Genomic DNA, 57,671 nt, shown 5'->3' with positions numbered 1-57,671 from the left:
AACACCGCCAATATTGCCGTCATAGCGATTGCTTGATGTGCCATCAGGCCTTTAATCCATGCAAGCATATTCACAGACGATCTCTTCATGTTGACACCTCCACATATAATTATGCATCCACCATTCGTATGTCTCGGTTAATGCTGCGCACGGTAGGACAATTTGGTAACGACACTGCCGCATTCTCAGGCGATATTTTCTGGCAATTAAAATAGCCAACGCGTGGAATGAAGTGCTAGACCTGTGCGCTCAAGTTATACTACGGCTTCCATGTCTTGAGAAAACCTGCACATCACCACACGCTAATATGCAACGCACAATTCACCCCTTGGTACTTATAATACTATATTTGCAAATGTCAATCTCTCCCTCCTTGCGGACCGCGCTCATATGCCCAGGGCTGCCCTCACTCACCTGCCGCCCCCCCCCCTACGCCAAAATGGGGGAACTTCGCGGTGCCGAGGCGGGAATTGGACTGTGACCACCCCTGCCGCCACCAGTACCGTCCATAATGCAGCGACAAAAAAACAGCGCGAATCCATACGGTGAGCATAAGCGCTGATGAACTTCTTGCACAAAACGAATTACGATACCCACTTCGATCAACCCTCGCAAGCGGGGGCGATGAAACTGCAAATAATCTGCAACTGCACCCATTCATTACACCATGGATTTTTTGAGCCCCCCCAGATTATCTACCGTCGACACTAAACCGACATGCACGCCCAGAATTGGCAGGATATAAACCAGATATTTTCATCCATTTTTCTCCATCAGTCATCTGCACCTTGGCGATGGACTCTCTTATATTCACAACCATACCACATTGGGACTGATCGCCAATTTTTATATGTTCACGGAATCTCACTGTTTCAGCAGACAGATTCTCATCTAAATTCGATGCTTCGTTTTTTGGCGTATTGGCTATTTGGTATTGCTGATCCGGTATTTTACTGGAATGCTTTACCTCTCTCGATAATTGTTTTGGTGGTATGAGAGAAATTTTTTGGATATCCTGCTGAGATGCGATTCCTTCGTAAGAGCTTGCCTGTCCTCTACCACCAGATAGTGCACACCCGGAGAGCATTTGTACAACAACAAATGCTATAGTTACTTTAGCTATTTTTACCATTTTATTTTCCTTAGCCTGTGGTGATTATATGGTTACCTATAATACTTTTAACAACCTGTCATCATGACCAACAAATTCAGCGTAGTGAAAAGCGCCTGGTTCAAAAGAGTGGGCGCGTGCATCAGCAGCACCGAAAGCGAGCCCCCACGCCAGTGCTACAGGTCATCCATCTTGGTCATACTTGTAACACATCTCTTACTTTACCTTATTGCTTCAGCATCAAGCTTTATACCAAGACCAGTAAAAATTTCCAGAATATCGTTTCAAGACAACATCCTTACCTTGGTTGAGAATAATAGCTTCCATCTGCTTTGCCCCGCAAAGGACAAATACAGTTCCGGGCCGGCATGAAACATCCTCTACCTGGGCTTGACAAGCCATACCAACGACACTTTCCAGCAGTCTGCTGTAACTACAACAGTCTGGCCCCCGCTTTGCGTCTCGCTGGAACAGCGTGATGGACGCCCAGCACTGCGACGCCCACCTATCGACACGCAATCTAGTCACATTGCGTATGTATAAGTGAGATCTTGTTATATTTCAAGTGAACTGCTCAGCTAGAGTCCTGCGCTCAATTTTTGAGGCTGTGCAACATAGGGTAACCTGGTGGATCCCAGGAAAAGGCATTGCCAAGGCTATTGGCATCCGCTGCGAATGCCGCCAGACAGATTGCAGCAAGTATCGCCACCAAAGACCAAGCCAGCCCGATCGAAAGATGCCGTTACACTGGCCAACGGGGCCAGGTCCGCCGAAGCCGTGGGCAGTGAAAGGAAAATGTCGTTTGTTAGAGAAGAGCCCCGGCCAAAGAGGTGGCTTCGGCGTATCGCTTGGCAACCCCAAAGACGAATGACCAATGCGCTTCCCGGCGGGCCATAGCCGGACGCAGCACCAGAACTGTATAATCTTGCATGCCGCTCCCCAAACTCGGGAGGCCAACCGCTTGCCCGGCGCTATAATCTGAGGCAGTATTCTGAAAGAACCGTATAACGGCTTCGCATGTGGCATAAGGGCTCCGTCAAGATGGACTCATTTTTGGCCAGCTTCACTATGCACATTTTTAGGGGCGTTAGCTTTTTACCAAATACTTGGCGCCGACCAGCTAGGATACGTCGACCTCATGACGTTAGCATGAAAGCTACCATTGAACAAAGGACCATAATTATGCCGTTAGCATCGTTGAAATATTCCACATGTATTCGTATTTCCATCATGGTCGGCGTCGTCTTATTTTCTTCCGCCTGTGTCAAGAAAGAGACGCATACTGCGGTACGGGCTACGTCCTCAAGCTTCAGATGCATAGGTGCAACTTCTTTTTGCGGACACAAGGCCGTGAAAGTATACCCCGTAACCTGATAACAATAGGAAAACAATCCACGCCCACAGGCCATCATCGAGCGCTCACGATTAAGATGAGGATAGCATTTCTTAATCCACGAGAAGTTGTAAGTAGCGTATTGACGAAAAACATACAGGCAGACAAATGGCAAATATTTCAATAGGTTTAATCGTTCGGTTTTTTTTGATGTTTATTGCTGTGGCACTTATCGGTGCGTGCGCAAAAAAAGCGCCGCCCGCATCCACGCCACCAAGCAGCACGACAACAGCGGCCGCCGCACAGAACACTAGCACTCCCAACAAAATGACTGCGAGTAACCTTTGGAACCTGATGGGGAAACGTCTGGCGTTTATTCAGGAAGGTCACCATGGGCCAATAATATACGATTTCACCGATACAAATTGTCCATATTGCCACCTGATATATGTTACTGAAGCACCTCTTATTCGTGAAGGTAAATTAACGGTTCGTTATGTTCCCGTTGCCATAATAAAACCCAGCAGCATGCCGGAGGCTGCTGCTATATTGCAGGCAAACAATCCCATAGCAGCATTACAACATGCCGAGCAGGAAATTGGTAACAGCATGACCACCGGCAAACCTGCCAACCTACCACAGGCGACAGATTCAATCGGAGCCGCGCCTCAGAAAACGATCACGGCAATTAAAAAAATAGAAGTAAACAATAAATTCTTACAAGAGGTAAATATCAATGAACTGCCAGACATCATCTATCTACCCCAAAAAGGGAAGCTGGGTCTGATAACTGGGTTTGTAAGCCAAAAACAACTTTTGGCCCTACTACCGAAATTGCAATAATTGCAACAACTTAGCGTTATATTTTTAGATATCAGACGCAGAACCATATAATTAAACTATACATTCACAGATAAACAACATAGGTATCGGGCGTAGATCGTTCCATAATATACTGGCTGCTTACTATGCTATCTATCTCAGGAATAAGTTTGTTATTATTTAAATTGCACCACTCGATAGACCTCTCACAAATATTAATCTTTACACCGGATGATTTTGCAGTCCTCATAGATTCATATATCGAGTACATCAATTTTACATCCAGACCATTTTCCGCCGCCTGCAATGTTGCAATAATCCCAGATTCTCCAGTCAGTATTATTTCAACATGATAATCATCAGAGGCAGCTCTGGCGCCATCAAAGATATCCGTAATGGCGACCAGATCTTCCATGTTTAACGTAGTAACAAGTATGATCAGCTGCTTCATTTAAGACCCTTTAATACCAAGAATTATATTCTGTTAATTCGTGTGGCATTTAAAAAGCGCATGCCACACCTCCACAACAGAAATACTTCCGCCCTCCGCCTTCGCCTGGCACGAAGTTCAGAGCACCGATGGTATATTAGTTTAATTACAGCTTGCCATAGGAATGCAACCCGGAAAGGAAGAGGTTGACGCCAAGAAAGCAGAAGGTGACCACCCATAGACTCATGAATGACCACCACGCCATCTGCTTGCCACGCCATCCCTTGCTGGTGCGCGCATGAAGATATCCCGCATAATTCAGCCAAACGATCAGCGCCCAGGTCTCCTTGGGATCCCATGACCAAAACCCGCCCCAGGCCTTGGCAGCCCAGACAGCACCAAGGATGGTGGCAATCGTGAACAATAAAAAGCCAAGGGCAATCGCCTTGGACATCATGTTGTCCATAATCTCCCCACTGGGCAGCGCTCGTGCAAGAATTCCGCCACCGCCGCTTCTCCGCGAGCGGTCAGCGAGAATGTAGGCGAGGCCCACCAGACTGGCGATGGTAAAGTTCGCATAAGACACAAACATCATGGGCACATGCAGCTTCATCCAGAAGCTCTGCAATGCTGGAATGATAGGGGCTATGCGATTCATATGCTGGACAAACGTGAGCCAGGCCAGAAACACTGCAGACACCGCCACCAACGGCATAACAAAAGCGCCTAGTGCTTTGGACTTGAAGCGGGATTCATAGTAGAGGTAAAGAGGAGGTCGCCGCACAAAATACAATCATCACCTCCCAAAGATTGGTCACCGGAACATGCCCCCAATCAGGATGCCCGAGGTAGGTTTCGCGCCACCGCACACCAAGGGCAATGAAGCCCATGAGCACTCCGACCCAGGTCAGCCCGTTGCCAGACGCCCCACTTTTTCCGAGAGGGTAAAAAGGTATATCAGGTAGGCCGCAGTCGCCGCCAAAAGAAAGCCGATCATCCACATGGCACCAGCGTAACCCTGGAGCACGTAGCGCAAGATGATGTCGTTGGCGGGCGTTTGCCCGATGCTATATAGCCAGACACCCAGCAATGCGGCACTCAGCACGGTCAGGAAGGCCGCTTGAAAGGCGCGCCAATGGACGCCAACGGCAACGAGCGTGACATACCAGGTGGCCAGGACCACATATTGCCAGAACCAAAACTGACTGTTAAAAACATCCACCAACACACCGACGGTAACCGTGAGTCCGGCGAACCACAACAAGTCGAGCCTGCTAAGGCGGTTAATCCAGCGTCCTTCTGCTTCAATCTTTGTGAGCGCAACCAAGTCATCTGCTCGTGAACTAGCCATCATTATTCTCCTTCTGATCATCCTGATTCTTCAGGACACTTCTGAGACGGGTCACCAATCCATCAAACTCTTTGGTGAACTCATACGGGTTTCGGCTGCTGGTGCCGCCGATGATCACTTCTGTGCCCTCTGTCAATGCGCGCAATACCACCGAAAGGCGGCGCTGCGGCAGATAGAAGAGTATAAATATACCAAGAACCAGCACGGCGCAGCCCCAGTAGATCACGATGGTGGCCGGCCATTTCGTTACCTCCAGCCCAGCCGCCCAGCGGTGATCAAATCCGGTCAGGGTGACAATAAAGGGCACCGGGTACGCCTTCAGTTGCAATATGGCGCTGATGGCCGATTGAAAATAGGCCTCGGCATCTGGCGTCATGGCAGGGGCGTTCCTGGCGATCACTTGTCTGAAGGTGTTCAGAACGTAACTCTTGTTGTTTTCACCACTATTTACAGTCGCCTGTTTTTGCAAGGCCGATAAATATTTCATGAATAGCCCAATGCTTCCATTGGGCCCGGTTGGAATGAAGAGGTATTGGTAGGGGGTGCCAAATGCTGTTCTGACACCCTGTACAAAATAAGATTGTCCGCTTTTCGAGATGGGCTGCATGTAGGTTTTGAATTCGGCGCCGGATCCGGACCCGCTTTGCGCGATGGACGTAAAACTCGGGCCCAGGTTGATGTGTTGCTGGTCCCCTGCCGGCACGGATTCGATGGCTGCGGCAGGCACCACATTATCCAATGAGAAGTTTTTGAGCTTTAGTGTGTATGTGGTGCCAGAAAGATCCACGGCTTGCCCGACGCGGCCTTCTTGATGGATGGCACCCGCACTGGGATTATTAAGCATGTAGCGTTTCATTTTCAGAAGCGAGCCGCCATCGACAAAACTGGCTTGAAATATCTGGACACCCTCATAGCTGAGGGGATGATTAACCCGGACATTCGCCTCTTTCAGCACTTTCCCTTGCTTATTGTAAAGGACAATATTGGAAATGAAGTCCTTGGGCATGCCGGTGGAGTAGTAGGAGACGTGGAATCGCCGCAACATAATTCGAAAGGGGAGTGGCTGGACGAGATAACCGTTCCCCACCAGTTCGTAGGCTACCTGCGTTGACTGCCCTTCGGGAACGGTAACCGTACCGCGGTATGCTGGATTGCCAACCGGCAGCCATGCAGCCTTGGAAACTTTAGATAATGGAATGTGAAAGTTGTTTTCCGGTTGCGTGGAACCTACCAGCATGGCCAGTTTCACGGGGATATCCGCGTTATAAAGGGCTGCCGCACAAAACACGATAATCGCCGCATGCGTCAATATATAGCCAATGCGGCTATAACGGCCCTTGCGGCCAATAATGACCATACTGCCGTCGCCACGGTCGTGCAGTCTCGGTCGATAGCCGCGCCCACGCAGAACGGCTGTCACCATATGCGTTGCAGAATCCATAGGCAGCGACGAAATGATTTCCGTTTTATTGGCCATACCCAGCGGGTCATATGCCGATGTCATGGTCATATCCGGCTCGCGCATTTCCCTGACCATGCGCGGTGTGTTACGGATCAGGCAAGTGCTGGTGGACAAGACGAGAAAGCCCACAATAGCCAGATACCAATTCGTCCGGTAAACGTTGTATAAGCCGAGATCGCGAAAAACATCAAACCAGAACGGGCCAAACTTTAACGCATAGTCCTCGTAGGGTTGTTGCTGGTTGAGAACGGTCCCGATAATGGAGGCAATGGCCAATAACACCAGCAGACTAACCGCCAACCGCATTGAACCAAGAAAATTTACTACTAAGCGGGCTCTCGAATAATTTACGACGCCAACGGAGCTTTGCTTAGTCAAATCAGTTCCCTCTGATAAAATCGTTTAAATAGCGAGCCACCCAATACACATGCAAATCGCTTAAAAATGAAGCAATGCTGCCGCTGTTTATTTAAAACCCATGGCGTGCTATCACGCAGACGCAGTGGATCATCCATCATGGATAACTGGAGAAGCATATTTACGAGATTCAGACCACGCATTATCGCCAAACCCTTGAACACTGACTTTAATAACTAGCTTAATACCATATGCGCCTATGGCAATCAAGTCCTCCATCAATACAGGATGATCATTGATCCGAGCGGGAAGAGGGTTTGGTTAGCTGTAGATGGTGGCTCGGTGCTAGCAGGATGCAACATTTCACGCCTGGTGTTTTGCAATATCAGAGCAGCTTAATTTAACGTTATGCTTATCACTCCCTCGACACCCACATCGTGCTCGTAACCGAAGGAGAGGCGGCGCCGATCAAACGCTCATAATCAAGCCATGTACGTTCACATGGAGCGATTAACTAACCTTCTGAGGGGGAGGCAAAAAGCCGTTACAGAACGGTCTTGCGAATATTATTATCTCTTTTTATTATCGTGCAAGCCTTACTATCTTTGTTTAAGTATATGCTAATATGCAGTTTTGTAAATAAGGGCAAGGAGTCTAGATAGCGACATAATACCGATAATATGCAAATCAATAGTTGCTTCGGCATAAATCACACCGATCTGTTGCGATGGCGGCGCGAGGACGCGGAAGATCTACTTGCGGCGTTTCTTTTTGGATCAGCGCCCGCGATGAGGAAACCCAGATGTCACCATTAGCGCTCATTCCCGCCCTTCAAAAACCATCCTGGCCGGCGAATAAACTGATTTATTTTAGCAAAAAAAATGCGTGCAGCCACGCTAAAACGGGGGACACGAGTCACTCTGGAAAGGAAGTGGCCGAAGATAACCATCCCCAAAGCAGGCACAGCAAAAAACGCAATCACCCCCCATTCCAACAGCGCTGGAAAGATTTGGTTGTTAGTCTGCGCAATTTCTTCCACCGGTGATGGGGGCTGCCATACTTTGTTTTCACTGATAGGGCCGGCATCATTCATCCGGGCAGGCGATGAACCGTGCATACCAGTGAGCGCTGCTGCACGCATCGCATGAACAATAGCGACATTCTCCAAATCGATGTACGTGGTGGTTATCGGCCAGCCCCGCCAGACCTTGACTTCCATGCCACCACCCTCTTTCCAGCGTGCCACGACCGGCCCGTGCTTGATGTCACCGATGATACTGCTGGGCTGTCCATACTTGTACCCAACCATGGTGATAATATTCTGGACCTGCCCGGTGTCGTTAAAGCTGGGGAATTTATACTCGGCGAAAGCAAAGCGGTTATGCTTGTCATACTCCACCAAAAACTTACTTGCGCCTTGCAATTGAGGCATCTGCCCGTTTATCCGGTAGGTATCGAACCATTGCTGGGGGCCGTTCGGAGTGGGGGGAAGGCCCGCTTTCTGTAAAGCTGGCGCCAAGCTGGCGCGTGTTGCATTCTGCAAGGGGACACCAAAGAGGGTGAGCGGTAAAGCCAGCGCACTCCCAGCCCATGCCCATAGCGATACGGTCACAATGAAACGACTCCTGATCAACTGCTTACCCTCCTCTACTCATTGGCATGCCCGCAACGCTTCCCACAAACCGCGCCACCTTATCCACGTCTGCATTAGCGTCCTGCACTGCTTCGCCTTGCGCGTGTACACCATATGAACGATCTTTGAACGGGTTTGGATTCCTGCACAGTATCGTAAGCTGTCATGGGCGACAGCTTAACGCTGTAAGGCATCTTTTTATAGCACGGGCTCATTTTCCACACAAACTGGAGGTCGTCAACCACTCCGCCCTGGGCGGGGATTGCATCCAGGCTCCACCGCAGTTCCGCATCTCTCAAAAAGCGTGTGGCTTTCGCGGAAAGCTGGAAATCCCCTTTACGTTGGAAACTTTCCTACTATACTAAATTCGGTTGGTGGGTTGGTCCCACATTTACCAGCCAGCGAATAGGGACGATGTTATATACCAAATCTAAGGCAACAAGGGGGTATTATGAAATCCACGTCACGCCATCTCGTTATCGCTTTACTCATCGGTACCGTCGGACTGGGAAGCAGCACCGCCGCATGGGCCTATGAGGGTCAGCAGTACGCCAAGCAGGCACGCATCAGCCCGGACAAAGCAGAGACCATCGCCATGAACGCCAGTAGGCCTTGCGGATTTCGCCTGAGCAAGGGATTTTTTCACCCTCTGCAGGCGCTCACCATCGCCAAGCAGACTTGCCCCCCGAACACCGCCAAGGTCACTGGTATGAAGTTGGAAAAAGCTTCCGGCGGTAGCGGTCTGCGCTATGTTGTAGACGTTAGTCGCGAAGATCTGATGTACACTGTTTTTATCGATGCTAAAACAGAGAAACTCCTGGAGATAAAGATCCTGCCGGGCGTATCCAAGCCCTGAAGGGTCAGCAGAGGAAGTCGCTCAATCCACCTCGCGGGCCTGCATAGCGTCGGCACGAACCTGACGGTGACGATCGGCCGACGCGTCTGCCTGCTCTGCGGCGCCCATCACGCACGCAGAGGCGCGCGGGTCAATGCTGCTGTTGCAAACTCCATGCTTCCCAGTCGCCCCAAAAGGGCGGATGGGCTTTGTCTGTAAGGCCCGAGGCCGCGCAACAAGTTGCTTCCGGCTGCTGGGTCACCGCAGAATATTGCATCCATACCCAACGTCTTGACATGCAGGGGAGTGATCTCATATCGGGTTGCTTACATCGTCGGTTACTTTACCTTTTTGAGGCGTGCAGTTTCGTGTTGCGCTAGCGTAGCAGCTCCGTGCTGCTTCCAGAGCGCAGTAGTAGTGGTTTTAGCTGGATCATTCAGGATGTTAGCCAGCTCCATAAGGCCACCCAAGAGTGTATCTTCATCGATTTTCAGGATTCCCGCCATCTCTACCAGGCTACCAAGCATGAATCGTTTGTGGTTGCGGTTCTTGCATTCGACAAATTTCTTTTTCCGATCCTGTTTTTTGCGGATACTGATGAGCGTCTCTTTGGCTCTTCTGGCAGATTCTAGAGCCGCGAGATGTCGTATTTTCGCGTTTTCTGCCTGGGATGTCATATGAGTCCTCCTTGTGCTTTCTAAAAAGTTAACTTTTTACTCCCGTTGATGACATAAATTTGGCGTTTTCAAAGATTCACCAATCCGTCAGACCCTGCCACTGCAGGATCCGCTATGTCAAATCGTAATATCTTGCTTACCGTTGGGCAATGGAAATATCTTCGTCGCCACATAACGAAGTGCTTGCAGAGCCAGGGAGCGGCTAATCAGTTCAGATAAATAGGTGCCACAATCCAGAAGGCATCGCCATGGTCGCGCTGAACTGGCAAGCAGTTCAGCCTGCCGAGAAGTCCGCCAAAGCCGGGAAATCTCGCAGTACTGTAGACTTCCTGTGCAGCTCCCTTGACCCTGGGTGGGACAGCCTGACCGAAGGATGACAACGGCCAGAACAACAAGCGCCTCCTTGAGTTTGCGTTTGGCTTCGTCGACGCCTGAACTATGCCTGCAACACCTCAGAAGCGTTCTCGTATCGCACACTAGAGACTTGCCCTTCCTTGCCCCCATCCCGCGCTCCTTGCCTTCCTGCCTTGTTATGGCGCACGCCTCCTGATGTAAGGTGCCCAGATAACCTGGCAAAGGAGCCACGCGAACGGGTTGTCTTGCATTTCACAGCGGTGGAGCGCTATGCTGCGCGACATAATGCGCTTCATCACCGTCAGTTAGAATTATCGGTTTTTAACCCGGCCCATCAGGACATTTTTGGTGTCATTTATGCATAATAGGACATCTTTATGAAGTTTGTTGCCCTGTTACCCAGGGTGCCTTGTTGAACACGTATCCTGCTAAACAGCCAATGTCGCCGCACGCCTTTAATATGCGGCGTGTTCTCCTGTTGCGCGGGCTGGCCATCATCGGCCAATGCATAACCATAGTCATAATTGCAATCATTCTTAAATGGCATATGCCCATATGGCATATGGCTACAGTTATCCTCATAGAATTTGCAATAATAATTGCAAGCATTATACGACTTACTTTGCAATGGCCCATAACCAATAAAGAATTCTTTGCACAGCTATTGGCAGATGTTGCCATCTTAGTGGCACTTCTATATTTCTCAGGTGGCCCCACGAACCCATTTGTCGCCTTATTACTGTTGCCCTTAGTTATTGCAGTAACCACCCTTCCAGAGATATATTGTTGGTCCATGGCCGCGATCACAGTAACTTGTTATTCAGGATTGATGGCTTTTTATATACCGTTACCATTACATGCTCTTGCGACCTATGAAATGAAACTGCATATATGGGGGATGTGGTTTGAGTTTGTCATGATTGCTGGCATTATCAGTTATTTCGTCAAAAGGATGGGCGACAGCCAGCACGAACGGGACCAAGCGATTGCGCGTGCTCGTGAAGAAAAAATAACGATGGATCGCGTTGTTGACTTAGGTGCGCTGGCCGCTGGCGTTGCCCATGAGTTAGGAACACCGCTTGCCACTATGACGGTGATAACTAAGGACCTGCAGCAAGACTATAAAGAAACTCATGATCTATCTGAAGGCTTGGGCATATTGTATGATCAGCTACAGCGGTGTAAACATATCCTAAGCACCATGTCAGCATCTGCTGGTCAATTGCAAGCATCCAGTGGCTGCCAGGTACATATTGAAGAATACCTGAATGAGGTTGTTACCAAATGGGGGGCTGCCCGCCCTGGTGTCAATGTTACACTACACTCCGATGGGTCTGGATCTGCTGCTAAAATCGTTGCGGAGCATACATTAACTCAAGCGCTGACCAATATTTTCAATAATGCTGCCGATGAATCACCAGATTGTGTCGAGATAGATATACACTGTAACGATCACAATATTGTTATTGACGTTTGCGACCTTGGACATGGAGTAACCCCAGATGTAGTCAAGGATGCCGGGCAACCCGTTTTCTCTAAAAAGGAGGGTGGCCTTGGGTTGGGACTCTTCCTCGCCACCACTATTATAACTCGTTTGGGAGGAAGTGTATCATTGTTCAATCGGCAGGGTGGCGGTTCCTGCACTCGCGTCATACTTCCATTAACCTCATTGCTCATAAGTATGAACAACTAATGTCCGACGGAAACGCAGAAAACCGCGCAGATATAGATACCACTTCGATCTCTAACATTATGGTGGTAGACGACGACGAAACATTTTGTCGGGTATTATCAACCGCCTTTTCCAGGCGTGGTTTTAAGGTATGCACGGTGCATGATACCGCAGACACAATTGCTGTTGCAGAAAAATACCTGCCGGACGCTGTAGTTCTGGACCTTCGAATGCCCGGGATTTCTGGATTAGAGTTGATAACGCCGCTAAGGAATATTATCCCGGACATCAGGATCCTTGTTCTAACCGGCTATGCCAGCATCGCAACGGCGATTGAGGCCATAAAACTCGGGGCGGTCTATTATCTGACGAAGCCCGCAGATGCAGATGAGATTATAGCCAGACTAAACGAACATAATGGCAATCCTGCCGCACCGGTTGAAAACGATTTCTTGTCGGCACGCAGGTTAGAATGGGAACATATCAGCAAAGTACTGATGACGTGCAATGGTAATATATCGGCCGCAGCCCGCAGCTTGGGGATACATCGGCGATCTTTACAACGCAAGCTGAATAAACGCCCCGTACGGCACTGAGTGCGCGGGACATTGCCCGCCCCTCTTTCATCAAGGGCAAAGGCGTAAACGCTGGACATCATAATGTTCTACGGGATATTTTATCCGTCTGATCAACAGGTAACGCTATATATGCTTTTTCTCTTATCCAAATACTGGCAATCCATTTTTCTCCATCGATAACTGGCAATCCCGCGTGCAACGACTCTCTCAACTGGAGATTCTGCGCATCGGTATTCCTAAATAAAATACCAGTTCCTGCGTTGGGTACTATATTGGCCATAATATGTGGAAATTGAGTCCACCCACCCTGTTCTACATCATTCAGGTATAGCAGAACCGTTAACGCCCGATTCCCGCCATTCTCCAATTGGGGGGACCCCTCTAAAAAAGAATCATAATGTATATCATACTTCCCGCCACGGGTATAATGTAGAACTTGTAGCGGCTCTTGATTTTCCTCTGCAACTCCAATAAATAATGAAATACGGCGCCGCACCGCTTTAATTATTGGATACTTATCAACCGATGGGGATGCCACTGTACTGCGCCGCCCTGATGTTTCAGACGAAACATCAGAAACGCCATAGATCACTTCTGAAGGTTTCGCATGGGTTCCACCAGCGGCAATCAACTCTGTGCATTCTTCGGGATTTAAAAGTCCGCTGAAGTGCACCAATCCAATAGTATCATTCACGGAAAGTATCTTTACTGCCATACCATTCCCCTGCTTAAAAATATGTAATAATTTTTACCGAGCCACCAACCTAAACCCATTCACCATCTCACAACTAACTTTATATTTACATTTTTGCAACACCAACAACAACGCGGGATAACAAGCAATGCAGTCCGCACTGGCTTGAATCAATTCGCGAATGCTGGCGACCACCGCGCAGCATTGCCGCTAGTTGCATGCAACCCACAAGAGAAGCAACACACACAACCAGCGATCATTGCCAGCACACATGTGTCAGCAATGCCCTTCATATCCCCATTTAGACATGGATGCTATTTTCATTGCATCTGAGCCATCTGCATGTGGATCATCGCGTCATACTTGCCATCTGTATTTATAACGCCTTTAGGGACGCTAACCTTATAGTACTCATTACCTATTGTGCTTCTTATTTTGTCATATCCTGACTTTATGCTGGGCCACTCTTTGGCCAGCCCCAACCGTGTTGGGGACCAGGTAAATAATATGTACCCATCTATTATCGCCCCAGCCGCCTTAGCAATAGATAAAGACTTCTTTGCGTCCTCTGGGTCTATTGGAATCTTACATCGCGACAGATTTTTTTTGGCATACAGCGCATATAGCCAGCTAGCTTCATTAAATGATGCTCCAGGCTTCTTGTTTTGATAAAAACTCACATCACTGGCAACATGACCAGAGGCAATGATCGCATCATGATAAACTGCCAGAGTCGGAGGCAAAATACAGTCATAAAACGATTCCATCTGGGTGGCGGCCGCACCCTGCGCCATTCCTGGCGCGGCCAGCGCCAACGCAACCATTACCAATCGAAACATCTTCGTCATAACAACTCCTGTTCTTATATGACTGCCAAATCATATCAAGAGAAATACACAATTATGAAACCTGCCATGCGCCCATATAGCAATACCATGACAGCATTCTTTATTACCGCCGCCAGTTACATCACAGCACTGGTAGGCACCTTGAAGGACTCGAAATCAGACCGAGTGCATACATTAAAGATCTCCTAACAATGCACGGCCACCATCACCTTATCAGGCCAAAATATAAGCGCGAAATTTCGCGCCGAGGCTTTGCTCAATAGCATGTGCCTGCTCATCTTATAATTTTTGAGAATAATCTGGCTTCAGTAACAACGCCACCCGTTTACCATTCCAGCTTTGCAGGGCGAGGAGTAATCCGACGACGGCGAGGATATAAAAGACGCCTTTCTCGCCCGCCATTCCCAAACCCCAGCCACCGACCACGCCACCTACGAAGATCCCCAGAAACTGCATCAGCGAGTAGACCCCACTGGCCGCCCCTCGCTGTTCCGGTTTGGTGCTGCGGCTCATCATGGAGGGCAAAATGGCGGAGGCAATGTTGTAGCCCACAAAGAAGATGACCGCACCAATAGCCACCGGCCAGAACCGCCCGGCCAGTAATCCCATGATCAGGGCGCCGGCCGCAATGGCGAGACCACTGAAGACCAGCATCTGTCCGTGCTGTTTGTGCCTTTCGGCATAAATGACCGGGTAGAGCATGCCCGCCACCGAGAGCAGCATCACCGGTAGATAGACTTCCCAGACGGCTGCATCGGGAATGTGCATGGCATTGACCAGTTCCGGGGAGAGCACCACAAAACTGGCTCCGAGTACCATCTGCAGAATGAAAATGCCGATACTGGCGGTGAGTACCGGTGGATGTTTGAACATCCTGAGCGCATCCCGCCAGCTGCCCATGCGCTGCTGATGGTTGTGCGGGATGGGGGGGATGACTTTCCACAGGGGAAAGAGCGCGAGGACACCGAGTGCGGCGGCGACCAGAAAAACCCCCGTCAGACCCCATACACCATAAAATACCGGGCCTAAGGCCATGCCCAGCACATAAGCTATGGCGATACTACCACCGATGGCGGCCATGGCTTTAGTGCGATGCTGCTCGCCGGTCAGATCACCGGCGGTGGCCAGCAAGACCGAGGATACGGCGCCGGCACCTTGCAGTAGACGGGCGAGGATGATCCCCCAGATATTGTGGGTAACCGCCCCCAAGAGGGAGCCCAGCACAAAAATCAGGATCCCGAAGACCAGCACGCGTTTGCGCCCGAAACGGTCGGAGGCAACCCCGAAGGGAAACTGGAGGGCGGCCTGGGCCAGTCCGTAGATGCCGATGGCCAGGCCCAGCAGGAGGGGTGTGCTGTAGCGGAGTTGGTCATTATCCAGTGCCAGTACGGGCATCAGCATAAAAAGACCGAGCATGCGCGCCACATAGATGAAACTCAGACCGCTTACGGCCCGCTTCTCGAGCGGGCTCATGGGCGGGCCTTTTGGGGCGCGGGATTTGCCGCGATGGGGGGTCTCAGAAGAAGCCATAACCCATCACCAGTTTACCCAAAATCAGGGCCGTAAAGAGCAGGAAGAGGTAGGAGATGGAGTAGGCGAACATCCGCCGGGCGTAGCGGTCCATCTCTTGGCCTTCCGGCAGGGCTTTGAGGTGCAGGGCCATCCACACAAACCAGGCTCCGGAGAGCGCGGCGATAGCGCCATACACCCAGTCACCGGTCAGAAAGGCGGGAACCAGACTGACGATCCAGGTGAGGATGGCGTAGTTCAGAATTTCCTTGCGGGTGCGATCCACGCCGTGGGTCACCGGGAGCATGGGGATGCAGGCTTTGGCGTAGTCTTGCCGACAGCAAATGGCCAGTGGCCAGAAGTGCGCGGGGGTCCAGACGAAGACCAGCAGGACGAGGACCAGGGGCAGTGCGGCGAGACTGCCGGTGATGGCGCTCCAGCCGATCAGCGGCGGCAAGGCACCGGCGAGACCGCCCCAGACGATGTTCCAGGGGGTGCTGGGCTTGAGGTAGAGGGTATAGACGACGCCGTAGCCGACGGTACCCACCAGCGTCAGCACCAGGGTCAGCGGGTTGGTGCCCCAGGCGAGGATGGCGATGGCGGCACCCATCAGGATGGCGGCATACAGGATGGCGCCAGGGCGGCTGATGCGCCCTTCGGCCAGCGGCCGGTGCAGGGTGCGGCGCATGTGCTGGTCGAGGGCGGGTTCGACTATCTGGTTGAGGACGCCTCCTGCCCCGCCGGCCAGCGCGATGCCGACCAGACCAGCGACCGCTGATTCCCAGTGGATAAGGGCGTTGGGGGCGAGAATCTCGCCCACTGCGGCGGTGAAGACCAGGAGAGAAACCACCCGGGCTTTGGCCAGGACCCAGAGATCGCTGAGGAGAGACGGCCGCAACCGCTGCCCGGAAAGATCGTCGAGGCTGTTGGTGTTTAATCCTTCTTTTAACATGATGCTAACGACCTCATTTAGCGCCATTGCAGGACAATGGCGAGACACATGAGCAGGACCATGGACTGGTGAAAGGCCACCATGACGCCAGGGTCCTTGGGCTTGAGATTGACGGCATGGAAGAGCAAAAACCCGACTGCAACCTGGACCACCGCGAGATAAAAGGCGATGGGATAGGCGGGCATCATCCAGCCGAGCGTGGCGACCAGCAACAGGGCGGCACTGATGTGGGCGGCAATCGTCCACTGCGCGGCCTTCTGCGGTTTGACGAAGGGGCCAATGGCGGTGCCGAAACCGCGCTGGCCGGTGGTCATGCCACCCAATAAGACGGCGAGCAGTAAAGCGTGTAAGGCGCCAGTGGCACCGAGGTAGGCCCAGAAGTTGAGGCCCGGATAGACGAGGCCGGTCAGGTAGATGAGGAATACGCCGTAAGCCAGTAAACCGTGGGTACCGTGCACAATGGCCGGAGCTCGGCCGGCGAGGACGTATAAGGTGCCCATGCCAAACAGGGCGGTCACCACAATCAGGGACAGGCCGCTGATGGTGCTGACGTTGGGGGACAGAATCACCAGGGCCAAAGCGACCAGACCCACCAAGGTAGCTACCATCCGGTGCGCGGCTTCGGGGTCACCACGCACCATCAACACCACGATGTTGCGCGTGTAGGGCCAGCGGGTGCCGAGGGACAGGCCGTAGCCGAAGCCTTCAACAATGCTGCCCAAGAGAATCAGCACAATGGCAAAACCCACCTCACTGGCCGCAAGGCCGTTGACCACATCCCTCAGCAGACCCTGATGGCCGGCAATGCCCTGCCACAAACCGGCCGCAACCGCCGCCAGCAACATCCCGGTGATTAACCAGCCAATTAACCGCACTGCTGGCGTCATCTCCCCTTCTATCGCGTGGGGAAGCGCGTTTAGGCCTGGATACGCACCCTCCTCCGTTACCCCATGATCAATATTGCTCCCCATAATTTACCCCACCTCAAGTGAAAGAATCACCGGCTCCAAATTCTTCGGACGATCTGCACACAGCACTTAACTAAAATTAATTTAAAGTACACCGAGACTAAAAGTTCTTTCCGGCTTGCCGATCGTAGTATAAACAATCACCAAAACTTCTTGATATCATTAAAAAACACGGCATCAGACGCTTATTTTATAATAAATACATCATGGCCAGAGCATGAATAAGCATCCAGCCCCAGCCACAATAATCTACACTACCTAACTACATTGTTACTTTGGCAACAAATGTTAATGACTTACTTAACAATAATTTTACCAAACATGCCCGTCGCCGCATGACCAGGGATCTGACACACGTAGTAATAAGTACCGGCTGTCGGATGCCAGGTGAAGTTCGTATATCCGAACTTCCCATCCTTGGGAACTGGACTAAATCCAGTGCCAGCGACAATGGGGTCAATGACCGGCATAACTGCATAAGGCGGTGCCTTCTGAGTAATGTCAAAACTATGACCAAACCCCTTGTTGGTGTTGATGAAGGTCACGTCCACCGCGGCCCCTGCGGGAATATCCAGGGTGGGATTCTTTTTGTCATGGACTTCAAAGCTCGGAAATGGAAAACCTGGAAGCACGGCTGCAGCGACCACGTGCACCGTCTTGCCGCTGTAGGTGACCGTGTCGCCACTGACTTTCCCGCTATCTTTCTGCAACATGGCCTTTACCTGGGGAAGCGTAGCTTCTTTCCAGGAGCTATCCAAAGTGCCAGCCATCGCGGTGCCCATACCCACAGTGGCCGCCAAAACAGCTGCGGCACCAACAGATACATACCAGTTCTTTTGCATTCTTGTCTGCGTATTCATAACTTATGATCTCTCCTTATGATTACATTAATCGAACCGAACAGCATGGCAGCGCAAAACGTTAATCTGCCCACCATGTTATACGCTACCGTACTAGCTTCATCGCCCAACCAAGGCAACACATTAAATTAAAACATCACTCTAAGAGTAACATAATAGCCACCCAGAGCGATAATAGCCCACAATAATGCGATGATCAATACAATGTTTCCATTCCATGACTCATCATCGCGATCATTGTTGGCAGTCAAATAGCCTTCTTTGCCCATAATTTATCTCCTGCGCAACATGCGTAACAACAGCGCCACAAAGAAACATAAATGGCCCCAGAGACAACAGATACCCAGGTGCCGCCGATTGTTGATGAGGTGAATATTGTGTCGTGATCACGGGACACAATAGCAGCCTTTTTCCGGCACAACAACGGCGGCACCTGAGCGATCCACTTGCGACAATTTAAAGCATCATATATCGCCAGACGAACTCTTTTCCGTCTTCTTTAAAACACGGAGCCGATCTTCATTGGCCACTTCTTTTAAGATCCACCAGAAGTATGTGCTTAAAAACACCACCGGAAATACGATGTATCCCGTCAACCAAAAAAACGTTGGAACATCGGCCCCGGCGGGTATAACAAACGACAAATGTGACATATCCATTATCTTACCCTCAGTCTAATTTGATAATCTATAACCAAGTTACGCGATATAGAAGACGACAAAAAAGGCTACCCAGAGGATTACCACCCCCCTCCAATAGGTTAGAACATTATACGATACCCAACGCTCTTTTTTGGCACGATCAGGCGTGCGGGATATTTTCATAATGCTTGCCAGTAGTGCCAGGATGCCCGCCACAAAGTGAACCAGGAACCACAGGCTGGTAATGTCGTAAATCCCGCCGTAGCCACTACCGATGCTTAACGTGGTCCAGTTGTAGACTATGCCGCCGATCATCACCAACGAAATTACCAGCAGGGTGGCCAAATTGCCAACAATACCACCATCATCGCCCCGATCCAACTTTTTGCGCGCAACCACCACCGGCACCAGGCTCGCGAGCATCAGGACAGTGAGACCAACACCCGCCCCCATGCTCAGCGTGCTGGGCACCGCGGTGCCCCCCCAAAGGAAGCGAGCGAGGTCCCACATCGCAAAAATGATTCCAGCAAAAAGCATCAAGAAAAAGAAAGCTCCCCTCTTCGCGCGCTCCGAAGCTGGATCCATCAAGCTAGCATAACTATTATCGGCCATAATTTATTTCCTCCTCATTTACTTGCTGGGCGTGGACACCCAAACAAAGGGTTCTTTCGCTCCCGGCGCATAGTTGTCATTTGGACCAACAACTTCCGGCTCAATTGCCGCAGGGTATGGCACATACGGCGTAGGCGACTTCATTTGCCATTCCAAGCCTTTACTACCCCACGGGTTTGCATCGGCCTTTGGCCCATAGCGCCAACTATAAGCCAGGTTGGCCAACGGAATGAGAAAACCGGCGCCCAGAAGGAAGGCCGAAATAGATATAAACATGTTGATTTGATGCAGGTAAGGCAGATATATGGCAATGCGTCTATTCATCCCATCGATACCTGCTATGAACATGGGGAAGAACGTGCAGTTGAAAAACACGAAGAACCACCAGGCGTGAAATTTCCCCCAAAACTCATTGATCTTCCGACCAGTAACTTTGGGAAACCACCAATACAATGCACCAATCCACGTAAAGATAACGGCTCCAAGTATGGTATAATGGAAATGTGCAATTACCCAGTAGGTGTTATGCAACTGAAGGTCCGCTGGAACATCGGCATTAAATATGCCGGTCAGGCCACCAATCAAGAAGTTCATCATGGCCATAAGCACCAACAGTACAGCAGCATTAATTCTTAAGCGGCCACCCCATAGCGTCCCAATGGCTGACAAATAAATAAACCCCGTAGGAATAGATACGGTTTCTGTTATTGTCATGAATATGGGCATGCGCGCATCACTCACCGCAGTGAAATAGTGATGAACGCCCAGCATTGCACCCAGCATGGAAACGCCAACAAGTCCGGCAATGGCCCAACCCCGGGCAAATAACGGACGCTTGGCCGCGGCAGGAAGAATCTCCAACCATATGGCAAAAGCAGGCAGCGCAAAAACATAAACTTCCGGATGGAACAAAAACCAGAACTGATCCATGTAGGCTAAAGGGTGCCCGGTCGGCCCGGTGTAAAAATGACTGCCGGCTATCATATCGGACAAGTCCATCAGTGCGCCCGTATAGGTGGCTGGCGACTCAACGATAAGAATCGTGGCGGCGGCAAACAAGCCCCACACAAAAATCGGAACGCGGCCCAGGGTCATCCCTTTGGCGCGCATGTACACCATGGTTCCGGCGATATTGATGGCGCCAAGTAGCGATGCCATAAGGAGTGTCGCCGCGCCCAGCACATAGAACACAATACCGCTACCACTATTTTGTGCCAATGGTGGATAGCCCCACCACCCGGTCTGGAATCCACCGATCGTGGGACTCATGAATACGGCAAACGCTGCTGGGGGTAAAAGCCACCAGCTCAGTCCAAGAAGCTTCGGAAATACCACATTTCTCGTACCCAGCATCAAAGGAATAAGGTAGTAACCAACACCGCCGACGATGGCCGATGCCGCAACCGCCAACAACATCATCAGACCATGAATACCAAAGGTTTCATTATACTGGATCTCGGACAACCACCAACCCGTGGAATCCGGTGTCAGCAATTGAACACGAATAGCCATGGCGGCCATGCCGGCAAAAAAGAACGCCACTATATTGAAAACAACATAACGTACGGCTGTAGATTTCGAATCCGGGCCGAATCGAAAATAACGTTCTACGCCGGTGAATGATGGGGCTTCTTTCCCACCAAATGCCCGCCGTATCCATCCTTCCCATAATCCGCTACCCATTAACCAGCAAATTAGACCGACTACATAACCCACTGTCGCAGGTAACGGATCGACGATTACGCTGCCCAACAATACCGCCGTAATCCATGCCGCGGCAAAATATCCGGTTAGACCCCAAAGCGCCGCGCGAAACAGTGGAAACAGCATGCTGATCGCGAACGGATCTTTGTTACCCTCCATATCGTCCAGCGGTTGTGCTTGCATTTCATTAGATGCCATTATTTACTCCTCATTCCAATTCAACATATTAGATGGCAAGTCTTCAGCGGGTTTAGAAGCTGTTGTTCGCTACCCAGGTTTTGAAGTTTGCAGCTGTTACCACCTTAACCGGAGCCCGCATCAACGGATGTCCATTGCCACAAATCAAGGAACACTGTACACGCATCATCGGATTCGTAGCGGTTGTTCCCAACACGGTAGGGGTAATAAACAGATGCCGCACTTCATTGGGAATTACATCTTTTTTCTCACCCCAAGCGGGCACCCAGAAATCGTGCATGACGTCTTTGGTCCGCAGGACGAAATCTATGGTGCGGCCCTCGGGAACTACCAGTTCTGAAACGTCCGTTACACCCTGCTTGGGGTAAGAAAACGTCCACTTCCATTGTTGAGCGGTAACGTCGATGACCAATGGGTTTTTCGCATCCAGTTGTATGCCCCAGATTTGCTCTAAACCCACCATGCCTGGATAAATCGTGTTGGCCAGGTTAATGGCTATAGCCAAAGCCAACCATGTCACCACGAAAGGGGCCCAAGTCCGTTTCTGATAGGTCGGCGCCTCGGTATCGGACATGGACGATGCGCGGAAGCGCACCGCACTGTAGACGATGGCACCGCCTACCAGCACATAGATTGCCACTGCCTGCCACATAAGGTAGGTAGTAGCATCCGCCGTGATGTGGGCTTGGATACTACCCAATATCGGCCAGTTATCTACACCCCAGGCTATTAGACTCTCGCCAATCGCCATGCCAATAATCCATACCACCACAAGACCACGGAAAGCTTTCCATAAGTTTTCTTTTGCTGCGTTCATATGCCCTCCCTATATTAGCTTCCCTGAGCAGGTAGAATATCGATATTGCCATGCATCCCATTCATGAAGTGCTGACCTGTTTGCAGGAAACAACCCCATTCCCACCTGCCGGGCTTGTTCGGCACCACAAAGCTGAAAGTGTACTTTTGACCACCGTTGAGACTAACGGAAAACGCTGGTACCGGCCCCGTCTGCCCTCCGCTGGTTATGGGTACACCATCAAAGAAATTTTCTTTCCAACCAACGGCCAAGGCCTGTGATTTTGGAAAACCATTATTCCGGGAAACCAGTATTCTACCTACCGAAAACTGATGCGCAATCGGAGGTGCTGACTGCGATCTATTATCAATCGTCAAGGACACTTTTTCCCCGACATGCCATGTCATATAATCTGGTTTGTAATAATAGTTGAACTCATCAATTTTGTAGTGATGCACCCCATTAATGACTTGCCCAAATGGACTAGGCAGCGCCACTGTTTTTTCCCACTCCAGGGCGCCTATAATTACTGCCGCGCATATTACGGTGGAGATAAGCACCGTAGCCGCACCTTTTCTTGCTGCCATACCTCTATACCTCCTTTAAGAAGCACACACTACTTCGACTATGTACACACGTGGCAGACCAAGGTTTTTGTAAATTTCAGACTGCCACGCAAAAAGCTCATTGAGCCCTTACAACGATGAAAGATAAGCCGCTACATCCTTCATCTGCGCTACAGTTATGTTTTTTGCAATCTGGTTCATCAGACTATTTACCCGTGTACCATTATGGAAGTAGGTCAACTGTTGAACCATATAGCCGTACCGTTGACCAGCCAGGCGAGGGAAGGCCCCTGCGCCCTGGCCATCGGAACCGTGGCATTCCATACAAGCCGGAATTTGTTCATTAGTAATGCCCTGGTTAAATATAACCTTCCCTTCCTTTATACCGGCGTGCTTGACCCCACTGCTTTGCATCGGTGGTTTCTGGGAAGCAAAGTAACTGGCCAATTCCTTTATCTTGGCGGCATCCAGAGATTGCGCCACCGGCCACATGTAAATTTGACCATTCTGATCGGCACGGGTCCGGTCCTTAAACTGCTTGAGCTGTAATTCCAGATATCCCTTATGCTGACCAGCCAGCTTAGGCACAATGGGATAGATCGTGTTATTTCCAGTCATGCCATGGCAAACCATACAATCGCTGGAAATACGGTATGGGACTGGCCCTCCTGTTCCACCAGCAGCGCTCGCCTGTCCGGCTACCGCCAGGAGTGCGCCCGATATAAGCAGCGCTGCTGATTTATTCACCGTTCTTTTTTGTTTAGTCATACCATTGTGCTCTTTGTTTGAGAACCTGGGGTTGTTCACATGTGTCGTCATGTCTTCGTCTCCTAGTACGCTATCCAGGCCAATAGTTCAAGGGTGTTATAACTGGATGCTCCGTATCCCGATACGGATGACGACGGCGCACCGACACCCCTGAATTTGTTGTATACGACGTACCGCAGGGAGAAGCGGGTATTCCACCACGGTAGATAGGAGGCTTCTATCCATTCATTGCTGGTATCTGGAGAACCACTACGCGAGTAGAAATTGGCACCATAAAGACCGGGATTAGCGGACCCCCACACGTTCCGGTATCCTCCCTGGATACCGTAGTGATCATGATACCAGTAGGTCGCATTGAGGTTGAGGTAATTCAAGTTACCAGACGAATTTTTCGGGGAGATAGTGCTTCCCGCTCCAAATTGCTGCTGCTCGTTTACCCACGACGCACGAACCGTCAGGTTATTGTTGTCGTTGATGTTGAGCCACTGAAGCTGGGTATCCAAGTCATAATCATCGAATGTATCAATGGGGCCACCCGCTTTATTGTATAGATTGTTATCCACGCTGTTATCATACACGCTGGACCACATACCATAGGTGCCGACTTCCCAGTTCCAGTTGCCCCAATCATGCTGGTAGGCGAGACGGACATAGGGTGCCGCACCGGACAGCCTGCCAGTAGGCCCGTTTCCGAAGACACTCGCAAATCCGCCGACAGGGTTAGTTTGGGTTCCTTGAGCGTTTGTATAGACATCAGCATCCGCGTACAGCCAGTTTGCCTTATTTGGCCCAAAAATATCTGCAGCATAAGTGCCCACGCCAGCCAACGGGTATCCCGCACCTGCTGAGTTTTCGATGAATGGCAGGGGCACCGCACCCGAGGACGAATAGTCTGACATAAAAAACGGTGCCTGCCAGTCCGGGGTGGTATTCCACAGATCCATAGCCGTAGGTGTGTTGTTTACGTCCACACCCGTGACCAAAAGATTATTCGTGCCGAACTTCCACGGATGGGTCCAAACAATGCTGGAATCATCAAAACTGAACCCACCGCCACCGGTGCTACTACCCCCACCAGAGTATGTTAAGTGTAGAAAGGAGCCGATATGTGGGGTGACCTCACCGGCATAGAACAAGCTCACCTGCTGTGGAAACTGAATATTATTATTTGGAGAAGCATTCGTATTGCCACCGCCAAGTGCTGCCTGCCCACCCGCGACATTGGTCGCTGAGGCTTGCAGAAAGATAGAAAATTGTGACACACGGGAGATGAGCACACCGACGCTGTTCCCGAATTTTGCTTGAAGCTTCTGTTGCCTTTGAAGATTTGTGGTGGTGAAGCCGAGCAATTTAAACATTCTGCCCATTGGCGTTAATTGCGGGTAGGAGGTGTGACAGGCCGCGCATGACCATCCGGTCTGTCGCGCAAACGAAGGCAGTGCCCAGGCACTTGAGGACAACGCCATACCCCCCACTGCTGCTAATGCTACTATTAATTTTTTCTTCTTAAAACCCATGGACCTTGAAATCATATAACCCCTCCATAGCGGTATGCGCCTTCAGACATATTAGATAAACAACATACGTTCATACACCAGGTCTTTCGTGCCAGGCTGGTAACACGAACTGCTTCACAACCCTCACACTATTAAATAAAAAACCGCAGCGGACGCGGAGTCATGGCGTAAAGCTCATGGAACCTTCTCCGTCGGCCACTGTCTCATTTCTAATGGGCAGGGTGTGGTACCATCAACACCCTCATGCACTATTTAGTACAAACCGTAACACTTTGCAACATCTTTTTCTGTTCACCATACATTACACGCTCGACCCGTCCCGGTGGTTCACCCTCAACGAGCCGCTGTTTACATCCGTAAAATTAGATTTAATATCAATGTGATACGTGCTACCCTTGCAGTCACTGATGAAAAAAAGCGTAGGAATAACAACAATCTATATAAGAAAAATATTATGTTGTAAATCACTTAATGTATACCTGCCGTTCACTTAATAATGGTTCCAGCCTCCGTGTTTCAAATAAGAAAGGTAGTATCACGACTCCCGCCAAAAGCCTTTCAGCTTGCTAACCTGGTAGATTCCATGGTTCTAATATTCCGGGGCCGCGAAAAATCCACTTTCAAAATCCGTGAGGCATTCTGAATCTCGTGGATATTCCCGATTGTATATAATGAATCGAGGGAGTTTTGTGACACACAATATTCAGAGTTATACGCTCGGGTATCGGGCCACGACCGTCAAGATGGCCCTCGTATAAAGGCGGACGCTGCGGGATGTGGATGGCAGATGCGCATTGTCAGGACAGCGCATCAGAGCATGGCTGGGGGGGAAGCGGACATGCATCCCATTATTTCTTTCGGCCCGGATTCAGCCAGCCAATTCCGGCTTTAGCACTGCTCCCAGGGTAATCCATCGAAACGCCAACCATTCAGACTGCTTCGGCAATGCTGATCACTCAGATCCCCTTCAAAACCATGCGCGACATTGTAAACGGCACTGAAACCATTTGCCTGTAAAAACAGGCCGGCCTCCAGTGAGCGGTGGCCGCTGCGGCAAATCAATAAGGTAGGGCGATCAAGTGATGTGGCTCGCCGTACGCGCGCCAGAAAGTCCGGGTTGATTTCCCAGTCCGGTTCATCTCGCCAAGGAATAGATAACGCTTCCTTTGGGTGCCCAACGAAAAGAAACTCCATTTCGCTCCTGACATCAACAAGCACGGCCTGTGAGTGTTCTTGCAGGAAGTTGAAGGCATCCTGTGCTGCGAGGTGTATTACCGACTTTGTCATATGGACCACCTAAGCAAGCCTGATTAGAAGGCTCTCTGAGCCGAATGCGCTTACATCACCCAACCTGCAAAACTCCAACAGCCAGCATGATCCATGCAGAAATGAGCGACAACCCGCCAATCGGTGTGACGGCTCCGAGCCAACCCTTGCCGGTAATTGCCAGGAGATACAGACTACCCGAAAACAACACTGTTCCTGCCAGCATAAAACCGCCTGACCACTGCATGAGGCTGGATTCCGGCAGTTGCAGTGCCAGCAATCCTACCAGCATCAGCCCCAGGGCGTGGTACAGGTGGTAGTGACTACCGGTGTGGTAAACGCTCATCATTTTTGGCGACAAGCGATCCTTCAACGCGTGCGCTCCGATGGCCCCAAATGCTACGGCAGTCCCCGCATTCGCTGCGCCAAGTGCAAGGAACAACTTATCCATCTGCGACATCAGGCATTTCTCCGCTAGAACATGGCTTCGACTTGCTACCAGTGCTAAAAACCGCCCTAATTACCACTCGGCTGTTGCAGAATAGAAAGATTTCGAGAATTTATAAGGGCTGGTGTGGCAGTGCTGAAAGGAGACATATGTTGACCTATAAGCTGCACTGAATACCATCCATTCCCCTGGTAGGATAGCACCTTGAATTTAAGCATAGCCATTGATAACGCAGCCGTATAGGTCTTTCCCACCGCGAGTACCCGCCCCGCATCCTTCTCGGCGCATCCAGACAAAGTCATAGTCGCCATCATCAATACCACCAGCATCAAATATCGCCTGCGCATGTTTCCACCTCCAGCGGCGTAATGTTCTAGGATTATGGGTATCAGGCCCAAAATGGCCCTTCGTCGTGCTTCTATAGTGCACCCTTTGAGCCTTCCAACTGTCCGTGCCCCCTAAGGCCTGTCAATAGCGCAAGAGACTACGCTTAGTAAAAGCACATTATCATCTCAAAGATAACTGTTCGGCAACAGATGCACGTTGACACTCTTGTCAAGACCATAATTCATTAAGTTGGCTGTGATATAACCCAATAAACGACTTCCATGCAACAACCAGTACGCGTGTGCCCCAAGCTACCGAGGACAAACAGGCACCGGACGGGCATCAGCGCGCATAAGGCACAAAAAAGGACCCAAGCAAAATGCTTGAGCCCTTGTTTCTTTTGGCTCCCCGGGACAGGCTCGAACTGCCGACCTAGTGATTAACAGTCACCCGCTCTACCGACTGAGCTACCGGGGAAAAGTGCGCGTATCCTAGCCTTCCGTGCTGCGCGCGTCAAGGACCATGCGCCTGCTTTTTTCTGCTCCTCAGAGCACGGCCCCTTGCCAAAACGTAGTATTTGGGCTATCTACTTTTTAGAGAAAAAAGAACGAGGGAGACGCCGGTGCGAAGGCAAAGCATTATGTTACCTATCGGCCCAATCCAGCGTGGGGGTGGACTTCTCCTGTTGTTGACTCTGGTCCTCAGCGGCTGCGCCACCATGACGCCGCGCTCGGCATACCCACCGGCAAGCAGCTCTCCCCATAACGCATCGTCCGCCGATGCTAGCCGCGCCGAAGCCGCCACGCTGGATGCCGTGCTCGTTAACGCTATCGCGCAAATTGGCAAGCCTTATCAATGGGGCGGAGAAAGCCCCCAGACAGGATTCGACTGTAGCGGATTCATTCAATATGTGTTGGCCCGCGCTGGAGTAAGCATTCCCCGAACCTCTTTTGCCCAGGCCGCCGCCCTACCCTCGGTGCGCCTCAACCACATTCGTCCAGGTGACCTGGTGTTTTTCAATACCATGGGCCAGCCCTTTTCCCATGTGGGCATCTACATCGGCGGCAAGCAGTTTGTCAGCGCCTTGAACCGGCAGCAAGGTGTAGCTGTGCAAAGCCTGCAGATTTCTTACTGGGCGGAACGTCTGGATGGCGTGCGGCGTCCTCTGCCCGCTGAGTTGTTAGCGATGCGGGGCAACTAACCAAATCTTTTTGAAACCACTACGTTGGTGAAACGCATCATGCATAAAAACTGGGCCGTATTTCCGAAAACCATATATGCCATTGTCGCAACCGCGGCTTTATCGGCATGCGCAACCAATATCGGCTTGATGAATCAAGCGCCGGCACCGGCGATCGTAACATCCGCGCCGCCTTTGCCCACGCTACCCCTCCCGGAGCAACCCAGCACCGCGAAGGTGCCAGGGAACAGCAACACCTGCATCAGCAATGTGGCGTTCCCCAATTTTCCCCTGCGATATCAGGAGCGGATGCAGGAAATCGCCTGCCACCTGCAAGCACAGGATGGTCTACCCGCCAGTTATGTGATTCCCACCCTGCAAAGCGCCAGTTTCAATGCCCGCGCCGTGGCACTAATGACGCCCCCGCCAGCGTCCGCAATCCCTGCAACACCCTATCCCTGGTGGCGCTATCGCGATCGATTCTTGCGTCAGAGCCGCCTGAATCAGGGCGTACAGTTCTGGCAGGAACATGCCGCACTACTGCACGCCGTCAGTCGGAAATATGGCGTTCCCGGACCGATTTTGATGGGCATTCTCAATATTGAAACGGGCTTCGGTTCTTTTCAGGGCGGATTCTCCGTGCTCAACAGCAACTTGAGCCTGGCATTGGCGTTACCTGGTCGGCGGCGGTTTTTTCTGCATCAGACAGCGGAGACCCTGAAGCTGGCACAGCGTTTGGGCGTTCCCCCAGGAACACTCCAGGGTTCACAGGCCGGCGCTATGGGCATGTCCCAGTTCCTGGCCAGCAGTTACCTGCGCTACGGCGTCACCTGGAATGACCCGCCCGGCGGCCCCATGCCCAACCTGTGGCAATCGCCTGCCGATGTCTTGGCTTCCACTGCCAACTTCTTCCGCGGCCACGGTTGGCAGCCGGGACAGCCGGTGCTGGGCCGGGTATCCGGCGATCAGGGCGCTGACGTGGCGCCATTTCTACAAGGCAAGCACCCGCTTGCGCAACTGCGCGCTGCCGGCATTCAGCCGGAGACCGCTTCGAGGCTCCCAGGATCAACGCCAGTGGGCCTGCTGCGCTTGCAGACAGAACGTGGCCCGACACTGTTCATCGCCTACCCGAATTTCTACGCCATCATGGGCTACAACTCGAGCACTTATTACTCGGCAACAGTCTGGGCCTACGCCGAAGCGATCAAGCGGGTTATCAACGGCTGATCCGGGACCATATCACGGGCACCACGATATTTGTCGGAGGCCGCCGCCCTTGTGCTAATATGGCGCCTTTGCCTTTCCAGAAAGGATGGAGTCCGGTGTGGCGTTAGAAAAATCGGGAATGCAATCTGTCGATCTGATCATACGTGCGCGCTGGATCGTGCCGATTCGGCCACAAACGGTGCTCCACGATCACGCCCTGGCGGTGCATGACGGACACATCATCGCTATTGGCCCTGCCGAAGACATCCGCGCGCGCTACGTAGCGTCGACCACTACACGGCTCGACCACCATGTCCTGATGCCCGGACTGGTCAATGCCCATACCCATGCGGCCATGACCCTGATGCGCGGACTTGCGGATGACCTGCCGCTGATGACCTGGCTGAATGAACATATATGGCCCGTAGAAGGCCGCTTTGTCAGCCCGGAATTTGTCGCCATGGGCACGGAACTGGCCATCGCGGAAATGCTGCGCGGCGGCACCACTACGTTCAACGATATGTACTTCTTCCCCGAGGCGGCGGCAGAAGTCGCCCACCGCATGGGCATGCGGGCCACCGTCGGGCACGTCGTCATTGATTTCCCCACCGCCTATGCGGCTAATGCCGATGCCTGCCTGCAGGCGGCGGCGGACTTGTTGCCGCGCCTGCGCAAAATACCTCTCATTCGCCAGAGTATTGCCCCCCATGCGCCTTACACTGTGGGTGATGCAGGTTTGCGCGGGGCGCGCGACCTGGCCAAAGCAGAAGCCCTGCCGGTGCACATGCATGTCCACGAAACCGCTTACGAGGTGCAGGAGGCCACTGACCGGGATGGCATGCGCCCACTGGCGCGCCTGGCCAGACTGGGATTACTGGACCAGCACTTTCTCGCCGTACACATGACCCAGTTGAATGACGAGGATCTGGCGATTTGCCGGGGCAGTGGCCTGTATGTAGCCCACTGCCCCGAATCCAATCTGAAGCTGGCCTCGGGGATGACACCAGTGGCCACGCTACGCAAACAAGGCACCCCGCTGGCGATCGGTACGGATGGCGCGGCCAGTAACAATGACCTCGACATGCTGGGTGAATTGCGCACTGCCGCCTTACTGGCAAAAGGCGTGAGTGGGGATCCCACCGCCTTCCCCGCCTGGGAGGCCCTGGAGGCTGCAACACAGGGGGGTGCGGAGGCCATCGGCTGGGGCGCAGAAACGGGCAGCCTGGAACCCGGCAAGGCCGCCGACTGTATCGCCATTGATCTGGATCATCCGGCCACTTTCCCGGTCTATGATCCGGTCTCGCAGGTGGCCTACTGTGCGGGGCGCGATCAGGTCAGCCATGTCTGGGTGCAGGGGAAGCTGCGCATTGCCGAAGGACGAGCCGTGGATTGGGACACGCAAGATTTATTTGCACGTGCCCGGGGCTGGGTACAACGCATTCGTGAAAAGGATAACGACGCATGAATATGGATCAGGCTGAAGTCCACAAGTTCGACGCCCTCGCCGATCAGTGGTGGGATACCTATGGACCCTTTCGTACCCTGCATGAAATCAACCCATTGCGTCTCGATTTCATCGCCAACGGCTGTGCTGGACTGAATGGCAAGAGAGTGCTGGATGTGGGTACCGGGGGCGGCATCCTCGCAGAGGCCATGGCGCGTCAGGGGGCGGAAGTTACCGGTATTGATCTCGCCGGAGATGGCCTAAATGCGGCGCGAAAGCATGCCGATGGCAGCCATCTCCGCATCGACTACCGGCAGATCGCCGTCGAGGATCTGGCTGTGGAAAAAGCGGAGTATTATGACGTGGTGACTTGCATGGAAATGCTGGAGCACGTCCCTGACCCCGCCGCCGTAGTGAATGCCTGTGTCAGCCTGCTGCGTCCCGGTGGCGATGTATTCTTCGCCACCCTCAACCGCAATCCAAAAAGCTATCTGCTGGCTGTTGTGGGTGCGGAATATGTCCTGGGCCTGCTACCGCGCGGCACCCACGATTATCAAAAGTTCATTCGTCCCAGTGAATTACTGGCCATGACCAAGCAAAGTCATCTGCACACCATGGCGCTCAAGGGGATGTATTTCGATCCCATCCGCCATCGCGGACGTCTAACCGATGATGTCAGCGTCAACTATCTGAGCCATGCCCGAAAAGCTGTCCTTGATGCCTGAGTTGGCAGCCGTACTCTTCGATCTCGATGGCACACTGGTGGATACGGCTCCCGATCTCGGCGCCGCAGCCAACCGCATGCGGACCGATCGCGGTCTATCGGCATTACCGCTGGAGATACTCCGCCCGGTCGCCTCCCAAGGGGCCCAAGGTCTCCTTCGGGTAGCCTTTCATTTGCAGCCGGAGGACCCGGATTTTGCGCCCATGCGGGCGGAGTTTCTGGAGATTTATGCCGCCCATATCTGCGAACAGAGCACCCTTTTCCCGGGTATGGCGGAAACCCTGACGAGCCTGTCGGCGCACGGGGTGGTATGGGGTATTGTGACCAATAAACCGGGATTCCTGACCCTGCCTTTGCTGAGCGCCCTCAAGCTGCCGGTGCCCCCCGGCGCCGTCGTCAGCGGCGACAGCACAGCACGCGCCAAACCCGATCCGCTGCCGATCACCCATGCGCTCGCCGAGATGGGGGTCTGCGCGGCCCGGAGCCTCATGATCGGCGACGATCCGCGCGATATGGCCGCGGGCAGGGCGGCGGGAACCCGCTGCTGGGCCGCCGCCTGGGGCTACCTAGAGACCGGTAACGACCCGCGGTACTGGGATGCCGACCAGATCATCCAGCGCAGCGAACAGCTAGAGTTCGCCCTTCTCCATTTCAACACCGCCCAGTAAAATAGGGTGCCCCTGACTGCGGGTGATCTGCAAAAGCGCCGCCAGCAGTATCAGGATACCGCCGAACAATTCCAGGAGCGTCGGCGCTTCCCCAGCCAGCCACCAGGCCGATAGCGCGCCCACAATGACCTCAAAAGGCATGATCACCGCCGAAACACTCACCGGCATCCGCGCCACGCCAAATTGCACCGCCACCGTCGCCCCGGCAATCCACAGCCAGGAAAAGGCCAGCAGATAACCGTATTCCGGCAATGGTAGCGCCGGTGAATACTGAAAAAATGCAAACGGCAAGGCAATCAGTACACAACCCCACCACACTGCAGTGGCGCGGTGCACATCACCGAGCGCCGTGTCAGCGCGCAGAATGACATTGCTCAGGGCGAAGGCGAGACCGGAAGAAATAGACAGCAGATCATTCGTATCCAGATCCGCGAGGGAAAACCCCTGACCATTACTGACAACCAGAGCCGACCCACTTACCGCCAGCAAGGCCGCAAGGCCACCGCGCCAGCCTATCGCCTCCTTCAAAAAAATCCGCGCGGCGAAAATGGCCCAAACCGGTGAGAGATAGAAGAGCAGAAGGATACGGATGACCTCCCCATGCACCAGCGCCAGCATGAAGGCCACATTGGTCCAGCCACCGAGTAGGAGCAGACCGACCAGAGTGCGCCCGTGCTGCCGCAGTTCATGGCGGCGACGCCAGGACCATAGACCGGCAGGTATCGCCAGCAATAGATAGACGGCCAAAATCAGCCACGCACCGCGCAGACCTGCCGCATCGAAATAGCGGAGCGGCCACCAGAGCACCCCCCAGAGGCTGGAACCAACCAGCAGGGCAATGATAGGCAAACGCTGTTCGCGCCTGGCAATTGCTGAGGTATTCGGAGTAATGGCTCATTTCCTGACAGGTCATTTACTATGGTCGAATCAATCCCCGCCGACGGGGGACAGGCTGAAGCATGCCTCAGAGAGCTTACTTTGGAAAGGAGCGAATAGCCTCTTGACGGAAATTCATAGGCTGACTTTGTCTGGCCCACAACTCCGCATAATGACCTTTTGCCTGTAACAGTTCCTGATGATTTCCTATTTCAGCAATATGACCGTTGGCCATCACAATGATACGGTCGAAGTGCGCGATAGTAGATATCCGGTGGGCGATCGCAATGACCGTCCGGCCGGCCATCAACTCATCTAATTCGTGTTGAATCTCCTGCTCTGTCACAGAATCCAACGCTGATGTTGCTTCATCCAAAATCAGAATTGGTGCATTTTTGAGGAATACCCGGGCAATAGCAATTCGTTGTCGCTGCCCGCCAGACAGTTTGATACCCCGCTCCCCGACCTGAGCATCCAGTCCGACACGACCAAAGGAGTCTACCAGATTCAACACAAATTCATCCGCCCGCGCCTTGCGAAGCGCCTCTTCGACTTCCACACGTGTAGCACTCTGACGCCCATAGCGCACATTATCGAGAATAGAACGATGCAACAGCGACGTATCCTGCGAAACCACGCCTACAAACTGACGAAAACTTTCCTGCTGCAGACCCCGAACATCCTGTCCGTCTATCAGGATACGCCCCTTGTTTACATCAAAAAACCGCAGCAACAAACTGACCATCGTAGATTTACCGGAACCGGAAGGACCCACAATCGCGACTCGTTCTCCGGGGTGAATAGTGATAGATACTTCATCGATATGCTTGATTTCATCTACCGTTCCATCAGACTGATGATAGCTGAATGACACGTCATCAAAGACGATGCTTCCTTCTTTATAGGCAAAAGGCTTGGCCAAAGGGGCATCGCCCATGATCCTGGGGCGATCTACCGAGCGCATACCATCCTGAACAGTACCAATATTTTCAAAAATTGCAGACAAATTATTGGCGACCCAGCCCGACATATTGGCAATCTGCCAAACCAGCGGTACGGCGGTCACCAGAATCCCCACCGAAATAGACCCTTCATGCCATAACCATATTCCCACCCCGGTGGTAGCACTCAATAATAGTGCATTTAGTACCGTCAAGGAAGTCATCCAGGTGGTGACCATCCGCAACGAAGCGTGAAATGCCGAGGTATGGCTCTCCAGTGCATCTCTGACAAACTGATCTTCATCTTCAGATTTGGCAAACAGCTTTACGGTATGAATATTGGTGTAGCTATCCACAATAGCGCCAGTAAGCCCGGAGCGCGCTTTAGAGAGCAAATTAGACCGCTGGGTAAGCCGGGGAATGAAAAACCACATCAATAAACCATACAGGATAAACCAGCCAAATACCGGGGCCGAAAGCTCCCAGCTTTGTCTCGCCAAAATAATGATCGAACTCACCCCGTAGGTGAGCAGATACCAGACCGCAGTCAGTGTCGCCACTGTACTTTCGCGCAAAGATGGACCCGTTTGCATGACACGATTGGCGATACGTCCGGCAAAGTCACTCTGGAAAAACCCCCACCCCTGACGGATCAGGCCACGATGATTCTGCCAGCGGATCAGATTGGTAAAATTTGCAGCGATCGTCTGGTTAGTCACGACATCATGAAAAAAGTGAATCGCCGGCCTTACCACAATAATAATAATGGCCATGATAAATATTGCGCGCAAGTCACCGGAGGGTAAATTATCTGACTTGGCATGCGCCACATAGCCCGTTATACTACCAATAAAAATAGGTATGGAAAGATCCACAATGGCCGTAACAGACCCGGCCAGGAACAAGAGGATCATTGCCCCTTTTACTTGAGATATGTAGTGCCAATAAAATTCCAAAACTGAAGACCGCCGCGTATTATCCGCAATCTCATGCGCCTCATGATCCCGGAAAATTTCGATCATTCTCTCAAACGTTTTATACATCAAATTCACCTATATTAAATGCATTACTCGGCGCGAAACGTGCGGCCAGCATTGTTTCCAAGGCATATCCATAACGCAATAAACTTGACTCACCTCCCGGGCCAGAGAAAAAAGTCGCCCGACCGGCAAGCCCTTGACCTGCTTGGTTTTCCCCGGCCCTGGCTTCAGGATTAACCTCAATGACACTATGAATACCAGCCATCCAATCCCCCACGATCATACGCAGCGATTCTTGCCAGACATCCATCAACGAGGTCAGCGGAGGTACAAATGCGGCGACACATCCAGTCCTGCAGCGTGGTCATATCCACTTCGGACAAGCCAGGAGAATTCATTAAAACCTCAAAACTATCAAAATGAAAGACTGATCAGAATAAATCACATCGCATGGTGATATGCGCGATGCCCGCTTCCTCAAAAGGCTCCCCCACGGCACGATAGCCCAGCTTTTGATAAAAAACTTCCGCGCTGCACTGTGCATGACACCAGACTTCTGATAAGCCCTGGTTACGCGCAGTCCGATGCACCATATCCATGACCCGCGTACCGACTCCACTGTGCCGGTGAGAAGCCAGAACGGCCAATCTGCCCACCTTCCCTCTTAAGCCGGGGTCAAGGCGCGCTGTCGCCACAAACGAGGACCCTTCTTGCGCCAAAAAATGTATGCAGAACGAATCACGATCATCCATCTCCATGTCTTCAGGCACGCCTTGTTCACGGACAAACACGGCTACCCGCAAGCTTGCAATGGCTACGCGCTGTTTGTTGAAGTCTGTCACGAACATTTCCATAACGGTCCCCATGTCAACCATATTGATTTAACACATTCACTGGGGACGTTGCGCTTCGCAACCTACCGAATACAACGCGGTGATCAGCTGATCATGGGTAACATTCCGGGCATATTTCACCATATATTCAGGATAAGGCAGAAAAATTACTGGTACCTGCTCATAAGCATAATTCTCATACGCATAGAGCGCCTTGATACCATTTTCTTGCGCACTATCACTAATTAATTGATCCATTTTTGGATTGCTATAATCGCCATAATTAGAACCGCCACTCGCATTGAATAAGCCATCCCCACTTGGGTAATAATCCGGGTTATAAGACCAAACAATCATTGATGCCTCCCACTTACCATGGGGGTGCAATTTTGCGAGCTCAAGATTAAAAGGTAAAATGCGGATCCGCATATCCACCCCAATACCCCGCCAATCGGCTTCCAACAACTCACTGACAGCCACCAGCGTTTGGCTCACATCCGGTACTAACATGGTAAGCATCAACTTCTGGCCATGACGGACCCGCACTCCATCCGGACCCGGCAGCCATCCTGCTGCAGCCAGCAACTGCTTTGCCTTAGTCGGGTTATAGACAGAAGCGGGATTCGCAACCAAGGCCTTCATCTCCGGCGAAAGATAGGTATCCGGATTGGTCGGAACCGGATTAAAGCTCGGGACACCCAGTCCATGAAAAGCCGTCTTGATGATTTGTGTTTGATTAACGGCCAGCGCTAATGCCTGGCGTACTTTCACATCGCGCAAAAATGCAACCTTCGGATTAGTGAAGTTTAGTGTAACATAATTAAACCCATAGCCACCATTACTCACGCAGGTGTTGAGATTTTTGACCATCCACCGTGCAGCATACAGATAGTGGGGAATCATCCCGGCCTGAATGACACCGGACTTAAGTGCCCAAAACGCACCCGAGTCAGAAGTATACATTTTGAAACGCAATTGCTGGAGGTGAGGCTGCGCCCCGGAATACTGAGGATTTCTCACAAAATCGATACTCCGGCCCGGCATAAATCGTGCAAGCTTATATGGTCCGTCCACAACGGAAACCATCCCCGCTTTATCCTGAAGTTTGAAGAGCGTATCGATGGAATACTTTTTCCAGCGCCAGGCAGGAACCGGGATCAGTTGAGATAAGCCATTTAATTCAAACCAGATGGGATTCACCGGGCGTTTAAGCGTAATCTGCAAGGTCCGCTCATTCAGCGCTACCGCCTTATCAATAATGTCCGGCATACCGCCCATTCCATCGTTGGCATAACGCGCGCCAAATCCCTGGATCATGCGCAGGCAAGCCAGCGTATCCTCGGCGGTGACCGGCTTCCCGTCGGACCACAACCAGGGTTTGAGCCGAATCGTGAACTGTCGACGATCCGGAGAAACCGTTATTTTCTGGGCAATGGACTGCTTCCAGTCAATTTTCAGATCGGTGCCAATCCAGATGAGGGGCCGAAACATCAGCGTGATAATCTGGGTGTTTGCGCTGGAATCATTATTCACCACGGGCAGCAGCGAATTGACATTCATGGGCGGAGCAAGTCCTACTGAAGTCACTGTCGTCAGAGCAGTAACCGGGGCAGCGCAGGCACTATCCACGACAAGCAAACCAGCACAGATGGTGTTAAGGAATAACAGAACATTGCGATAAAAGTTTTTCAGACCAAAGTCCTCAAAGCGTTATTTTTAATGTGGTCATTGCTCCGGGTAGCAAAGTACCTCCCCAGGAACGACTGCCATAGCTATGGGTTTCCGGAATCCGATGCAAGGTGGCACCCAAAGCCTCCAAATCACTGCCCAGAAGTTGGTACAAACTGGAGTCAACACGTACCGGCACCAACGGACCCGTCAGTTCACCCTGGTCCACCCAATAACAATCGTATCGGGTCATGGCCGTCAGGCGGCAACTCGCCGGGTCAGAAATATTAGTGTACCAGAGGCGGCCAATATAGAGGCCTGTACCAATCTGCCTGAGCACATCGGCATCCAGTAGGTCTCCGGCATGCAGGTGAAGCGCCATGGGCGCACCATCACTATTAATGGCGACATCAAACTCCCGTGCGGCACGCGGGCTGGCCAGAGACTGCTGCGCAGTACCGGCTGAGATCAGTGGGACCTCAGCGGGCAGCAAATAGCCCTGATCCGTAAATTGGGGGACACCCAAGGCCTGCCGACTCTCGTGGAGCGTCACCATACCGGCGAGTTGTTTTTCTCCGCTGTACAATTGCTTCAGCGGGCTACTACCACTTTGAATAGCCTCTATCGAAAAACCACTCCAACTCATGGTCCCCAGCAACTCCGCCAGGGCTTCGGCAGAAAGCCAGGCCCGGTAAGTATCGGGCTTGAGGGTCACTGCGGGTCGTTGCAGGGCGTTCAGATCGCGCGCCATGCCATCCATCAACGCGGAGATGTCCTGAATATCTGGCTGACTGCGCACCCGCTTGACTGCGTTGTATTCTGGATCAAAAAAGCTCACATCCACACTGCTGCCGCCGCCACGATGGATCAGACAATGCCCCAGACTACTGCATACTGCGAGGGTCTGTGGACCCGCCAAAACCAGTCCCACCAGGTCATGGTGGCCAGCAGAACCACAAAGAACCGTGACCAGTTCCTCAAAGTTTGTTGCCGGACAGAGTGCTCCCGTCTCCGTTTGTTGGGGGTCCTGACTCAAATTCAACCAGGGATCCGCCGGCACATGGGATAAGTCATCACGCAAAGCAGTGACCAACTGTTTCAGGTCAGAGCCGTAAGGTAGCTCGCCTTCCAGGGTCATGCTGACCATCGCTTCGCCATTACTCAGGGACAAGGTCATCACACTTTGATGAATGGCACCACTTTGGTTCACCCGCGCCTGCGTCAGGCGCGCATACTGGGTTTTTTCGACGTAAATCCTTGCAAAAAGTTGTTCTTTGGCCCGCACCAAAGTCGCCAATATGCCGGGTAGCTCATGAATATACTGATCTGTTGTGCTCATCATGCATTACCACCAAAGGTTTCAATACCACGGAAAAGACAGGGCGGTGAGGCGTGCCCAACCGTAATTGCCTGATTCGGCTCTCCCTTACCACAATAAGGCGTTCCCGAAATGCGATAACTCGCACGATCGCCAACCGCAATGAGTGATTTCCAGAAATCAAGGGTACGTCCGCGATAATTGGGATTTTTTACCCAGCCCTTGAGCTGCCCGTTTTCGATGCGGCGGCCCCATTCGCAACCGAACTGAAATTTATCGCGACGCTGATCAATCGACCAGGAGCGGTTTTCGCTCATCCACACACCGTCTTCCACCTGCGCGATCATTTCATCCATCGCGCAGCTGCCTGGCTCCAGATTAATGTTCGCCATACGATCAATGGGCTGACGCAACGGATCACACACCCGCGCACAAGCCACCGGTTCCATGCCAGCCCGCGCCGCAGAACGGGCACCACCCAGAGGTCTCTGCAAGATGCCTTTGTGAATCAGGTGGGTGCGTTGCGCCGGAGTACCCTCGTCATCATATGCATAACCCGCCAGTTCACCCGCTTCGGTGGGATCAAACACCACATTGAGCAGAGCACTGCCGTACTGCAGATGTCCGAAATCTTCCTGGCGCAAAAAGCTCCAACCCGCATAGTTTCTTTCATCCCCAAGAATTCGGTCCAACTCCAGAGGGTGGCCGATACTCTCATGAATCTGCAGGGTCATTTGCTCAGGAGAGAGCAAAACATCCATGACCCCCGTCGGGCAGTCTGGTGCCTGCAGCAGATCAAGCGCCTCGGTGGCCAACCGTTCCGCCGTAACGACGGTAAAAGCAGATGCCACGAAGGATTCGGCGGTCGCCGCACCTTGCGCATAAGGGCTGTAACTGCGCGACTGTGCTTCGTGCCCGTCACTGGCGGTTGCCTGCATATAGGGTATGCAGAGAAAAATCTCCTGGTGCTGCTCCGCCCCGGCGCTATGTAAAAAATACCGCTGGCGATCGACTGTTCCCAGACCAGCCATACGATCTTTGATGCGATTTTCTGTGTTCAGTGCCGCATCCAGGGTCGTCAGCCAGTCAAAGCGCTCTGCCAGAGACATTCCCGGGCCACCCGGCGAACGCCAGTGCCCCTTCTGATGGGGTTTCGGCCAGCTCTCCATTTCGGTCAGTCGAAACGAAGCCAGTTGTTCGGCCCGCTGAATGGCCTGCGTCACGGCTTTGCGCAAGCCCTTTGTAGATAGATCCGTCGTCGACGCATAACTCACATTGCCACCCGAGCCGACGGTGATCAGCGCCGCCCGCAGATATTGTCGCGCCGGTGCGGCCGCTACGCCCCGCTGCACCACGGTGCTCAATCGCTCACTTTCTTCCACCAGCACCGACCAGTAGGGCAGAGATTCCAGAAGATTAGCCGCCCGACGGGCCGTAGCACGCAAGTCATCACCCGAAACAACACGCAAAAAAGACATTATAATTCTCCAGGAAAATTCACGAGAGTGCCCTGGCCTGTTGTGGAAACTCCATATTTTCAACCGGTGCCAAGGGAAAATGGCAAGCCACATGATGTTCTGCGCTGAGGTTCTGGAGCAGGGGGCGTTCGCTGCTGCAGCGGGTTTCAGCCTTCGGGCAGCGGGTATGAAAGGCGCAGCCGGCCGGGGGGTTGACGGGTGACGGTGGCTCCCCTACGGATGGGGGTAAATGTGCGCCCTCCCCCTGGCGAACCATGAGTGGCAGGGCATCCATGAGGGACGCCGTATAGGGGTGGGCCGGGCTGCTGATCAGGGTGCGGGTTGGCGCAATTTCCACCACCCGCCCCAGGTACAACACGATAACCCGTTGCGCAAGGTAAGAGACTGCACCCAGATCATGACTGATGAACACGTAGCTCAGACCCATCTCGTTTTGCAGGTCGCGCAACAGGTTCAGAATACGCGCCTGCATGGACACGTCGAGGCCGGACGTCGGTTCATCCAGGACCAGGAGTTGCGGTTCAGTGGTCAGGGCACGGGCAATGGCCATGCGCTGCCGCTGACCGCCAGAATACTGTCCGGGATAACGATTCATGGCCCGCCGGTCGAGGCCCATGCGTTCAAGCAGGGCTTCCGCTTTCTGGCGGCGTTCACCAGCCCTGCCGATATGTTGCAAGAGCAGGGGCTCCATGATGATTTGTCCGACCGTCATGCGGGCGTTCATGGAGTCGAAGGGATCCTGAAAGACCATCTGCATTTGCTGGCGGTAAGGGCGGATCTGTTTCTCAGTGAGGGCGGTGAGATTGGTTCCATTGAGATGGACTTCCCCGGCACTGGGCCGGACCAGATGCAGGATAGCCCGCCCGAGGGTGCTTTTACCCGAACCAGACTCGCCGATCAAACCGATAGTTTGCCCCTGCTCCAGGCCGAAGCTGATATCGCTGAGGGCATGTACGGTACCCTGACTTTGCCGCAATAAGCCACCCTCGCCGAGATTGAAGCGCACATCCAGTTGTTTGACCTCTAACCAAGCGCTCATGACACGGCTCCGACCGGATGAATGCAGTAGAAGTAATGGGCGCCACCCTGCTGCGCCGGATAGGCGGTCAGACACTCGGGGGTCATGGCCGGGCAACGGGGGGCAAAGCGGCAGCCTACCGGAAACTCCTGGGGCCGGGGCGGTAATCCGTCAATATCGCTCAAACGTTCTTCCATATTCACCAAACGCGGGATGGCATGGAGCAGAGCCTGGCTGTAGGGGTGGCGAGGGGAACAGAAAAAGTCCTCTGCCGGCCCCTGCTCCACCGTCTTGCCCGCGTAGAGCACCATAACCTTCTGGGCATACTCGGCGACCAGGGAGAGGTCATGGGTGATGAAAATCACGGCCATGCCGTGTTCCTTCTGCAGGCGCTGAATGAGCCGCAGAATCTTGGCCTGATTGATCACGTCGAGGGCCGTAGTGGGCTCATCGGCAATGAGCAGGCGCGGGCTGCAGGCCAGAGCCATGGCGATCATCACCCGCTGACGCATGCCGCCGGAGAACTGGTGGGGGTAGTCGTCAAGACGCCTTTCCGCATCGGGGACGCCGACTTCCTGCAGGAGCTGCCGGGCATGACTGCGGGCGGCCGGCGCCGTCGCCCCGCAGTAGAGTCGGTACGGCTCGGCAATTTGCTGGGCGACAGTGAGGCTAGGGTTCAGGGAGGACAGGGGATTCTGGAAGATCATCCCGACCTCCCGGCCTCGGGTGGCGCGCAGGGCAGTCTTGGAAAGCCGGGTGATCTCTGTATCTCCCAGTTGCACCGAGCCACTACTACGCCCTCCCCAGGGAAGCCATCCCATGAGGGCGGCGGCGGTCATGGATTTACCGGAACCCGACTCGCCAACCAGGCCCAGCGTTTCTCCGGCCGCCACCTCAAAATTCAGGGATTCGATCACGTTAAAGGCTTTGCGGCCGCGCCCGAAGGTCACGGTCAGATCGTTGACTCGTAAACCCGTCACCTGTTCGCTACCACTACGCTGAGGGCTCTGGGGATCATTGAGGCTTTGGACCCGGTCACTGCGCATATCGGTCTCCCGCAGGGGTATATGGGAACGGTGGAGGGCTTTCGCAGTCATCTTAGCGACCCTCCAGCCGGGCGAGCAGACCCTGACCCAGCACGTTCATGGCGACAATGGCGAGAAAAATGGCCACCCCCGGGAAAACGATCAGCCACCAAGGTCCGATAATGACGATCTGCAGGCCATCATTGAGCAGTCCGCCCCAGGAAGCATGAGGGGGTTGAATCCCGAGCCCCAGAAAGGACAAACCCGATAAAGCCAGAATCAGATCGGCGACCATGAAGGTGGTGTTGACGATCAAAATGGGCAGCATGGAGCGCATCAGGTGGGCCCGCGCAATATAAAACGTACTGGCCCCGAACTGCCGGGCGGCGAGAATGTAATCCCGTTCCTTATAGGCCAGGGCTTCATTGCGGACGATACGAGCGAGGCCCGGCCAGGACAGGAAACCTAGCACCAGTACCAGACTCAGGGTGTCAAGGGGGATGATGGCCGCAAAGAAAATCATCAGGACGATTCCGGGCAAAGCCAGCAGGGCATCGAGCAGGCGCATCAGGACCTTGTCCAGCCAGCGTGGGCTGAGTGCCGCCGTCATGCCATAGAGAATCCCGAGGAAGATGGCGATGAAAGATCCCAGCAAGCCGACTTCCAGAGTGGCCCGGCCCCCTTCCATCATCCGTGCCAGCATATTGCGCCCGAGGTTATCGGTCCCGAAAGGAAACTGCCAGGAGGGTGCCAGCAGAATGTGGTTGGCGTGAATAGCCAGAGGGTCGGCGGGATAGAGGAGTGGCCCAACCCAGGAGAAGAGCATGAGCAGGACAAAAATGCTGAGCCCTGTCCAGGTCATGGGGTGGCTGTACTGCCCCACCCAGTGACGCAGGGAGTCGGACCACAGCCGGGTGAACATCCCGGGAATGGGGCGGGCCACCAGGCTGTTGTTCACGGTCATGTCGGTCGGATGACTACTCATAGCGCACCCGTACATCGAGAATACTGTTGGTGAGGTCGGCAGCAAGGTTGCCGAGAATCGTCAGCACCCCGATCAGCAGCACAATAGCGGTCAGGGTCGGATAATCCTGTTCCAGGGCGGAGCGCCAGAGCAGCCAGCCGAGACCGGGATAGTTAAAGACGCTCTCGGTGAGGATGCCACCGACGAAAATGCCGGGGATCATCATGCCGATGACCGTGACCAGGGGGCGGATGGCATTACGCAAGACATGATTGATGGCAATCCGCAAGGGCGGAATACCCCGGGCCCGGGCGGTACGCACATAGTCGAGGCGGTACTCGCTGCGCGCCTGGTGGCCAAAGTAGCGCGACAGGCCAGCCGTCAGGGGCAAGGCCAAGGTAACGCCGGGCAGGATCATATGCTGGATATAGCTCCCGATATGGGGTCCTCCGCTCTGCCAATGCTCGTCGCCGCCAATACCGCCCGGCGGAAACCAGTTGAGATCAATCGCAAAGAAGAGAATAAGCAGGGTGCCGATAAAAAATACCGGCAGGGAGTAGACGATAATTTGCAGTCCACCGATCACCAGACCTGGGGTGCGTTCTGCCCAGTAGCCTTGAAACATGCCGATGATGACGGAGAAGACGATGGCGATAGCCGTCGCCAGTGCATACAGCAGGATGGAGTTCTCCAGATAGGAACCCATCAGCGACACCACCGGGGCATGTTGGGTGAAGGAATAGCCAAGATTGCCTTCAAACAGATGCGCCCACCAGATGCCATACTGTTGCCAGAGCGGGTGATCAAGACCCATCTGCTGGTTCAGCGCCGCCACCGCCTGCGGTGTCGCATGCATGCCCAGAATACTGTACGCCGGGCCGCCGGGCGTCGCGTGAATCAAAAAAAACACGATGGTCACCAGCAAAAATAACGAGAGGGCGGAGGTGCTCAGACGATTTAAAATCATACGTTTCATCATCACCCTACCCCCGGCTGATCCAGATAAACTGCGGATTAAAGCTCCCCAGAGGGCTAAACGCACGAGTTAATCCGTGGAGTTGCAAGGCGGCCTCCACAAAAATCTTCATATTGGGCAACACGATGACCGGCTGTTGTTCGGTAAAATAGTTCTGGAACTTGTATAACGCCTGCAAGCCTGACTGAATCCGAATCTTATCGGACAACGCATCCATTTTTTTGCTGCAATAATGATAGTTGTTCTGAGTGCCGCCGCACTTGAATATAGAGCCTCCCGTCGGGTAGGCGCTCTGGCTCCAAGCCAAATACACGGCCTGCCAGTGTCTATTGCTCGGGTCCGACATTTGCGCAATTATTTCATTGAACGGTTTTTCACGCATACGCACTTCTATCCCCACTTTTGCCAGCATATCCGCCAGCAAGGTGGGACCCCGTATCATTCCGGGCGGCAGATACAGCGTGAAGGTCAGGCTGTGCCCATCTTTCATGCGGATCCCATCAGACCCCCGGTGCCAGCCCGCCCGGTCGAGCAATTCATCCGCCAGGGCGGGGTCGTAGGCGCCCTGGGAAAGGAGCCTCTTGGCTTCTGGCGACAAAAATGCCGGGGGCACGCCCGGAACAAGACCAAAGGCGCGGACGCCATATCCATATCCCAAGATCCTGATGAACAGGTCCTGGTTGATGGCGTGCATCATCGCCTGGCGCACCAGAGGATCACGCACAAAAGCAATGTGCGGATTGTCAAAATCAAACCCGAGATAATTGAAGCCCCACGCCGGTCCGGTGGTCAATAAGCGATCTCCCCTCAATTGATGGCGCGCGGGGTAGAGCGGCGCGGGCAGGTTTCCCAACTGGATGGCACCGCTCTTCAGGGCGAAGAAAACGCTGGCGGGAGAATGGATGAATCGAAAAATCACTCGGTGAATATAAGGCTTATCCGGACCCGAGAATCGCCGGTTGGGGACCATGCTCACATAACGCCCGGGATGGAATGACTCCAGGCGGAAAGGTCCGTCCACGACCCGAAAAAAGTTCAGACTCGTCATCCGATCATACATCTGGTTGACCGAATATTTGTTCCAGACCTGAGCCGGATAGGGAACCAGCTGGTTTAATCCGCTCAACTCGAACCAAACCGGATTGACGGGCCGCCGAGTCACTACGCGAATCTCGTAAGGATTCACCACCGTCAAAGCCGCCACTTCCCCAGGAATACCACCACTGGCATAACCCGGATATTTGGGGCCGAGCTTCAGAATCATGTGATAGGTATAGGCCACATCCGCAGCCGTGACCGGGACGCCATCGGACCATTTCCATCCCTTGGACAAATGAATGGTGAAAGTGCGGTGTCTCGGTCCGACGACGACCGCGCGGGCGACACTCAGCCCGTAGTCAATCTTGAACTGGCGGTTGATCCAGAGCAGTGGCTGATACATCAGGCCGTCGGCCTCCGTGTCGAAGGCCGACGAAGTCAACAAGGGGTTGAACCCGTTCATCGCCGCCGGGGGGCAAAGGCCGACGCCGGGGATGGTGGTCAGCGTACCGCCGTACCGCGGGGTGGCCGCAAAACCGGAGCAGGAGAACAGTATTCCAGAAAAAATAACCCATAGATAACGCGCAGCTTTACAACATAAATCATGGATTAATCGCATCAGGATAACTTTAGTACAACGGGCCTGACGAATAAATCCCATAAATTCTCACAAGTTCCCAGGCAGTCGGAATGCTATTTCAATTTATCGCTGTAGGCATCGAAAATAATCAGCCTTTATGTGCTTATACTATAAAGCTACCTATTATGATACCCAACCTCAAGTCATATTATAGCAGGATTCGTACCAAACATACCGGGAATAGCATACAGGCTTTCGTCTCCCAACGGTCATGATGCGGATATCACTTTGTTTCTTTTATAATTTCAAAGATCTGTCCATCCCGAAACGAGACTAGTGTTGCCGCATCTCGACCTCTTTCGCAGAACTAAAGCACAGCAGGAACGCTCCATTCTGGTGCAATGCTTGCACGGAATGCACCATCATGAGGTGCTGAATCGCAGCCATCGTATGCTTTGCGTCAAAAATTGGCACAAGACCATTAAAGTTTTTACTTATTTAATTAGCATGTTATTACGCATATCTTGCCTTTCACCGACAGGAATTGCACAAACTACATCACCCCTGTAGATATGGCACAACATTTGCTTTGTAGATTGCCGTCGAGACTCTCTCCAATTAGCCTTGCGGCAGGAGTCGAGCCCTGAGTTTTTTATTTCTATGAAGTCATCTCATGGAGAAATAAATAATGTCCAATCATAGAATTAAAGCGCACGCAAACATCGCTACAGCGACAATTCTGGCCCTATACCCCTTCCTCACCACCAACGCGTTCGCTGGAACTGACTCTAGCACGGTCAGCAAATCTTCCGATGCTTCTCCTGCCAACAAGGTGGTCAAGCTGAAGGAAATCAAGAAAAAATATCAGAAGTTATTGGTGGGTGAACGCAATATCGCCTCGGCAATGTCAGTGATCACTCCGGAACAGATTAAACATGCCAGTTCCTCGGAAAACATTTACAGCCTCCTCAAGAGAACCCCCTCCGTCAATGAATATCAGCAGAACATCGGACCGGGGACCCCGGTGCTGACCGTGCGCGGCGTGCGTATGTCGCAACTCGCCCAGACGCTAGATGGAATTCCGATGACCAGTTTACTCTCCGGCGGTGAGGGTGCGTATCTAAACAACAATATAGGCAGCGTGGTCGCGACCGGGCAAATCCAGGGAATCCATGTTTATCCCGGCGTGGCCCCGCCGGACCGTGGCGGGTTCGCCACGGTGGGCGGCACGGTAAACTATATCACCAAACAACCCACGAACAAGTTTTACACCGATCTTTTTAGCAAGATCGGGGCCTTTTCCACCGACGTCTACGGTGCCCAGATCAACTCTGGAATCATCCCCCATACGGATGGGCTCAAAGTGCTGATGCGACTGAGTCAGACGCAAACCGCCGGTTACATCCAGAACACGCCGGCGCGCTATACCGACTTTCTGTTCAGCGCCGTCAAGCCGTACGATTATGGCCTCTCCAAAGTGACCGCCACGGTTATTTATAACCGTGGTAATGGCTATCTCATAAGCGCCCCCTTACCAACGGCCCAACTCAACAAATATGGTATTTTTTATAATGTGCCGCTATCCGAAGCGAGCACACAAGAAGTCAATAATTATGTCACCGCCATTCTCGGCGACAGCACCTATATCAACCGCCATCTAGTGATAGGCGGAAAATTATACTACAGGGGCCGATCGAGCACTTTCTCCGCCTATACGAACCCGGCGTACATCAATGCCAGCTACCCTTATCAAGTCAACTTCAATGCTCCATACTTTGCCTACGGGCCGCTAGGAGGGCCAAACAATCCTAACAATTATTTTAGCTATAATCCTGAGCAGGTTTTCGGAAGTTATACCGCCGGGGAGGCCGCACAGCTTAGCGATCAATCTTCAGAGACCATCGGCTTCGCCCCGAAGGTCAGCATATTTCTACCTTACAATGATATAACCATAGGCGGCCTTATTGCCTCGGAAAACAACAAGGCCAACCAGTATATATATGGCACCCTAAACATGCCAAAGATAAATGGATACAACTCATATACGGGCACCCAAGGTTTTGGAGGTGAAGGTCATCGTGAAGTTTATTCGGGTTACATTCAGGACAAAATAAATATCCTGGACAACAGATTACACATCGAACCCGGCGTCACGATCACTGGGGTTTCCTCAAATCAATTCCAGCCGGTCAATATTTATGCCTCGCCAAACAACTCCTACAACCTAGGAAACTACGATAAAGAGATACTGCCTTATCTTGGCCTCTCTTATGACGTGACACACAAAGTCATAGCCTATGCAAGCTACGGCAAAGGTGCGCGTTTCGCACCGATCGCCGATTACATCCTTGGGCCGTCCGGAAGTTCGACCGTTGCGCCGGGACCGGAAACGGTGAACGCCTACGAAACAGGTGTTCGCTATGTTGGGAAACACCTGTACCTGAATTTCGATGGCTACCTGCAAAACATGCACGGAATGTTCTCGTTCTACACGAATTACCTCACCGGTTTTTCCCAGTATGCGAATGTCGGGGAAGAGCAGATGAAGGGCCTGGAGTTTTCTGGAAAATATCTGATCACGCCGGATTGGTCCGTATTTGGGTCCGCCTCATATACCAAAGCGACCTACATGAATAGTTTTTCGGCCAATGATACCCCTTTTGAAGGCCAATACGGTTATGTTTTCGCCGGGAATCCTCTGCCGGCCGTGCCCAATTGGCTGGCCAATCTCGGGGTAAACTACCATAGAGGGGGGTTTCATGGGGAAATCTACGGTTCCTACACCGGTTCTCAGCCCACCACTTACGACCTGCCCCCCACCGAGACCAACCCCCTTCTGGCCGACGCCACGGTGCCCAACGCATCGAATTATCTGGCCGGCTACTTTCTGGTCAACCTGAGCGCCAGCTATAAAATCCCCATCCACAAAAACCATTTACAATCACTTACCGTGAGCCTGAACGTGGACAATCTTCTGGATCGCCACTATTACGTCCACTACTACCAAAGTTACAAGGAGTATGGCTTCAATGCGGTGGGGCAACCCTACGATCAGGCATATCCCGGAGAACCTCGTTTCATAGAGGTCGGCCTTTCCGGTCGCTTCTCCTGATGCGCCTTGTTTTATAACCGGCCAATGAGATATTGCGATCTCCGGTTCCTGCTACCCGGCCTTGGCTGAGGCATCACGAGGCGCATCGCTTGGATATCGCGATCATCGGTGCCAATGGCAGCACCGGCAAACATATGGCCAGCCGCATTCTCCTGGAGAAGATCTTGCTCCCCACGGATCGCTTACAACTTGTGGGCCGCTCCACGGGGGCCAGCGCATCTGCCTTGTATGGCTTTCGGCAAGACCTGAAAGACGCTTTTGCAGAACACTGCCCCATTATCGATATCGCCTTGCGTCCCGAAGAGATCGTGGCCGATATCATTCTGATGACGGCAGGGTCGACTATTCATCCTCATGCCAACAAAGACGAACCACCCCCCAGCCGCGATGAATTGGCGTCATACAATCGCGCGATGGCCATACCCTATGCCGAAGCCATAGCGAAATATGGATATGGCCACGAGATTGTTATTGTCGTCACCAATCCGGTAGAACTGATTGTCCAGGTATTCGCCGATCACTATGACCGTAGGCGCGTTATCGGTATGGGCGCTTATCAGGATAGTCTGCGGTTTCGCCGGGAAGTAGCCCGTTCCATCAACGTCTCTCGTGAAGCAGTGCGGGCGATGGTGCTTGGCGAGCATGGAGATGGCATCGTCCCACTGTGGAGTAGTGTTACCGTGCAAGGATTCTCCGAATCTGAAACCGCAAGAGCCATCCGGCAAGTGCGGAGCAGTACGTCCAGCGTACAGTTCCCCGAGACCCTGCAACGTCTGCGCGATGAAATCATTCAGATCGCTCAGAGTGGGCATATGAGTGAAGCCTTTCAGCGTTTTGATACACTCCCTCCCGACGTTCGGGTCATGGTAGGGCCATTTCTGACACTTTTTTCCGGTGCCAAAACAGATATCGCTACAGCGCATGCCACTGTAGACTTGGTTAAGTCTATTTTAAGTGGCAAAGATACCGTTATCGCTGCCCAGGTCGTTCTGGATGGTGAGTTTCTGTCTGTATCCGGCCCGGTCGGCGCCCCCGTAGTAATCAGCCCTAAAGGCTGGGATGGTGTCTATCCCGTCCCGCTCTCGGATGGTGAGCAACAATTATTTTTCAAAGCCGTGCAATCCATCCAAAGGAAGCTTCTATTATGGAATGCATAGCCAATGACGAGAATCTTCCCTTGCAAACCATCGTTCTGATGGTCCAGGATGAACCGGGCACCCTCTTCCTCGTCTCCTCCGTGTTTTCAAACCGGGGTATTTCCATGAAAAGCATTCAAATGCATGAGGATAATCCGCCGATGGACTCCGTACGTCTCAGCAGGCTCACCATTCGCTTCCGGGGAGAGGACAGCCGCAAGAAAATCATCAGCCGCCTGCTCTCCAGGCTTGACTGTGTCATAGAATCCCGATGATAAGACGTGATACCCGCCCCAGGAGTGGGTATGCATCCGATAACACCATAAAATAAATACGTTTCATGTCAACCTGCAGGGCCTGCCATATCCATGATCACCATTATTCGTGCCGACTATCAGGCGGCAAATCATCGCGCTGCGATTCTCACCCTTATCAATGACTACGCGGCAGACCGTATGGGGCAAGGAAAGGCATTGCCAGACAATGTTCAGTGTCGTTTACTGGACGATTTAAGCAACCGGTCATGGGTCCATGTTTTCCTCGCCTACCAGAACGATGCCGCCGTAGCCATCAGCGTCTGCGTCGAGGGCTTTTCAACATTCAACAGCGCACCGCTGCTCAACATCCATGATGTCTACGTGCGACCGGAAGCGCGTCGCCAAGGGATCGCCAAGGCGCTTTTCGCGCATATCGAGGCCGAGGCCCGCGCGCTCGGTTGCTGCAAGCTCACGCTGGAGGTGCTCGAAGGCAACACCCCGGCACAAGCGGCCTATCGTCAGCTCGGTTTTACGCCCTATACCATCAACGATACGGCAGGTATCGCCATGTTCTGGCAAAAACATTTACCTGCTGATCCTGTCTGACTGAGTGGTTTGCCATCCATCGTGGCACACTCCTGTTCACTGAGAAATGAAATGGTTCGGCAGACGGTGACGACACGGCTACATTTTCGCACGCGCCAACAATGCTGCATTGCCCCCGGCCGCGGTCGTGTTGATGGTCACTGTTTGCTCAGCCACCATGCGCAACAGGTAATGCGGGCCGCCCGCCTTGGGTCCGGTACCGCTGAGCCCCTCTCCGCCAAAGGGCTGCAGACCCACCACCGCGCCGATCATGTTACGGTTTACATACACGTTGCCGCAGCGGGACCGTACGGCGATATGGGCTGCACGGCCATCGATGCGTGTCTGCACGCCGATCGTCAGACCAAAACCCAGGGCGTTGAGATCATCCATGAGCGCATCGAGACGATCCGCCTTCCAGGTGACCACTTGCAATACCGGACCGAAGATCTCTTCCCGCGCCTGCGCGATGCGATCGATCGCGTAGATACAAGGGGCCACGAAATGCAGATCACGCCGCTGATCATCCCGTAAGACCAACCCCGCTTCCGTGCTGCCCGTCAATGCCATGGCCTGCATTTCCGCGGGCCATGCCGTTCGCATCAACAACCGTGCGCCTCCCTGCTCCAGCCGGGCGATTTGCGCCAGCAGCGTGGCTTGGGCCTCGGCATCGATCACCGGCGGAACATCCGTCGCATAATCCACCGCCGGGCCAATGGTCAATTCCTGCATGGCGCCCCCGAGCATGGCCAGGACCTCCTCCACCACCTCCTCCTGCACACAGAGCAGGCGGAGCGCCGAGCAGCGCTGTCCGGCAGAACGAAAAGCCGAGGCGATCACGGCATCTACCACTTGCTCCACCAGGGCCGTCGAGTCCACGATCATGGCATTGATACCGCCAGTTTCCGCGATGAGGGGAACGATGGGCCCCTCTTTCGCCGCCAGGGACCGGTAAATATGTCGGGCCACCCCCGTTGATCCGGTGAACACCACCCCCGCGGTCAGCGGATGATTTACCAGCGCGGCCCCCACGGTTTCGCCGGGGCCCGGCACCAGGGCCACCACGTCGCGCGGGACCCCCGCCTCCCAGAGCAGTTCCACAAAGGCTCTGGCAATGGCCACGGTTTGCTCGGCCGGCTTGGCGGCAACACTATTGCCCGTCACGAGCGCCGCAACCACCTGCCCGGCGAAAATAGCCAGCGGAAAATTCCACGGACTGATGCAGACAAAAGCGCCCCGCCCGCGCAGACGCAAGGTATTGGTCTCCCCCGTCGGACCCGGCAGGGTTTCCGGGCGCATCAAGGCGGTCGCCTGGATCGCATAATAGCGACAGAAGTCAACGGCCTCCCGCAGTTCTGCCACCGCGTCGCCAAGGGTTTTGTGCGCCTCGCGCAGGAGCAGCGCAAGCAGGGCTTCACGACGGGACTCCAACAGGTCGGCGGCGTTTGTCATGATCTCGGCACGCCGTTCCACCGGCACCATATCCCAGCGCGGCTGCGCGGCATGCAAGGTACGCAGGAGCGGGTCCACCTCCTCGGGGCGGCTCTCCGCGAGGGTCGGCACGCGCAGAGCCAAAGCGGCCGCCGTTACCGGATTGCGTTCGTTCGCATAAGTCATGTCCATCCCTTTACTATTGGGGCGAATCTGGCCCTGGAGGGTGCCGTATATATCGCGCGGCGCCGCCAGCGCAACGTCATCGGCCCGCCAGAGCGGGTTAGCCAGCAGATCATCGACGGCCACCCGGTGCTCCGCCAATCGATGCATAAAAGAGGTGTTCGCGCCATTTTCCAGCAGACGCCGCACCAGATAAGCGAGCAGATCCCGATACCGGCCGACGGGCGCATACACCCGCAAGGACTGTATCGCGGAGTGACGCAAGACCTCGCGATAAATCCCCTCACCCATGCCGTGTAAACGCTGCATCTCAAAGCGGGTGCCGGGAGACGCCGCCGCCAACTGGAGCACCGCGGCAATAGTCGCTGCATTATGGGTCGCAAACTGCGGATACACCAAAGCCTCTGGCCCGACAGCCTGTTCCAGAAGTTGTGCCGCGCACGCCGCGTAGCTGATGTCGGTATGATGTTTATGGGTAAACACGGGATATCCGGCGAGCCCCATTTCCTGCGCCCGCTTGATCTCGGTATCCCAGTAGGCCCCTTTGACAAGGCGTAACATCAGCCGACTCCGATTGCGCCGGGCCCGCGCCAGCACCTCGCTGATTACCTCAGTCGCACGCGTCTGATAAGCCTGCACGGCGATTCCCCAGCCATTCCAGCCAGCAGACACAGGGTTGCGGGCCATTTTCTGCTGGACCGCATCCCAAAGGTCCAACTGCAATTCGAGGCGATCACTTTCCTCGGCATCCAGAGTGAGATTCAGCCGCCCTCGCGCTGCCACTTCCGCTAGTTGCTCCAGTTTGGGCAGCAGTTCGGCCCACAGACGCCTCCGCTGGCCCTCTTCATAACGGGGATGCAAGGCCGATAATTTGATGGAAATACCGTCCCGCTGTTCAGGTCCCCCGGAACCCGGCTGCATCGCCAGGGACTGCAGTGCCGCCTGGTAAGCAGCCGCATAGCGCGCAGCATCCGCACTATTGCGGGCGCCCTCACCCAACATGTCATAAGAATAACAGAGGGTGGGTTGACGCTTACGGACGTCGGCTGCGCGTCGACGTGCCTCCGCCAAATCCTGACCCAGCACAAATTGCCGGCCCAACAGCGCGATGGCGCGCACCGCGGCGGTGACCACCGTATTCATACCCAGCCGTTGTACCAGAGTGGCGGTCTCCCGTTCCGCCAGCAGTAGACGCGACAGCATCAAAATCCGCCCGGAAATCTGGGTCATCCAGGATTGCTTCTCTTCTCCGCCGAAACGGACCCGGCCTAACTGATCGGCAGCCAACAGCACGGCGGTACCCATGTCCGGTACTCGCAGCAATGCTTCTGCCAGACGCATCAGGGCCAACCCCTCGAAACTGGTGATGGGGTACTCGCGCAGCAAGGATTCCAACGCCCAGAAAGGCGCCGGGTGTTTGCGCACGGCATCCACCCAGGGCCGCGCCATGGCAACGACCCGGGGCCAGTCCAGTTGACCATCGAGCGCACCAAGTAACGCGGCCACCCGCTCTTCCTCATCGCGACAGGGCGGTGGCAACGGCCCTGTTTCTGTACGCTCTTCCGACTCGGGGATGATTTCATCCACCGGAAACATACCCTTCAGCACAACGCGCTCATGAAATCTCGATCGGCACGGTAAAAGTCAGGGCCTTGTTCGGCATGGTGCGCGTATAGACCGGGAATGATGTTGCGCTCAAGGCGCGTAAAGCCGCCCGGCGAATCAATGGATTGCCGGTGCCACCCACCACCCGCATCTTAAAAGCCTTACCGCCGCCCGGCGGCACCCTGAAGGACACCACGACCGTACCGTGCAGATGCAAGCGTTTGATGATCGCCGGAATACGCAGATTCTGCTTTACCAGCGACCGGGCTCCGGACCCATAGGCGCCGATCCCGCTATAGACGGGTGCCGGTGCGGGTGGCGCGGGTATGGGGGGCGATGGTGGGGTGACTGGGATCGGGGGGACCGGGACCGGGGGTGGCGGACGATGCACCACCGGTGGCTGGGGCGGTGCCGGCGGTTGAATGGGTACCGGTGCCGGACGATGCACCACGGGTCGTGGCGGGACGGTGGGCCTGGGAGGTGCCGGTTTGGGCGGAATCACCTTCGGTGCGGGCGGCGGGGGCGGCGGCAGCGTCACCATGTGAACCGACACCACCTTCTTGACGGGCTTCGGGGCCGGTGGGGTCCGGGGCATGGACAGCAACCCTGCCACGATCCCTACTTCTACCAGCACTGCGGCAAGCACGGCATATTTAAAATGCGGATTGCGGTCACCCCGGTGCTCCGGTGGCAGATATCCGGGAAGCATGGCGCTATTATTCATGCCTTCGCCTGTGTCGCGATGCCAATACGGGTGACCCCCGCCTTCTGACAATGGTCCATGACGCGTACGAAATCCTGGAAGGGGACTTTTTTGTCCGCCGCAATGGTGACGTCCGTCTTGGCGACATTCCCGTCGCTGGCCAGCAATTGTTGCAGCGCCTCCAGATTCATGGGTTTACCCTTCACCACCACACTGCCGTCGGTTTGGATGTTCACCACGAAGTGTGGATGCGGTAGCGCTTTGGATTGACTGGACGTGGGCAGATTCAGCTTGAGTCCCTTGTCGGTGATCATCTGCAAGGTGATCATGATGAAGAAGACCAGCAGGAAAAGCATGACATCGATCATCGGAATGATCTCCACCCGGCCCTTTTTACGCGGACGACGCTGTGGCAACATGGGTCAATCCCCCTTTTCAGGATGCCGCGCGTTGTGGCGTTATCGTCGACGTGCTCGTGACGGCTTTTACAGCCCGTGCGGCAGGCTTCGCCTCCGGAACAGGGTTGACGGGATCGGGACCGGAGGCCGGGGGCTCCTCGTTGACCATCGGCGCACCATCCATGCGGTTCATCAACACTACCTTCAGGGACTCCATCTGGTAGATGATTTTCTCGATCGTATTGTTGAAGGCGTTGAAGCTGATCAGGCCGATCATGGCGATGAAGAGGCCCGAAGCGGTGGCAATCAGGGCATCGGCGACGCCACCGGTGACCTGCGTGGGATTGTGTCCCGGTGCCGCGAGGATGGAGAAGGCGTGGAACATGCCGAGAATGGTGCCAAATAATCCGAGCAAGGGCGCCAGGGTGACGATGGTATCGAGAATCCACAGGCGTTTGTCGAAACTCGGGGTGGTCAGGAAGATGGCTTCATCCAGGCGATTGGAGAAGCCTTCGCCCCGGGCGCTGCCGTAGTGGTGGACCATGCCGTAGTAACGCAGAGCCACCGTCAGGAGACTCTCTTCCGGAAGACCCGCCGAACGATCCACCAGCGCCTTCAGATCATCCCGATGCAGCTTGCCGTGCCCGGAAACGGTCAGAAGGGTTTCCTTGCCTTTGTGAATCGCTTTGCGCAGGTACCAGCCGCGATCAAAAATCACCGTCAATTCAATCAGCAGCAACAACATGAGCAGATACAACACCCCATTGGAATAATTAGCCAAATGCACGATATAGGATAAGGACATGGGCGTAGAACCTCCGTGGACAGGGTATCGACAAAAACAAACCGAATCGCAGAATCCAGAGCCGCACAATACTCACCTCGATATCGGAAGCAGGATTCACGCCATGCGCATCATGCAACCTTCAGCAATACGGCGTGCCCACAGCAAATCAGTGTCGCTTGACGATCGAAACCGGATCGGCGCACTCATCTCCAGAACGGCCTGACTCCCCATTATGGGGCAATATAATGGTGCAGCCGCACCAAATGAAGGCACCCATGACGCGGTGCAATAATGAATCTCACAGAGTCGCCGTCATACCCATAACTCCGGTAAAAATTAGTAATAATTAGTCACTACATGGGCATAAACAGGGTGAATATCTGGCTTCACCATAAAAACTGGTATGATTAATGCCTATAGACATGGGATTGCTATTCTGAAGGTCTGATGATCCATTTTCTCCATGACTGGAGGTAAACGTGATGAACAAATCCTATAGAACTGATATGACCGCTGAGTCATTAAAATTACTCAAAATGCCGCGCAATATACCCGAAAAAAGCCTTATCCTGGCAGCACTCATGGCCGCCAACACCCTGGTTTCCGCGCACGCTGCCGGGACAGCGGCAAGTCCAAGAGCGGCGACCAGGACCACCAGGACCGTCAAACTGAAGAAGATTGATAAGAAATACCAAAAATTATTGGTTGGTGAAAAAAAACTTTGCTTCGGCCATGTCAGTGATCGGCCACGCGCAGATCAAGGCGGCAAGTTCGGCCGCATCCATCTATAGCCTTCTCAAATTGACGCCGTCCGTCAATGAATATCAACAGAATATTGGGCCCTCCATGCCGACCCTGACGGTGCGCGGCGTGCGTATGTCGCAACTCGCCCAGACGCTGGATGGGATTCCGATGACCAGCCTCCTCTCGGGCGGGGAAGGCGCCCTCAACAGCTATGGTATCGGCTCGCTGGTTTCCACGGGTCAAGTGTCGGGGATACATGTCTATCCGGGCGTGGCTCCTCCTGATCGGGGTGGATTCGCTACCATCGGCGGGACCATCAACTATCAAACAAAACAGCCGACCGACAAGCAGTACGCCGACCTCTTCACCCGGATCGGATCGTTCTCGACCAATGTGTACGGGATACAGATCAACTCCGGCATCATCCCGCACAGTGGTGGCCTCAAGCTGTTGGCGCGCTACAGTCAGACGGAGACGGCCGGCTATATACAGCACACCCCCGCTCGCTATGCGGACTTCTTGTT

The 57,671-nt window shown here is 53.5% G+C and carries 55 protein-coding genes and 1 tRNA gene (2 of these 56 cut by a window edge); 15 read left to right on the top strand and 41 right to left on the bottom strand.

The features are described from left to right. The 3 genes from H2515_RS06685 to H2515_RS16315 form a co-directional block, all read right to left on the bottom strand. Positions 1-68, bottom strand: partial view of a cytochrome c oxidase assembly protein gene (locus tag H2515_RS06685; RefSeq protein WP_232821620.1) — the 5' portion only. The gene continues 847 nt to the left of window position 1, outside the view; the window shows 68 of its 915 coding nt (coding positions 1-68); it begins with the start codon at positions 66-68; its stop codon lies off the left edge, out of view. Positions 69-691: 623 nt separating this feature from the next. Then, entirely contained in the window at positions 692-1,132 is a 441-nt protein-coding gene (locus H2515_RS06680) for a hypothetical protein (protein ID WP_035193912.1), read from the bottom strand. Positions 1,133-1,916: 784 nt separating this feature from the next. After that, positions 1,917-2,042, bottom strand: a complete 126-nt coding sequence (locus H2515_RS16315; protein ID WP_255305460.1) for a hypothetical protein — start codon at positions 2,040-2,042, stop codon at positions 1,917-1,919. 570 nt (positions 2,043-2,612) lie between these two features. Here H2515_RS16315 and H2515_RS06675 point away from each other — a divergent pair. Continuing rightward, on the top strand, positions 2,613-3,287 hold the full coding sequence (locus H2515_RS06675) for a thioredoxin fold domain-containing protein (protein ID WP_198661241.1): 675 nt from the start codon (positions 2,613-2,615) through the stop codon (positions 3,285-3,287). 64 nt (positions 3,288-3,351) lie between these two features. On the opposite strand, the gene H2515_RS06670 is transcribed toward H2515_RS06675, so the two are convergent. From H2515_RS06670 to H2515_RS06655, 5 genes are all read right to left on the bottom strand, one after another. Then, positions 3,352-3,717: a hypothetical protein gene (locus H2515_RS06670; RefSeq protein WP_198661240.1), complete on the bottom strand. Its 366-nt coding sequence runs from the start codon at positions 3,715-3,717 to the stop codon at positions 3,352-3,354. Between the two features lie 145 nt (positions 3,718-3,862). Further along, positions 3,863-4,480, bottom strand: a complete 618-nt coding sequence (ccsB, locus tag H2515_RS16055) for a c-type cytochrome biogenesis protein CcsB (RefSeq protein WP_232821598.1) — start codon at positions 4,478-4,480, stop codon at positions 3,863-3,865. A 123-nt stretch (positions 4,481-4,603) separates the two neighbouring features. Beyond that, entirely contained in the window at positions 4,604-5,050 is a 447-nt protein-coding gene (locus tag H2515_RS16050) for a hypothetical protein (protein ID WP_232821597.1), read from the bottom strand. Beyond that, the gene (locus H2515_RS06660; protein ID WP_232821596.1) at positions 5,040-6,815 is read right to left on the bottom strand and encodes a cytochrome c biogenesis protein ResB; all 1,776 of its coding nucleotides are present in this window, start codon (positions 6,813-6,815) and stop codon (positions 5,040-5,042) included. Before H2515_RS06660 ends, H2515_RS16050 begins: the two co-directional genes overlap by 11 nt. Before the next feature lie 862 nt (positions 6,816-7,677). Next, positions 7,678-8,478, bottom strand: a complete 801-nt coding sequence (locus tag H2515_RS06655; RefSeq protein WP_176712624.1) for a hypothetical protein — start codon at positions 8,476-8,478, stop codon at positions 7,678-7,680. A 472-nt stretch (positions 8,479-8,950) separates the two neighbouring features. On the opposite strand from H2515_RS06655, the gene H2515_RS06650 reads away from it, so the two are divergent. Continuing rightward, a complete protein-coding gene (locus H2515_RS06650; protein WP_065413905.1) occupies positions 8,951-9,355 on the top strand; it encodes a PepSY domain-containing protein in 405 nt (134 codons plus the stop codon). A 317-nt stretch (positions 9,356-9,672) separates the two neighbouring features. Here the strand turns inward: H2515_RS06650 and traD are convergent, their stop codons facing one another. Further along, the gene (traD, locus tag H2515_RS06645; protein ID WP_014029234.1) at positions 9,673-10,011 is read right to left on the bottom strand and encodes a conjugal transfer protein TraD; all 339 of its coding nucleotides are present in this window, start codon (positions 10,009-10,011) and stop codon (positions 9,673-9,675) included. Positions 10,012-10,777: 766 nt separating this feature from the next. Between traD and H2515_RS06640 the strand changes: the two genes are divergently transcribed. Further along, positions 10,778-12,058 carry an ATP-binding protein gene (locus H2515_RS06640; RefSeq protein ID WP_231551198.1) on the top strand — a complete coding sequence of 427 codons (1,281 nt, stop codon included), beginning with the start codon at positions 10,778-10,780 and terminating at the stop codon, positions 12,056-12,058. After that, the gene (locus tag H2515_RS06635; RefSeq protein ID WP_014029236.1) at positions 12,058-12,633 is read left to right on the top strand and encodes a response regulator transcription factor; all 576 of its coding nucleotides are present in this window, start codon (positions 12,058-12,060) and stop codon (positions 12,631-12,633) included. Before H2515_RS06640 ends, H2515_RS06635 begins: the two co-directional genes overlap by 1 nt. Before the next feature lie 58 nt (positions 12,634-12,691). On the opposite strand, the gene H2515_RS06630 is transcribed toward H2515_RS06635, so the two are convergent. The 16 genes from H2515_RS06630 to H2515_RS06555 all read right to left on the bottom strand — a co-directional run bounded on the left by H2515_RS06630 (position 12,692) and on the right by H2515_RS06555 (position 27,766). Continuing rightward, a complete protein-coding gene (locus H2515_RS06630; RefSeq protein ID WP_198661238.1) occupies positions 12,692-13,330 on the bottom strand; it encodes a prolyl hydroxylase family protein in 639 nt (212 codons plus the stop codon). A gap of 299 nt (positions 13,331-13,629) precedes the next feature. Then, positions 13,630-14,157 carry a hypothetical protein gene (locus H2515_RS06625; RefSeq protein ID WP_198661237.1) on the bottom strand — a complete coding sequence of 176 codons (528 nt, stop codon included), beginning with the start codon at positions 14,155-14,157 and terminating at the stop codon, positions 13,630-13,632. A 279-nt stretch (positions 14,158-14,436) separates the two neighbouring features. Beyond that, complete coding sequence (locus tag H2515_RS06620) at positions 14,437-15,630, bottom strand: MFS transporter (protein WP_051984859.1); 1,194 nt, start codon at positions 15,628-15,630, stop codon at positions 14,437-14,439. Between the two features lie 43 nt (positions 15,631-15,673). Continuing rightward, complete coding sequence (locus H2515_RS06615; protein WP_035190483.1) at positions 15,674-16,618, bottom strand: heme o synthase; 945 nt, start codon at positions 16,616-16,618, stop codon at positions 15,674-15,676. Between the two features lie 17 nt (positions 16,619-16,635). Further along, positions 16,636-17,589 carry a cytochrome C oxidase assembly protein gene (locus H2515_RS06610; protein WP_198661236.1) on the bottom strand — a complete coding sequence of 318 codons (954 nt, stop codon included), beginning with the start codon at positions 17,587-17,589 and terminating at the stop codon, positions 16,636-16,638. Between the two features lie 293 nt (positions 17,590-17,882). After that, positions 17,883-18,446: a rusticyanin gene (locus H2515_RS06605; protein ID WP_198661235.1), complete on the bottom strand. Its 564-nt coding sequence runs from the start codon at positions 18,444-18,446 to the stop codon at positions 17,883-17,885. Positions 18,447-18,574: 128 nt separating this feature from the next. After that, positions 18,575-18,715 carry a hypothetical protein gene (locus H2515_RS06600; protein ID WP_198661234.1) on the bottom strand — a complete coding sequence of 47 codons (141 nt, stop codon included), beginning with the start codon at positions 18,713-18,715 and terminating at the stop codon, positions 18,575-18,577. A 429-nt stretch (positions 18,716-19,144) separates the two neighbouring features. Beyond that, a complete protein-coding gene (locus H2515_RS06595) occupies positions 19,145-19,699 on the bottom strand; it encodes a cytochrome C oxidase subunit III (RefSeq protein ID WP_198661233.1) in 555 nt (184 codons plus the stop codon). Positions 19,700-19,717: 18 nt separating this feature from the next. Next, a complete protein-coding gene (locus H2515_RS06590; protein WP_198661232.1) occupies positions 19,718-21,601 on the bottom strand; it encodes a cytochrome c oxidase subunit I in 1,884 nt (627 codons plus the stop codon). A 52-nt stretch (positions 21,602-21,653) separates the two neighbouring features. After that, a complete protein-coding gene (locus tag H2515_RS06585; protein ID WP_198661231.1) occupies positions 21,654-22,418 on the bottom strand; it encodes a cytochrome c oxidase subunit II in 765 nt (254 codons plus the stop codon). Between the two features lie 14 nt (positions 22,419-22,432). Beyond that, on the bottom strand, positions 22,433-22,984 hold the full coding sequence (locus tag H2515_RS06580) for a hypothetical protein (protein ID WP_198661230.1): 552 nt from the start codon (positions 22,982-22,984) through the stop codon (positions 22,433-22,435). A 108-nt stretch (positions 22,985-23,092) separates the two neighbouring features. Next, positions 23,093-23,782 carry a c-type cytochrome gene (locus H2515_RS06575; protein WP_198661229.1) on the bottom strand — a complete coding sequence of 230 codons (690 nt, stop codon included), beginning with the start codon at positions 23,780-23,782 and terminating at the stop codon, positions 23,093-23,095. Between the two features lie 11 nt (positions 23,783-23,793). Continuing rightward, positions 23,794-25,263: a cytochrome C gene (locus H2515_RS06570; RefSeq protein ID WP_065414354.1), complete on the bottom strand. Its 1,470-nt coding sequence runs from the start codon at positions 25,261-25,263 to the stop codon at positions 23,794-23,796. A gap of 873 nt (positions 25,264-26,136) precedes the next feature. Further along, the gene (locus tag H2515_RS06565) at positions 26,137-26,535 is read right to left on the bottom strand and encodes a rhodanese-like domain-containing protein (RefSeq protein WP_035190464.1); all 399 of its coding nucleotides are present in this window, start codon (positions 26,533-26,535) and stop codon (positions 26,137-26,139) included. Positions 26,536-26,590: 55 nt separating this feature from the next. After that, positions 26,591-26,974 carry a DUF423 domain-containing protein gene (locus H2515_RS06560; protein WP_081919164.1) on the bottom strand — a complete coding sequence of 128 codons (384 nt, stop codon included), beginning with the start codon at positions 26,972-26,974 and terminating at the stop codon, positions 26,591-26,593. Between the two features lie 716 nt (positions 26,975-27,690). Continuing rightward, positions 27,691-27,766, bottom strand: a tRNA-Asn gene (locus tag H2515_RS06555). 163 nt (positions 27,767-27,929) lie between these two features. Between H2515_RS06555 and H2515_RS06550 the strand changes: the two genes are divergently transcribed. The 5 genes from H2515_RS06550 to H2515_RS06530 all read left to right on the top strand — a co-directional run bounded on the left by H2515_RS06550 (position 27,930) and on the right by H2515_RS06530 (position 32,511). Continuing rightward, entirely contained in the window at positions 27,930-28,490 is a 561-nt protein-coding gene (locus H2515_RS06550; protein ID WP_071183040.1) for a C40 family peptidase, read from the top strand. Positions 28,491-28,529: 39 nt separating this feature from the next. Then, positions 28,530-29,696 (top strand): lytic murein transglycosylase, encoded by a 1,167-nt coding sequence (locus H2515_RS06545; protein WP_198661228.1) that lies wholly within the window; start codon positions 28,530-28,532, stop codon positions 29,694-29,696. A 97-nt stretch (positions 29,697-29,793) separates the two neighbouring features. After that, complete coding sequence (locus H2515_RS06540; RefSeq protein ID WP_232821594.1) at positions 29,794-31,140, top strand: TRZ/ATZ family hydrolase; 1,347 nt, start codon at positions 29,794-29,796, stop codon at positions 31,138-31,140. Further along, positions 31,137-31,844, top strand: coding sequence for a bifunctional 2-polyprenyl-6-hydroxyphenol methylase/3-demethylubiquinol 3-O-methyltransferase UbiG (gene ubiG / locus H2515_RS06535; RefSeq protein ID WP_065414358.1), 708 nt, complete (start codon positions 31,137-31,139; stop codon positions 31,842-31,844). The genes H2515_RS06540 and ubiG overlap by 4 nt, the downstream gene beginning before the upstream one ends. Further along, positions 31,837-32,511 (top strand): HAD family hydrolase, encoded by a 675-nt coding sequence (locus H2515_RS06530; protein ID WP_198661227.1) that lies wholly within the window; start codon positions 31,837-31,839, stop codon positions 32,509-32,511. The genes ubiG and H2515_RS06530 overlap by 8 nt, the downstream gene beginning before the upstream one ends. On the opposite strand, the gene H2515_RS06525 is transcribed toward H2515_RS06530, so the two are convergent. The 12 genes from H2515_RS06525 to H2515_RS06470 form a co-directional block, all read right to left on the bottom strand. Continuing rightward, complete coding sequence (locus H2515_RS06525; RefSeq protein WP_232821593.1) at positions 32,473-33,360, bottom strand: DMT family transporter; 888 nt, start codon at positions 33,358-33,360, stop codon at positions 32,473-32,475. The two genes, H2515_RS06530 and H2515_RS06525, sit on opposite strands and share 39 nt — an antisense overlap. 124 nt (positions 33,361-33,484) lie before the next feature. Then, the gene (locus tag H2515_RS06520; protein WP_051984656.1) at positions 33,485-35,371 is read right to left on the bottom strand and encodes an ABC transporter ATP-binding protein; all 1,887 of its coding nucleotides are present in this window, start codon (positions 35,369-35,371) and stop codon (positions 33,485-33,487) included. Continuing rightward, positions 35,364-35,618, bottom strand: coding sequence for a hypothetical protein (locus H2515_RS06515; RefSeq protein ID WP_198661226.1), 255 nt, complete (start codon positions 35,616-35,618; stop codon positions 35,364-35,366). The genes H2515_RS06520 and H2515_RS06515 overlap by 8 nt, the downstream gene beginning before the upstream one ends. Before the next feature lie 121 nt (positions 35,619-35,739). Then, positions 35,740-36,162, bottom strand: coding sequence for a GNAT family N-acetyltransferase (locus tag H2515_RS06510; RefSeq protein ID WP_232821592.1), 423 nt, complete (start codon positions 36,160-36,162; stop codon positions 35,740-35,742). Positions 36,163-36,198: 36 nt separating this feature from the next. Then, positions 36,199-37,701, bottom strand: coding sequence for a peptide ABC transporter substrate-binding protein (locus H2515_RS06505; RefSeq protein WP_198661225.1), 1,503 nt, complete (start codon positions 37,699-37,701; stop codon positions 36,199-36,201). 142 nt (positions 37,702-37,843) lie between these two features. Then, positions 37,844-39,151 (bottom strand): metallopeptidase TldD-related protein, encoded by a 1,308-nt coding sequence (locus H2515_RS06500; RefSeq protein WP_198661224.1) that lies wholly within the window; start codon positions 39,149-39,151, stop codon positions 37,844-37,846. After that, on the bottom strand, positions 39,148-40,605 hold the full coding sequence (locus tag H2515_RS06495; protein ID WP_198661223.1) for a TldD/PmbA family protein: 1,458 nt from the start codon (positions 40,603-40,605) through the stop codon (positions 39,148-39,150). The genes H2515_RS06500 and H2515_RS06495 overlap by 4 nt, the downstream gene beginning before the upstream one ends. Before the next feature lie 19 nt (positions 40,606-40,624). After that, a complete protein-coding gene (locus H2515_RS06490) occupies positions 40,625-41,644 on the bottom strand; it encodes an ABC transporter ATP-binding protein (RefSeq protein ID WP_065414367.1) in 1,020 nt (339 codons plus the stop codon). Next, positions 41,641-42,720 (bottom strand): ABC transporter ATP-binding protein, encoded by a 1,080-nt coding sequence (locus tag H2515_RS06485; protein ID WP_198661222.1) that lies wholly within the window; start codon positions 42,718-42,720, stop codon positions 41,641-41,643. The genes H2515_RS06490 and H2515_RS06485 overlap by 4 nt, the downstream gene beginning before the upstream one ends. A 1-nt stretch (position 42,721) precedes the next feature. Continuing rightward, positions 42,722-43,633, bottom strand: a complete 912-nt coding sequence (locus tag H2515_RS06480; protein WP_198661221.1) for an ABC transporter permease — start codon at positions 43,631-43,633, stop codon at positions 42,722-42,724. Next, positions 43,626-44,591 carry an ABC transporter permease gene (locus H2515_RS06475; RefSeq protein WP_198661220.1) on the bottom strand — a complete coding sequence of 322 codons (966 nt, stop codon included), beginning with the start codon at positions 44,589-44,591 and terminating at the stop codon, positions 43,626-43,628. Before H2515_RS06475 ends, H2515_RS06480 begins: the two co-directional genes overlap by 8 nt. 4 nt (positions 44,592-44,595) lie before the next feature. Beyond that, a complete protein-coding gene (locus H2515_RS06470) occupies positions 44,596-46,245 on the bottom strand; it encodes a peptide ABC transporter substrate-binding protein (protein ID WP_232821591.1) in 1,650 nt (549 codons plus the stop codon). Between the two features lie 649 nt (positions 46,246-46,894). Between H2515_RS06470 and H2515_RS06465 the strand changes: the two genes are divergently transcribed. The 4 genes from H2515_RS06465 (at position 46,895) to H2515_RS06450 (ending at position 51,317) form a co-directional block, all read left to right on the top strand. Beyond that, entirely contained in the window at positions 46,895-49,318 is a 2,424-nt protein-coding gene (locus tag H2515_RS06465; protein ID WP_198661219.1) for a TonB-dependent receptor, read from the top strand. Positions 49,319-49,407: 89 nt separating this feature from the next. Further along, positions 49,408-50,475: a malate dehydrogenase gene (locus tag H2515_RS06460; protein ID WP_198661218.1), complete on the top strand. Its 1,068-nt coding sequence runs from the start codon at positions 49,408-49,410 to the stop codon at positions 50,473-50,475. Further along, positions 50,463-50,729 (top strand): ACT domain-containing protein, encoded by a 267-nt coding sequence (locus H2515_RS06455; RefSeq protein ID WP_198661217.1) that lies wholly within the window; start codon positions 50,463-50,465, stop codon positions 50,727-50,729. Before H2515_RS06460 ends, H2515_RS06455 begins: the two co-directional genes overlap by 13 nt. A gap of 93 nt (positions 50,730-50,822) precedes the next feature. After that, positions 50,823-51,317, top strand: a complete 495-nt coding sequence (locus H2515_RS06450; protein ID WP_198661216.1) for a GNAT family N-acetyltransferase — start codon at positions 50,823-50,825, stop codon at positions 51,315-51,317. Positions 51,318-51,395: 78 nt separating this feature from the next. Here the strand turns inward: H2515_RS06450 and H2515_RS06445 are convergent, their stop codons facing one another. From H2515_RS06445 to H2515_RS06430, 4 genes are read right to left on the bottom strand one after another with little or no spacing between them, the layout of a single operon-like run. Beyond that, positions 51,396-54,518, bottom strand: a complete 3,123-nt coding sequence (locus H2515_RS06445; RefSeq protein ID WP_232821590.1) for an L-glutamate gamma-semialdehyde dehydrogenase — start codon at positions 54,516-54,518, stop codon at positions 51,396-51,398. Positions 54,519-54,525: 7 nt separating this feature from the next. Beyond that, entirely contained in the window at positions 54,526-55,239 is a 714-nt protein-coding gene (locus H2515_RS06440; RefSeq protein ID WP_198661215.1) for an energy transducer TonB, read from the bottom strand. Next, positions 55,236-55,637, bottom strand: coding sequence for an ExbD/TolR family protein (locus H2515_RS06435; RefSeq protein WP_035190418.1), 402 nt, complete (start codon positions 55,635-55,637; stop codon positions 55,236-55,238). Before H2515_RS06435 ends, H2515_RS06440 begins: the two co-directional genes overlap by 4 nt. Positions 55,638-55,653: 16 nt before the next feature. Continuing rightward, complete coding sequence (locus H2515_RS06430; RefSeq protein ID WP_198661214.1) at positions 55,654-56,421, bottom strand: MotA/TolQ/ExbB proton channel family protein; 768 nt, start codon at positions 56,419-56,421, stop codon at positions 55,654-55,656. Positions 56,422-56,885: 464 nt separating this feature from the next. Between H2515_RS06430 and H2515_RS16045 the strand changes: the two genes are divergently transcribed. Beyond that, entirely contained in the window at positions 56,886-57,194 is a 309-nt protein-coding gene (locus tag H2515_RS16045; RefSeq protein ID WP_232821589.1) for a hypothetical protein, read from the top strand. After that, a protein-coding gene (locus H2515_RS06425; protein WP_232821619.1) for a TonB-dependent receptor crosses the window boundary here: on the top strand, positions 57,112-57,671 show its beginning. It continues 1,687 nt past the right edge of the window; only the first 560 of its 2,247 coding nucleotides appear in the window; the start codon lies at positions 57,112-57,114; its stop codon lies off the right edge, out of view. The genes H2515_RS16045 and H2515_RS06425 overlap by 83 nt, the downstream gene beginning before the upstream one ends.

The organism is Acidithiobacillus ferrivorans, assembly GCF_016250455.1.
GTDB classification, from domain to species: domain Bacteria; phylum Pseudomonadota; class Gammaproteobacteria; order Acidithiobacillales; family Acidithiobacillaceae; genus Acidithiobacillus; species Acidithiobacillus ferrivorans.
The sequence above is the reverse complement of the archived record's forward strand: the minus strand, read 5'-3'. Positions and strand labels throughout refer to the sequence as shown.

Bases quoted from the DNA above. Each gene is read 5' to 3' on its own strand.
- H2515_RS06680 (WP_035193912.1), bottom strand. From the start codon at position 1,132: ATGGTAAAAATAGCTAAAGTAACTATAGCATTTGTTGTTGTACAAATG.
- H2515_RS16315 (WP_255305460.1), bottom strand. From the start codon at position 2,042: ATGCAAGATTATACAGTTCTGGTGCTGCGTCCGGCTATGGCCCGCCGG.
- H2515_RS06675 (WP_198661241.1), top strand. From the start codon at position 2,613: ATGGCAAATATTTCAATAGGTTTAATCGTTCGGTTTTTTTTGATGTTT.
- H2515_RS06670 (WP_198661240.1), bottom strand. From the start codon at position 3,717: ATGAAGCAGCTGATCATACTTGTTACTACGTTAAACATGGAAGATCTG.
- H2515_RS16050 (WP_232821597.1), bottom strand. From the start codon at position 5,050: ATGATGGCTAGTTCACGAGCAGATGACTTGGTTGCGCTCACAAAGATT.
- H2515_RS06660 (WP_232821596.1), bottom strand. From the start codon at position 6,815: ATGCGGTTGGCGGTTAGTCTGCTGGTGTTATTGGCCATTGCCTCCATT.
- H2515_RS06650 (WP_065413905.1), top strand. From the start codon at position 8,951: ATGAAATCCACGTCACGCCATCTCGTTATCGCTTTACTCATCGGTACC.
- traD (WP_014029234.1), bottom strand. From the start codon at position 10,011: ATGACATCCCAGGCAGAAAACGCGAAAATACGACATCTCGCGGCTCTA.
- H2515_RS06635 (WP_014029236.1), top strand. From the start codon at position 12,058: ATGTCCGACGGAAACGCAGAAAACCGCGCAGATATAGATACCACTTCG.
- H2515_RS06630 (WP_198661238.1), bottom strand. From the start codon at position 13,330: ATGGCAGTAAAGATACTTTCCGTGAATGATACTATTGGATTGGTGCAC.
- H2515_RS06625 (WP_198661237.1), bottom strand. From the start codon at position 14,157: ATGACGAAGATGTTTCGATTGGTAATGGTTGCGTTGGCGCTGGCCGCG.
- H2515_RS06620 (WP_051984859.1), bottom strand. From the start codon at position 15,630: ATGAGCCCGCTCGAGAAGCGGGCCGTAAGCGGTCTGAGTTTCATCTAT.
- H2515_RS06615 (WP_035190483.1), bottom strand. From the start codon at position 16,618: ATGTTAAAAGAAGGATTAAACACCAACAGCCTCGACGATCTTTCCGGG.
- H2515_RS06610 (WP_198661236.1), bottom strand. From the start codon at position 17,589: ATGGGGAGCAATATTGATCATGGGGTAACGGAGGAGGGTGCGTATCCA.
- H2515_RS06605 (WP_198661235.1), bottom strand. From the start codon at position 18,446: ATGAATACGCAGACAAGAATGCAAAAGAACTGGTATGTATCTGTTGGT.
- H2515_RS06600 (WP_198661234.1), bottom strand. From the start codon at position 18,715: ATGGGCAAAGAAGGCTATTTGACTGCCAACAATGATCGCGATGATGAG.
- H2515_RS06595 (WP_198661233.1), bottom strand. From the start codon at position 19,699: ATGGCCGATAATAGTTATGCTAGCTTGATGGATCCAGCTTCGGAGCGC.
- H2515_RS06590 (WP_198661232.1), bottom strand. From the start codon at position 21,601: ATGGCATCTAATGAAATGCAAGCACAACCGCTGGACGATATGGAGGGT.
- H2515_RS06585 (WP_198661231.1), bottom strand. From the start codon at position 22,418: ATGAACGCAGCAAAAGAAAACTTATGGAAAGCTTTCCGTGGTCTTGTG.
- H2515_RS06580 (WP_198661230.1), bottom strand. From the start codon at position 22,984: ATGGCAGCAAGAAAAGGTGCGGCTACGGTGCTTATCTCCACCGTAATA.
- H2515_RS06575 (WP_198661229.1), bottom strand. From the start codon at position 23,782: ATGACGACACATGTGAACAACCCCAGGTTCTCAAACAAAGAGCACAAT.
- H2515_RS06570 (WP_065414354.1), bottom strand. From the start codon at position 25,263: ATGATTTCAAGGTCCATGGGTTTTAAGAAGAAAAAATTAATAGTAGCA.
- H2515_RS06565 (WP_035190464.1), bottom strand. From the start codon at position 26,535: ATGACAAAGTCGGTAATACACCTCGCAGCACAGGATGCCTTCAACTTC.
- H2515_RS06560 (WP_081919164.1), bottom strand. From the start codon at position 26,974: ATGTCGCAGATGGATAAGTTGTTCCTTGCACTTGGCGCAGCGAATGCG.
- H2515_RS06550 (WP_071183040.1), top strand. From the start codon at position 27,930: ATGTTACCTATCGGCCCAATCCAGCGTGGGGGTGGACTTCTCCTGTTG.
- H2515_RS06545 (WP_198661228.1), top strand. From the start codon at position 28,530: ATGCATAAAAACTGGGCCGTATTTCCGAAAACCATATATGCCATTGTC.
- ubiG (WP_065414358.1), top strand. From the start codon at position 31,137: ATGAATATGGATCAGGCTGAAGTCCACAAGTTCGACGCCCTCGCCGAT.
- H2515_RS06530 (WP_198661227.1), top strand. From the start codon at position 31,837: ATGCCTGAGTTGGCAGCCGTACTCTTCGATCTCGATGGCACACTGGTG.
- H2515_RS06520 (WP_051984656.1), bottom strand. From the start codon at position 35,371: ATGTATAAAACGTTTGAGAGAATGATCGAAATTTTCCGGGATCATGAG.
- H2515_RS06515 (WP_198661226.1), bottom strand. From the start codon at position 35,618: ATGGATGTCTGGCAAGAATCGCTGCGTATGATCGTGGGGGATTGGATG.
- H2515_RS06510 (WP_232821592.1), bottom strand. From the start codon at position 36,162: ATGGAAATGTTCGTGACAGACTTCAACAAACAGCGCGTAGCCATTGCA.
- H2515_RS06505 (WP_198661225.1), bottom strand. From the start codon at position 37,701: ATGAATGTCAATTCGCTGCTGCCCGTGGTGAATAATGATTCCAGCGCA.
- H2515_RS06500 (WP_198661224.1), bottom strand. From the start codon at position 39,151: ATGATGAGCACAACAGATCAGTATATTCATGAGCTACCCGGCATATTG.
- H2515_RS06495 (WP_198661223.1), bottom strand. From the start codon at position 40,605: ATGTCTTTTTTGCGTGTTGTTTCGGGTGATGACTTGCGTGCTACGGCC.
- H2515_RS06490 (WP_065414367.1), bottom strand. From the start codon at position 41,644: ATGAGCGCTTGGTTAGAGGTCAAACAACTGGATGTGCGCTTCAATCTC.
- H2515_RS06485 (WP_198661222.1), bottom strand. From the start codon at position 42,720: ATGACTGCGAAAGCCCTCCACCGTTCCCATATACCCCTGCGGGAGACC.
- H2515_RS06480 (WP_198661221.1), bottom strand. From the start codon at position 43,633: ATGAGTAGTCATCCGACCGACATGACCGTGAACAACAGCCTGGTGGCC.
- H2515_RS06475 (WP_198661220.1), bottom strand. From the start codon at position 44,591: ATGATGAAACGTATGATTTTAAATCGTCTGAGCACCTCCGCCCTCTCG.
- H2515_RS06470 (WP_232821591.1), bottom strand. From the start codon at position 46,245: ATGCGATTAATCCATGATTTATGTTGTAAAGCTGCGCGTTATCTATGG.
- H2515_RS06465 (WP_198661219.1), top strand. From the start codon at position 46,895: ATGTCCAATCATAGAATTAAAGCGCACGCAAACATCGCTACAGCGACA.
- H2515_RS06455 (WP_198661217.1), top strand. From the start codon at position 50,463: ATGGAATGCATAGCCAATGACGAGAATCTTCCCTTGCAAACCATCGTT.
- H2515_RS06450 (WP_198661216.1), top strand. From the start codon at position 50,823: ATGATCACCATTATTCGTGCCGACTATCAGGCGGCAAATCATCGCGCT.
- H2515_RS06440 (WP_198661215.1), bottom strand. From the start codon at position 55,239: ATGAATAATAGCGCCATGCTTCCCGGATATCTGCCACCGGAGCACCGG.
- H2515_RS06435 (WP_035190418.1), bottom strand. From the start codon at position 55,637: ATGTTGCCACAGCGTCGTCCGCGTAAAAAGGGCCGGGTGGAGATCATT.
- H2515_RS06430 (WP_198661214.1), bottom strand. From the start codon at position 56,421: ATGTCCTTATCCTATATCGTGCATTTGGCTAATTATTCCAATGGGGTG.
- H2515_RS16045 (WP_232821589.1), top strand. From the start codon at position 56,886: ATGAACAAATCCTATAGAACTGATATGACCGCTGAGTCATTAAAATTA.